Annotated in this window: 45 protein-coding genes (2 of these 45 running past the window's edge); 27 read left to right on the top strand and 18 right to left on the bottom strand. The window is 69.7% G+C overall.

The window, feature by feature from the left end:
* The 7 genes from WME75_RS13835 to WME75_RS13805 form a co-directional block, all read left to right on the top strand.
* Positions 1 to 1,050, top strand: partial view of a pentapeptide repeat-containing protein gene (locus WME75_RS13835; RefSeq protein WP_437490498.1) — the end only. 6,006 nt of this gene lie to the left of the window's left edge; 1,050 of the gene's 7,056 nt are visible here — the last part of the coding sequence; its start codon lies beyond the left edge, outside the window; it ends in the stop codon at positions 1,048 to 1,050.
* Entirely contained in the window at positions 1,050 to 2,996 is a 1,947-nt protein-coding gene (locus WME75_RS13830; protein ID WP_437490495.1) for a metallophosphoesterase family protein, read from the top strand. The genes WME75_RS13835 and WME75_RS13830 overlap by 1 nt, the downstream gene beginning before the upstream one ends.
* 120 nt (positions 2,997 to 3,116) lie before the next feature.
* On the top strand, positions 3,117 to 3,806 hold the full coding sequence (locus WME75_RS13825) for an alpha/beta hydrolase family protein (protein ID WP_437490492.1): 690 nt from the start codon (positions 3,117 to 3,119) through the stop codon (positions 3,804 to 3,806).
* A 23-nt stretch (positions 3,807 to 3,829) separates the two neighbouring features.
* Positions 3,830 to 4,045 carry an anthrone oxygenase family protein gene (locus WME75_RS13820; RefSeq protein WP_437490489.1) on the top strand — a complete coding sequence of 72 codons (216 nt, stop codon included), beginning with the start codon at positions 3,830 to 3,832 and terminating at the stop codon, positions 4,043 to 4,045.
* Between the two features lie 98 nt (positions 4,046 to 4,143).
* The gene (locus WME75_RS13815) at positions 4,144 to 5,631 is read left to right on the top strand and encodes a serine/threonine-protein kinase (protein WP_437490486.1); all 1,488 of its coding nucleotides are present in this window, start codon (positions 4,144 to 4,146) and stop codon (positions 5,629 to 5,631) included.
* Positions 5,621 to 6,622: a hypothetical protein gene (locus tag WME75_RS13810; RefSeq protein WP_437490483.1), complete on the top strand. Its 1,002-nt coding sequence runs from the start codon at positions 5,621 to 5,623 to the stop codon at positions 6,620 to 6,622. Before WME75_RS13815 ends, WME75_RS13810 begins: the two co-directional genes overlap by 11 nt.
* On the top strand, positions 6,622 to 7,419 hold the full coding sequence (locus tag WME75_RS13805; RefSeq protein ID WP_437490481.1) for a hypothetical protein: 798 nt from the start codon (positions 6,622 to 6,624) through the stop codon (positions 7,417 to 7,419). The genes WME75_RS13810 and WME75_RS13805 overlap by 1 nt, the downstream gene beginning before the upstream one ends.
* Before the next feature lie 43 nt (positions 7,420 to 7,462).
* On the opposite strand, the gene WME75_RS13800 is transcribed toward WME75_RS13805, so the two are convergent.
* Together WME75_RS13800 and WME75_RS13795 are read right to left on the bottom strand one after the other, a co-directional pair.
* Positions 7,463 to 8,071, bottom strand: coding sequence for a nuclear transport factor 2 family protein (locus WME75_RS13800; protein ID WP_437490478.1), 609 nt, complete (start codon positions 8,069 to 8,071; stop codon positions 7,463 to 7,465).
* 388 nt (positions 8,072 to 8,459) lie between these two features.
* Positions 8,460 to 9,593 carry an STAS domain-containing protein gene (locus tag WME75_RS13795; RefSeq protein WP_437490476.1) on the bottom strand — a complete coding sequence of 378 codons (1,134 nt, stop codon included), beginning with the start codon at positions 9,591 to 9,593 and terminating at the stop codon, positions 8,460 to 8,462.
* A 914-nt stretch (positions 9,594 to 10,507) separates the two neighbouring features.
* Here WME75_RS13795 and WME75_RS13790 point away from each other — a divergent pair.
* Positions 10,508 to 12,622: a PQQ-dependent sugar dehydrogenase gene (locus tag WME75_RS13790; RefSeq protein ID WP_437490473.1), complete on the top strand. Its 2,115-nt coding sequence runs from the start codon at positions 10,508 to 10,510 to the stop codon at positions 12,620 to 12,622.
* 150 nt (positions 12,623 to 12,772) lie between these two features.
* On the opposite strand, the gene WME75_RS13785 is transcribed toward WME75_RS13790, so the two are convergent.
* Complete coding sequence (locus WME75_RS13785) at positions 12,773 to 13,807, bottom strand: zinc-dependent alcohol dehydrogenase (RefSeq protein ID WP_437490470.1); 1,035 nt, start codon at positions 13,805 to 13,807, stop codon at positions 12,773 to 12,775.
* A 233-nt stretch (positions 13,808 to 14,040) separates the two neighbouring features.
* Between WME75_RS13785 and WME75_RS13780 the strand changes: the two genes are divergently transcribed.
* The 3 genes from WME75_RS13780 to WME75_RS13770 all read left to right on the top strand — a co-directional run bounded on the left by WME75_RS13780 (position 14,041) and on the right by WME75_RS13770 (position 16,158).
* Entirely contained in the window at positions 14,041 to 15,558 is a 1,518-nt protein-coding gene (locus WME75_RS13780; protein WP_437490467.1) for a xylulokinase, read from the top strand.
* A 127-nt stretch (positions 15,559 to 15,685) separates the two neighbouring features.
* Complete coding sequence (locus tag WME75_RS13775) at positions 15,686 to 15,868, top strand: hypothetical protein (protein WP_437495121.1); 183 nt, start codon at positions 15,686 to 15,688, stop codon at positions 15,866 to 15,868.
* 35 nt (positions 15,869 to 15,903) lie between these two features.
* The gene (locus WME75_RS13770; RefSeq protein ID WP_437494816.1) at positions 15,904 to 16,158 is read left to right on the top strand and encodes a type II toxin-antitoxin system RelE/ParE family toxin; all 255 of its coding nucleotides are present in this window, start codon (positions 15,904 to 15,906) and stop codon (positions 16,156 to 16,158) included.
* Positions 16,159 to 16,207: 49 nt separating this feature from the next.
* On the opposite strand, the gene WME75_RS13765 is transcribed toward WME75_RS13770, so the two are convergent.
* A complete protein-coding gene (locus WME75_RS13765; protein ID WP_437495118.1) occupies positions 16,208 to 16,588 on the bottom strand; it encodes a hypothetical protein in 381 nt (126 codons plus the stop codon).
* Here WME75_RS13765 and WME75_RS13760 point away from each other — a divergent pair.
* Entirely contained in the window at positions 16,563 to 18,272 is a 1,710-nt protein-coding gene (locus tag WME75_RS13760; RefSeq protein WP_437490464.1) for a DUF1592 domain-containing protein, read from the top strand. The two genes, WME75_RS13765 and WME75_RS13760, sit on opposite strands and share 26 nt — an antisense overlap.
* Positions 18,273 to 18,276: 4 nt before the next feature.
* Complete coding sequence (locus WME75_RS13755; protein ID WP_437490461.1) at positions 18,277 to 19,779, top strand: DUF1552 domain-containing protein; 1,503 nt, start codon at positions 18,277 to 18,279, stop codon at positions 19,777 to 19,779.
* Between the two features lie 4 nt (positions 19,780 to 19,783).
* On the opposite strand, the gene WME75_RS13750 is transcribed toward WME75_RS13755, so the two are convergent.
* The 3 genes from WME75_RS13750 to WME75_RS13740 all read right to left on the bottom strand — a co-directional run bounded on the left by WME75_RS13750 (position 19,784) and on the right by WME75_RS13740 (position 21,676).
* Positions 19,784 to 20,587, bottom strand: a complete 804-nt coding sequence (locus tag WME75_RS13750; RefSeq protein ID WP_437490458.1) for a YkgJ family cysteine cluster protein — start codon at positions 20,585 to 20,587, stop codon at positions 19,784 to 19,786.
* Between the two features lie 350 nt (positions 20,588 to 20,937).
* On the bottom strand, positions 20,938 to 21,345 hold the full coding sequence (locus WME75_RS13745; protein ID WP_437490456.1) for a hypothetical protein: 408 nt from the start codon (positions 21,343 to 21,345) through the stop codon (positions 20,938 to 20,940).
* Positions 21,346 to 21,550: 205 nt separating this feature from the next.
* Positions 21,551 to 21,676: a hypothetical protein gene (locus WME75_RS13740; RefSeq protein ID WP_437490454.1), complete on the bottom strand. Its 126-nt coding sequence runs from the start codon at positions 21,674 to 21,676 to the stop codon at positions 21,551 to 21,553.
* A gap of 206 nt (positions 21,677 to 21,882) precedes the next feature.
* On the opposite strand from WME75_RS13740, the gene WME75_RS13735 reads away from it, so the two are divergent.
* From WME75_RS13735 to WME75_RS13725, 3 genes are all read left to right on the top strand, one after another.
* The gene (locus WME75_RS13735; RefSeq protein ID WP_437490452.1) at positions 21,883 to 22,212 is read left to right on the top strand and encodes an ArsR/SmtB family transcription factor; all 330 of its coding nucleotides are present in this window, start codon (positions 21,883 to 21,885) and stop codon (positions 22,210 to 22,212) included.
* Positions 22,209 to 22,649: an SRPBCC family protein gene (locus tag WME75_RS13730; RefSeq protein ID WP_437490449.1), complete on the top strand. Its 441-nt coding sequence runs from the start codon at positions 22,209 to 22,211 to the stop codon at positions 22,647 to 22,649. Before WME75_RS13735 ends, WME75_RS13730 begins: the two co-directional genes overlap by 4 nt.
* Positions 22,650 to 22,739: 90 nt before the next feature.
* Positions 22,740 to 25,160: an ATP-binding cassette domain-containing protein gene (locus WME75_RS13725; protein WP_437490446.1), complete on the top strand. Its 2,421-nt coding sequence runs from the start codon at positions 22,740 to 22,742 to the stop codon at positions 25,158 to 25,160.
* Between the two features lie 21 nt (positions 25,161 to 25,181).
* Here WME75_RS13725 and WME75_RS13720 read toward each other — a convergent pair whose 3' ends face one another.
* Positions 25,182 to 26,267 carry an aldo/keto reductase gene (locus tag WME75_RS13720; RefSeq protein ID WP_437490443.1) on the bottom strand — a complete coding sequence of 362 codons (1,086 nt, stop codon included), beginning with the start codon at positions 26,265 to 26,267 and terminating at the stop codon, positions 25,182 to 25,184.
* Between the two features lie 141 nt (positions 26,268 to 26,408).
* Between WME75_RS13720 and WME75_RS13715 the strand changes: the two genes are divergently transcribed.
* Positions 26,409 to 27,236, top strand: coding sequence for a helix-turn-helix domain-containing protein (locus tag WME75_RS13715; RefSeq protein ID WP_437490440.1), 828 nt, complete (start codon positions 26,409 to 26,411; stop codon positions 27,234 to 27,236).
* A 124-nt stretch (positions 27,237 to 27,360) separates the two neighbouring features.
* Here the strand turns inward: WME75_RS13715 and WME75_RS13710 are convergent, their stop codons facing one another.
* The gene (locus WME75_RS13710; protein ID WP_437490438.1) at positions 27,361 to 28,992 is read right to left on the bottom strand and encodes a DUF1552 domain-containing protein; all 1,632 of its coding nucleotides are present in this window, start codon (positions 28,990 to 28,992) and stop codon (positions 27,361 to 27,363) included.
* Between the two features lie 235 nt (positions 28,993 to 29,227).
* Between WME75_RS13710 and WME75_RS13705 the strand changes: the two genes are divergently transcribed.
* A complete protein-coding gene (locus tag WME75_RS13705; protein WP_437490435.1) occupies positions 29,228 to 30,259 on the top strand; it encodes a hypothetical protein in 1,032 nt (343 codons plus the stop codon).
* Between the two features lie 194 nt (positions 30,260 to 30,453).
* Here the strand turns inward: WME75_RS13705 and WME75_RS13700 are convergent, their stop codons facing one another.
* Positions 30,454 to 30,804: a DUF1428 domain-containing protein gene (locus tag WME75_RS13700; RefSeq protein ID WP_437490433.1), complete on the bottom strand. Its 351-nt coding sequence runs from the start codon at positions 30,802 to 30,804 to the stop codon at positions 30,454 to 30,456.
* A gap of 437 nt (positions 30,805 to 31,241) precedes the next feature.
* The gene (locus WME75_RS13695; protein ID WP_437490430.1) at positions 31,242 to 31,886 is read right to left on the bottom strand and encodes a hypothetical protein; all 645 of its coding nucleotides are present in this window, start codon (positions 31,884 to 31,886) and stop codon (positions 31,242 to 31,244) included.
* A gap of 427 nt (positions 31,887 to 32,313) precedes the next feature.
* Here WME75_RS13695 and WME75_RS13690 point away from each other — a divergent pair, with 427 nt between their 5' ends.
* The 3 genes from WME75_RS13690 (at position 32,314) to xseB (ending at position 34,960) form a co-directional block, all read left to right on the top strand.
* Complete coding sequence (locus tag WME75_RS13690; RefSeq protein ID WP_437490427.1) at positions 32,314 to 32,514, top strand: YgiT-type zinc finger protein; 201 nt, start codon at positions 32,314 to 32,316, stop codon at positions 32,512 to 32,514.
* 471 nt (positions 32,515 to 32,985) lie between these two features.
* A complete protein-coding gene (gene xseA / locus WME75_RS13685; protein ID WP_437490425.1) occupies positions 32,986 to 34,635 on the top strand; it encodes an exodeoxyribonuclease VII large subunit in 1,650 nt (549 codons plus the stop codon).
* A gap of 4 nt (positions 34,636 to 34,639) precedes the next feature.
* On the top strand, positions 34,640 to 34,960 hold the full coding sequence (gene xseB, locus WME75_RS13680) for an exodeoxyribonuclease VII small subunit (RefSeq protein WP_437490422.1): 321 nt from the start codon (positions 34,640 to 34,642) through the stop codon (positions 34,958 to 34,960).
* Positions 34,961 to 35,024: 64 nt separating this feature from the next.
* Here the strand turns inward: xseB and WME75_RS13675 are convergent, their stop codons facing one another.
* Together WME75_RS13675 and WME75_RS13670 are read right to left on the bottom strand one after the other, a co-directional pair.
* On the bottom strand, positions 35,025 to 35,465 hold the full coding sequence (locus WME75_RS13675) for a hypothetical protein (RefSeq protein ID WP_437490420.1): 441 nt from the start codon (positions 35,463 to 35,465) through the stop codon (positions 35,025 to 35,027).
* 189 nt (positions 35,466 to 35,654) lie between these two features.
* The gene (locus WME75_RS13670; protein WP_437490417.1) at positions 35,655 to 36,548 is read right to left on the bottom strand and encodes an acyl-CoA desaturase; all 894 of its coding nucleotides are present in this window, start codon (positions 36,546 to 36,548) and stop codon (positions 35,655 to 35,657) included.
* 152 nt (positions 36,549 to 36,700) lie between these two features.
* On the opposite strand from WME75_RS13670, the gene WME75_RS13665 reads away from it, so the two are divergent.
* Positions 36,701 to 37,441: an RNA polymerase sigma factor gene (locus WME75_RS13665; RefSeq protein ID WP_437490414.1), complete on the top strand. Its 741-nt coding sequence runs from the start codon at positions 36,701 to 36,703 to the stop codon at positions 37,439 to 37,441.
* Here the strand turns inward: WME75_RS13665 and WME75_RS13660 are convergent.
* From WME75_RS13660 to WME75_RS13645, 4 genes are all read right to left on the bottom strand, one after another.
* Positions 37,408 to 42,411, bottom strand: a complete 5,004-nt coding sequence (locus tag WME75_RS13660; protein WP_437490411.1) for an FG-GAP repeat domain-containing protein — start codon at positions 42,409 to 42,411, stop codon at positions 37,408 to 37,410. The two genes, WME75_RS13665 and WME75_RS13660, sit on opposite strands and share 34 nt — an antisense overlap.
* A gap of 732 nt (positions 42,412 to 43,143) precedes the next feature.
* Positions 43,144 to 44,643 (bottom strand): arylsulfatase, encoded by a 1,500-nt coding sequence (locus WME75_RS13655; RefSeq protein WP_437490408.1) that lies wholly within the window; start codon positions 44,641 to 44,643, stop codon positions 43,144 to 43,146.
* A gap of 97 nt (positions 44,644 to 44,740) precedes the next feature.
* A complete protein-coding gene (locus WME75_RS13650; protein WP_437490406.1) occupies positions 44,741 to 45,586 on the bottom strand; it encodes a hypothetical protein in 846 nt (281 codons plus the stop codon).
* Positions 45,587 to 45,686: 100 nt separating this feature from the next.
* A complete protein-coding gene (locus WME75_RS13645) occupies positions 45,687 to 49,583 on the bottom strand; it encodes a protein kinase domain-containing protein (protein ID WP_437490403.1) in 3,897 nt (1,298 codons plus the stop codon).
* Positions 49,584 to 50,342: 759 nt separating this feature from the next.
* Here WME75_RS13645 and WME75_RS13640 point away from each other — a divergent pair.
* Positions 50,343 to 51,599: a protein kinase domain-containing protein gene (locus WME75_RS13640; RefSeq protein WP_437490400.1), complete on the top strand. Its 1,257-nt coding sequence runs from the start codon at positions 50,343 to 50,345 to the stop codon at positions 51,597 to 51,599.
* A gap of 327 nt (positions 51,600 to 51,926) precedes the next feature.
* Positions 51,927 to 53,186: a peptide-N-glycosidase F-related protein gene (locus WME75_RS13635; RefSeq protein ID WP_437490399.1), complete on the top strand. Its 1,260-nt coding sequence runs from the start codon at positions 51,927 to 51,929 to the stop codon at positions 53,184 to 53,186.
* Positions 53,187 to 53,520: 334 nt separating this feature from the next.
* Here the strand turns inward: WME75_RS13635 and WME75_RS13630 are convergent, their stop codons facing one another.
* On the bottom strand, positions 53,521 to 53,844 hold the full coding sequence (locus WME75_RS13630; protein WP_437490396.1) for a hypothetical protein: 324 nt from the start codon (positions 53,842 to 53,844) through the stop codon (positions 53,521 to 53,523).
* Positions 53,845 to 53,869: 25 nt separating this feature from the next.
* Between WME75_RS13630 and WME75_RS13625 the strand changes: the two genes are divergently transcribed.
* The 3 genes in view from WME75_RS13625 to WME75_RS13615 are tightly spaced (each overlapping or abutting the next) and all read left to right on the top strand, a layout consistent with a single transcriptional unit that may run on beyond the window.
* Positions 53,870 to 54,745: a hypothetical protein gene (locus WME75_RS13625; protein ID WP_437490394.1), complete on the top strand. Its 876-nt coding sequence runs from the start codon at positions 53,870 to 53,872 to the stop codon at positions 54,743 to 54,745.
* Positions 54,742 to 56,940, top strand: a complete 2,199-nt coding sequence (locus WME75_RS13620; protein ID WP_437490391.1) for a hypothetical protein — start codon at positions 54,742 to 54,744, stop codon at positions 56,938 to 56,940. Before WME75_RS13625 ends, WME75_RS13620 begins: the two co-directional genes overlap by 4 nt.
* A protein-coding gene (locus tag WME75_RS13615; protein ID WP_437490388.1) for a helicase HerA-like domain-containing protein crosses the window boundary here: on the top strand, positions 56,937 to 57,671 show its 5' portion. Its footprint extends 1,782 nt past the window's final position; the window shows 735 of its 2,517 coding nt (coding positions 1-735); it begins with the start codon at positions 56,937 to 56,939; its stop codon lies off the right edge, out of view. The genes WME75_RS13620 and WME75_RS13615 overlap by 4 nt, the downstream gene beginning before the upstream one ends.

Raw genomic sequence — 57,671 nt, 5'->3', positions numbered from 1 at the left:
GCCACAAGCCGCTCACTTTCCCTGGAGTCCTTCTCCCCCTCCGCCGACACCCTCCCCAACCCCTTCCGCCCCGGCCCCGCCCTCACCGACACTTCCTCTCTCCCCGGCCGCGCCCCCGTCATCGCGGAGCTCCTCGCCCTCATCGACAGCCGCAGCCCCGCGGTCCTCCGCGGCCCTCGCCGCGCGGGCAAGACATCCATCCTCCACCACCTGGCCGCGCGACTCGCGCCCACCCGCGCCCTGCACCATCGCACCCTCGAGGGCCGCGCCTCGCCCCTCCGTACCGCCGACGAGCTCGCCCTTTTCCTCGACCCGTCGCTCCACGCCGAGCCGTCCCCCGCGCTCACCCTGCGCAACCGCCTCGCCAGCGCCGGCAACGCCGTGCTGCTCCTCGATGAGGTCGCCAACCTCCATCAGGCCGATGTCACCGTCTTCGCCTGGCTCCGCGCCGTCGGCCAGGAGCAGACCAGCGTGGTCCTCGTCGGCTCGCACTGGGACTGGGTCACCGTCGTCGAGCACGCCTTCGCCGCGGCCCCGGGCTCCTCGTTCGGCAACGACGTCACCCCGGTCAACCTGGGTCCGCTCACCGAGGCCGACGCGATCCGCTTCCTCGTCGACACCGCCCCTCCCGACGTCCCCGTCGAAGCCGAACGCACCGCGCGCTGGATCGTCGAGCTCTGCGACCCGTGGCCGTTCTATCTCCAGGTCATGGGCTACGCCCTCGTCCAGGCCGTCCGCGCCGGCCAGCGCCACGCCCTCGTCGAGCGCGCCGGCGTGCGCGAGCTCTACGAGCAACGCCTGCTCCTCGACCGCGACGCCGCTTTCTTCCGCGCGCGCTGGGTCGAGCTGCCGGAGCGCGCCCGCGCCGTCCTCGGCGCGCTCCGCGGCGCGCCCGACGCAGCGCTGCCCGAGGTGCGCAAGCTGCCTCCCGGGGACGTCGCCGTCCTCTGCGATGCGGGCCTCTGCGATGCGCTCGGGACATGGCTCGCGGATCGGCCGTTCTTCGAATGGATAAGGCGCGTCGCCAGGGCGCCAGGGAGGGAGTCGTGATGCGCGCATTCGACGTGAGGAGACCCTATTCACCGGAGCGCGACGTCCGCGATCACGGGCATCTCCTGGATCTCCTGCTGTCCCTCCCCGCCAACGGCGTTGTCTGGCCGCTCGTCGGCGCGCGCCGGGCCGGAAAGACGTGGACGCTGAAGGCGCTCGAGCACCACCTCGGCAGCGCCGGCGGGGCCAGCGTGCGCTACCTCGACCTCCGGAGGGTCGGCGCGGAGCTCCCGGCCGTGCCGCCGGGGACCACCCTCCTCCTGGACGAGCCGCAGGTCGCCGGAAAGGGCGGCAGCCCGCGCGACGCGATCGCGTTCCTCAGGTGGTGCGAAGATCTCTACAAGGCGAGCACGCGGATCCTCCTGGCGATGAGCCCCGCCGAGTGGATCGCGCTCGAGCGCGCCGACGGAGACGCCGGGCTCCTGTGCTCGCGGGACATGCGCTTCCTCGATCCCCTCACGCACGGCGAGGCGCTCAAGCTCGCCCGCACCGCGGTGTCGAGGGCGCTCCTCCCCGAGCTGCCCGCCACCTGGCGCTGGAATCCCTTCCTGCTCGAGCTCGTCTTCGAGCTCGCCGAGCAGTCGCCCGCTCTGGCGGAGGATCCGTGGACGCTGCTCTGGACGGCGCGCGTGCGCAGCGAGCTCCGGGAGTTCGCCTATCACCGCGCCGTGTTCGAGGACGGGCTCACCGACGCGCAGCGGGACGTGCTCCGCGAGATCGCGTGCGGCGCGTCGCCCCGCGACGAGAACGTCGATCTGATGGAGCGCTGCGGCCTCGTCCAGCGGCGCGGCGGGCGCGCCGTGCTCGCCGATCCGATCCTCGAAGCGAACCTGTGCCCGCTGCGGATCCACCATGTCTCCGACATCCACTTCGGCCCGAAATCCGCCGAGCGGGTCGACGTGAAGGAGCGAGGCAAGCACAGCGACACCATGGCTCCGGGGCTCGGCGCCTCGCGCGTTTGTGACCACTACATCGACCACATCGCCGAGCTGGCCGCCGCCGGGCGCGCGCCGCACCTCCTCGTCGTCTCGGGCGACGTCGCCGAGTGGGCCGACGACGCCCAGTACGCCGAGGCGCGGGCCTGGCTGGAGCGGCTGTGCCGGCACCTCGCGGGTCACCCTCGCTTGCCGCCCAGGGAGCCCAACGTGCTGCTCGTCGGCGGCAACCACGACGTCGACTGGCGGCAGGCGGCGGGGCCCGCGCAGGCCTGGACGCAGGCGCGCCACGTGCCTTTCGCGAGGGCGTTCGACGACCACCCGCGCTGCGCGCGGCCGCGGCTCGACGAGCCCCCGGAGACGCGGGCGCTCGCGGTGGCGCGGTACGCGGATCTCGGCGTGGAGTTCGCGCTGCTCGGCTCCTCGGAGTTCGGCGGCCAGCAGGAGACCGATCCGGTGCGGGACGAGCTCTCCTCGCTGCTCGGCCGCCTGCGCAAGGACGCCATGGAGGAGCCGGACGCCGAGCGCGCCGCGGTCCTCCGAGACCACGTGTCCCGCATCGATCCCGGCCTGGTCCACGACGCCGACCTCCAGCGCGTGCGCAGGGCGGAGTGGCACGCGCCGATCCGGATCGCGGTCCTCCATCACCCGGTCTCCCCGCTGCCGTCCACCGAGCTCGCCCGCTTCAGCGGCCTGATCAACGCCGGCGAGGTGAAGGACGCGCTGGCCCACAAGGAGTTCTGCCTGGTGCTCCACGGCCACAGCCACACCGGCTGGTTCGGCAAGGAGCAATGGCCGGAGCGGCACGAGGACTGGACGATCCGGATCGCCGCGGCGCCGTCGCTCTCGAGCCGCGAGGTGCAGGAGCACAACGGGTACAACGAGATCGAGATCGCGCGCGACGGCGTGAGCGGCGAGGTCAGCTATCAGATCCACGTGCGGCGCATGGTGAGAGAGGGCGCGACCTGGATGCGGCGGGCGTCGATGGGGCCGTTCGCGCCGGGGAAGTAGCGCCGCGACGAGGCGCCGATCTCCGCATCTCCCGCGAGCGCGGACCTGTCGAATCGGCAAGCGCAGCCGCGTGGAAGCGACTCCTCGACATGGGCCCCTCCGCCATGGCATGAGGGCTCCATGCCCGAGCGAGCGCTCTCGATCCCCATTGCAGGCGGCAACGCGGTCTCGGGCGTGCTCCACGCGCCCGCTTCGCGCGCGAAGCGCTCCGGCGTGGCCGTGGTGCTGGGCCACGGGGCCGGCGGCGACATGCACGCGCCGCTCCTTGTCGACGTCGCCAGGGGGCTCAACGACCGCGGGCACACCGTGCTGCGCTTCAACTTCCCGTACAAGGAGCTCGGCCGCAAGGCGCCCGACAGGCCGGAGAAGCTCGAGATCGCCTACGAGGCGGCCATCGCGCGGCTACGGAAGGAGAAGCCGGATCGGCTGGTGATCGGCGGCAAATCCATGGGCGGGCGGATCGCCTCGCTCCTCGCGGCGCGGGCCGTCCCCTGCGACGGGCTCATGTTCCTCGGCTACCCGCTGCACCCCGCGGGCAAGCGCGCCCCGCTCCGCGATGAGCACCTCTCGGCCATCAAGGCGCCGATGCTCTTCCTCCAGGGCACCCGCGATCCGCTGTGCCAGCTCGATCTCCTCCGGCCGGTGCTGAAGCGCCTCGGCAGGCGCGCGAGCCTGCATGTGGTGGAGGGCGGCGACCACTCGCTCGAGCTCCTGAAATCTGCGGGCCGGACGGGGGACAGCGTGCTCGCCGAGATCCTCGCCGCCGTCGACGCCTGGCTCGTGAAGCAGGCATCTGGCAAGAAGCCGTGACCACGGATGGAGGAGGTGAGCCGATGATCCCGATCGGCACGTTCCTTTGCACGATGACGCGCAACGTCCCGCTCAACAATGCGCTGGAGAGGGTCTCGCCGGAGACCGCGATGGCCGCGGAGACGTGGTCTCGCTACGTCCCCGCGTGGACGACGTGGAACACCGTGCGGACGCTGGCGGCCCTCGCGTCCGCCGCCCTGTTCACGCTCGCCCTCGTCCAGCGCGCGCGCGCCGAGTGACCGCGATTCAGACAGGGAGGGAGGCCGATGCGGTGGAATTGCCAAAACTTCTGACCGTGGCATATTGGACGCCCCTTCGCCACCATGCCCGGTCCATCATGTTCACCCCCGACGAGTACCCGATTGCCCCCGGAGACGTGCTCCTCGGCAAGTACCGCGTGGAGAACGTCCTCGGACGCGGCGCGATGGGGCTCGTCGTCGCTGCGCGCCACCTCGCGCTCGACGATCGCGTCGCGATCAAGGTGCTCCTGCCGAAGTACGTGCAGGACGCAGAGGTCCTCCAGCGCTTTCTGAGAGAAGGGCGCGCCGCCGTGCGCATTCGCAGCCCGCACGTCGTGCGCGTCACCGACGTCGGCACGCTGGAGAACGGCGCGCCGTACATGGTGATGGACCACCTCGAGGGGAAGGACCTCGCCGCCGTGCTCGCGGAGAGCGGATATCTCCAGGTGCCCCTGGCCATCGAGCTCGTGCTCCAGGCGTGCGAGGCGCTCGCGGAGGCGCACGCGCAAGGCATCGTCCACCGGGACGTGAAGCCGAGCAATCTGTTCCTCACGCGGAACGCGGACGGCTCGCCGTGCGTCAAGGTGCTCGACTTCGGGATCTCGAAGATGACGCACGCAGAGGACCACGCGCTGACGCGGGTCGGGGGCGTGCTCGGCTCGCCTCTTTACATGTCCCCCGAGCAGCTCCGCGCGGCCAGCGACGTTGACGGCCGCGCGGACATCTATTCGCTGGGCGTCGTGCTCTTCCAGCTGCTCACGGGGCGAACACCGTTCGTCGCGCAGGAGCTCGCGCAGCTGGTCTACCTGGTCACGCAGGGTGAGCCGCAGAGTCTGCGCGCGCTGCGCCCGGACATCCCGGAGCCCCTGGAGCGGGTGATCCTCACGGCGATCGCGCGCGATCGCGATCGCCGTTACCCGACCATCGCGGACCTCGCGCTCGCGCTTGCGCCCTTCGCCCCGCCGCACCTGCGAGCGACCGCCGAGCGCGTCTTCGGCGCGCTGCGCGGCGCGCTCCCGGTCGCGGCCCCGCGGGGCGGCGCTCCTCTCGCGGCCTCGACGGCCGGGGCGGCGATCTCCGCGGCGACCCTGCCCCTCGACGGGGGAGCGCTGACGATCGCGCCGCTCGGCACGACGACCGGGAAGCAGCCGTCGCGCGAGAGGCGCGCCTTGCCCATCGCGCTCGGGATCGGCGTTGCGATCGTGAGCTGCGGCCTGTTCCTCTGGCGCCTGTCGCCCCGAGCACCGGACCCCGTCGAGCGTGAGACCGCGCCGGCAGAGGGCCCTCGGGGCGCTGCAGCGGAGCCCCGCGCCACGCCGTTGAGCGCCGCGCCGCCCCCGGCGATCGCGCCTTCCGCGAGCGACGTGCCGCCCGCGGCGATCGCGCCTTCCGCGAGCGACGCGCCGCCGCCGCCGCCGAGCGCCGCGCCCGGCGCGTCGGCCGAGGTGCCGCGACCGGACGCGCGCGCCACGGCCACCGCGGCGCCGAAGGCCGCGAAGCCGGGCGGCGCGGCTCCCCCGAGGCGCAGCGCGCCGCCCGTGAAGCGCCCTGCCAGCGCCGACCCCTTCAATCGCGATGTCTTCTGAACCCCTCGCAGAGACGATGACGCCCCAGCAGACGACGAAGAGCCGAGCGAGGCGCGGGCGCAGGTGGGTCGCGTGCCTCTGCGCGATCGGCGCCGGCCTGACGGCTGCGCTCGCCGGGGGCGGCGCGGCGAGGGCCGAGGACAAGGCGGGCGCCGTGGCGCTGTTCAGGGAGGCGGGAGAGCTCATCGATGCTGGCCAGCCGGCGCGCGCCTGCCCCAGATACGAAGAGAGCCTCCGCCTCTATGACAGCATCAACACCCGCTACTTCCTCGCCGATTGCTACGAGCGCATCGGCAAGATGGCCTCCGCGTGGGCGCATTTCCTCGAGGTCGCCGCCCGGGTGCGCGCGAGCGGCGACCGGGAGAAGGAGGCGAGGGCGCGCGAGCGCGCGGCGGCCGTCCAGCCGAAGGTCTCCCGCCTCACGGTGGTCGTCGAGGACGCGAGCACGCCGGGCCTCGAGGTGAAGCGCGGCGGCACGCCGATCGGCCCCGGCCAGTGGGGCGTGCCCATGCCGGTCGACGCGGGGACCCATGTCATCGAGGCGAGCGCGCCGGGCAAGCGAACGTGGACGGCGCGGGTCGAGGTCGGGCCGGGCGGCGCGACATCGACCCTCGTCGTGCGCCCGCTGGAGGACGGCCCCGCTTCGGGTGACGCGGGCGGCGCGGGCGCGGGGCGCCGCACGCTCGCGCTCGTCACGGGAGGCGCGGGGATCGTGACCGTCGGCGTCGCGACGGCGCTCGGCTTCGCGGCCAGGTCGAGGTTCGACGAGTCGAGCGCGTTCTGCAACGGCGACCGCTGCGATCGGCGCGGCATGGACATCCGCGACAGCGCCGTGGCGCGCGCGAACGTCGCGACGGTGGTCTTCGGCGTCGGCCTCGCCGCCATCGCCGGCGGCGGCGTGCTCTGGCTCACCGCGACGAGCCCGACGAAGGGCGCGTCGGTCGGGCTGACGCCCACGGTGGGCGGCGCGCTCGTGCGAGGCAGCTTCTGATGCGTCTCCAGGTGCTCATCGCCGGCCTCTGCGCGTCGATGGTCGCGGCCGGATGCGGTCTCGTCCTCGGCATCTCGTCCGGCGAGTACGACCCCGATCCGTTCGACCTCGATGGGGGCGCCGCGGGTGCCGGGGGCGCCACGGGCGCCGCGGGCTCCGCCGGTGCCGGGGGCGCCGGCGCATCGGACGCCGGGGCCGAGCCGCCTCCCTGCACGGCGCTCCTGGATGACCTGGAGGACGGCGACAGCGCGATCCTCCGGTGTGAGGGCCGCGTCGGCAGCTGGTACACGTACAACGATGGCACCCGGAGCGGCACGCAAACGCCGCTCCCCGGCCGCCCGTTCGTGCCGGTATCGCCCGGGCACGACCCGAGCGACTACGCCGCCCACGTCGCCGGAAGCGGTTTCGTCTCGAGGGGGGCCGGGATGGGGTTTGACCTGAACCTCGCCCCAGGGGGCGCGAAGTTGGGCTACGACGCTTCCGCCTACGCGGGCCTGACCTTCTGGGCCAAGGCGGCGGCGCCGACCCACATTTACGTGAACTTCCCCGACCGCAACACCGATCGCGAAGGCGGCGTGTGCGAGGGCTCGGGCTGCGGCGACCACTTCGGCGAGGGGCTCGACCTCACGACCGGGTGGGCGCAGTACACGGTCATGTTCTCCGCCCTCAGCCCGGACGGCTGGGGCGTGCCGGCGCCCTCCGCGCTCGACGCGGCGCACGTCTACTCGGTGGAGTTCCACACGGCGAAGTCGACCGTGTTCGATCTGCTCGTCGACGACATCGCCTTCGTCCCGTGACCGCCGGCGGCGCGCGGCGGTGACGAGCGCTCGCGGCGCTCGCTCAGGGAGGCGGCGAGTCGACGCGCATGAACGAGAGGGTGCGGAACGTGCGCTTGCTGAGCTTCCAGCCCGAGGGCGTCCGGACCGCCTCGTTCTCGTACGTGCCGTACGCGATATGGGCGCTGCTGACCGGGTCGTAGACGTGCGTCGCGATCAGGTAGGAGGTGATCTTCGCCCGGTGGCCGCCGGGGAGGATGTCGACACGAACGTTGCTGATCAGGTGCTGCGTGCCCACATAACCGGAGTCAGCGAACAGGACGTCGATGAGATCGGCCCAGGCCGCGGCGCTGGGCACCGAGATCACCGGCGGATCGCCCGGCGCGGCGCCGGCTTCCCAGATCACGACGGGGGCGTCCGGCGCGAAGCACTTCGCGTAGATCTGCTTGCCCGTCGCCAGATCACCGCGGCCGATCGCGTCGGTCCCGGCCGCATAGCAGTACTCGAGCTGCTCGATCTCCTGCAGCGCCTTGAGCTCTGGCAGGCCGTTCGGGGCCGTGCCCTCCGCGGGCGTCGCGACCGACACGATGGCAGCGCCCGCCAGCGCGAGCGTGGAGGCCACCGGCAGGACACGACGCAGAAAGCTGCTGAAACGATCGCCGTTCGTGCTCATAGATCTCACCTCTTTCGCTCGGCGCGCGCACGTCGCCAAGGATTAATGATAATATATAAATGTCTTAACAAATCCAGTCAAGCACAGTTCGTCACGAATGCTCGTGACTCGGGCGCCAGGATTTCTTGCCACATGTTCCTGTCGCACATTCGACGTTGGCGCCCTGCCGGTTCAGGCGCACGTGCGGGTTCATCGCCTGTGCGGCGCTCGCCGGCGACGTCGGCGACGTCGGCGATGTCCGCGACGTCGGCGACGTCCGCGACGTCGACGCACGCTGGCAGACCGCGCGGCCGCGCGGGGGCAGGCCGCGCGGTCGCGCAGGCGCGCGTCCCGCGTGGGGACGCTGGCGGGAGAGCTCGCGCCGGGAGGCCGGCGAGGGTGAGCCGCGCTACCTGGCCTCGCGGCCCATCCTTCGAATGCAGTGCTCGAGACCCTGCCGCAGCGTCGAGCGCGTCTCGATCGACGAGAGATCCACGCCGAGCCCGACGAGGGTCTGGGCGATCGCCGGGTGGATCCCTGTGATGATCCCCTCGGCGCCGAGGAGCCGGATGGCCGAGGAGAGCTTCAAGAGGTGGTTCACCGTCTCGGTGTCCATCGCCTCGATCCCGGTGAGATCGAGGATGGCATAGCGCGCCTGCGTCCGGACGACCTCGCGGAGGACGCCATCCATCACGTCGGCGGCGCGCGTGGTGTCGAACATGCCCACGAGCGGCAGCGTGAGCACGCTGTCCCACACCTGGAGGATCGGCGTCGACAGCGCGCGGATGACCTGCTGCTGCCGCTCGATGAGCTGGAGCTTCCCGCGGAGCTCCTGCTCGGTGCGCTTCGAGGTCGTGATGTCGAGGGTGACCCCCACGACGTGGGTGACGTCACCGCGCTCGTTCTGGATGGGCAGATACCAGGACTCCCAGTGGATGCCGTCGATCTCGACCACGAAGTAGGACATCGTGCCCTCGAGCGCCTTGCGCACCATCGCCGTGCCCTCTTCCGGGTAGAGCTCGAAGAGGTTGAGGCCGATGAACTGCCCCGGCTTGAACCCGGCGGCCGCGAGCCCCTTCCCCTCGTGGAGGACGAAGACCCCTCGCTCGTCGATCGCCCACAGGCAGATGGGGAGGTGGTCGTTGATCGCGTCGAGGAGCTTGAGCTTTATCTCGTGCTTGATCCGCTCCTCGGCGTCGCGGAGCGTTCCATACACCTCTTCCTTCCCGGGCACCCATCGCGCGGTGCACTGGAAGTACCTGAATGAGCCGTCCGCCGTCTTCAGCCTCACATCGACGGCCATGGGCTCTGCCGCGGCGCGGAGGCCCTCCCACGCCTCGTCGAACGAGCGCCTGTCGTCCTGGTGGACCAGGGGGGCGAGCCCCGCTCGCGAGGACGCATCGAGGAGCTCGGCGCTCATCGCGCTCGTGAGCGCGCGGCTGCTACGGAGGAGCGCGCCGCTCTCGCTGGCGATGAAGACCAGCTCCGTACAATGCAGGAAAAAGTCGTCAAGCGTGCTGGTCGTGCTGTCGAGCTGGCCCATGTCCGGCTTGACACGCTACATCGATCAAGCCGCCGGTGTCGAGGACTCGAGCCCCCGGCCTCTCACTCTGGAGAGCTCCCGCCCGCTTGCCCGCCGCGCTGCGGCCACGCGCAGCAGCGAGCACGCCCGTCTCGCGCCCAGGCGCCCGTCGTCGACCGCCGCTTCCGGTGTGTTGCCGTACACGTGGCAGGATCCTTTCGCCTGGAATGGGGATTCCCGGCGTCGCCGACCTCAACCTCGAATGCTGGCGCGGTCACACGGCGCGGGGTGAGTAGGAGCTTCGCGTGACGTCGCGCTGAAGCGCCGCCGGTCCCGGAGGCGCTGACATCGACCGAGCGGACAGCGTGCACCGGGGTGCGACATCAGCGCACTCTATCTCTCTGTCACCGGCTCGTGCCCGCAGGTTCCGCAGGTCATGGAGCGAAGGCAGGCACACGACAACTGTGCAGCTTCGCCGACGCCGGAGGCCGCCCATCCGCGATCCGTGGCAGAGCACGACAAGGATACGAGGCATGGCAAGGGCATCGAGTGAGGCGTTTCTGCTCCACGCAGCGCCCCCTGAGGCGATCTTGCTCCATGCAATGCTCGCCGACCCACTCGCGCCGGGAGAAAACAAGCGCTGGAGCGCCATAACGCCGGTGCCGGACGCCGTCGGAGCGAAACAAGGTGCTGAGAGTGCATCGCGGACGGCTTCGTGTAATCGAGCAACCGAAAACCCGTTGCGCGCAGGGTCGAGCATGGTAGGAGAAGCAGGCTTCATCGTCGTAGCCGCGCGATCACCGTCGATTGTCAAATTTCGTCGCGAGCCAGGTCAGACGAGGCCCTACGAGATCGATCCCAGGACGTCGCTTCGGCCTCGTCTGGAGATGACCGTTCGGCGAGCACAGCGGACTGCCAACATGGATGGGACGATCATGAAGAGACATGTGCGATCACGGTACTGGATAACCGGAGTGGCCACTGTGGCGCTCTTCCCTGCCGGCTGCATCGACGGATCCAGCGACGGCACGGAGGCGCTCAGCACCGACGAGGTGCCGCTCGTGACGGGCGCCCCGCTGATCGGCGCCGCGTCCGGGCGCTGCCTGGACGTGAAGGGAAGGAGCACCGCGCCCGGAGCCGCTTTGCAGATCTACACCTGCAATGGGCAGGACAACCAGGGATTCAACTTTACATCCGCCGGTGAGCTTCAGGTCTACGATGGCACCCGTTGCGTCGAGGCGCAGAACGGTCGAACCAGCGCGGGGACCAAGGCGGTGATCGGCAGTTGCAACGGCCAGGCCCGCCAGCAATGGACGATGAGCTCGGCCGGCGCCATCGTCCACCAGCAGTCCGGGTTGTGCCTGGACGTCGAGGGCCGGCGGACGACCAACGGCACCGCCGTGCAGCTGTGGACCTGCAATGGCCAGACGAATCAGCAATGGTCGTCGCCCGCGGGAGCGGACACCCAGGCGCCGACGCCCCCTTCGGGCGTGAGCGCCAGCAACGTGACGTGCAGCTCGGCGACCCTGTCATGGGCGGCGTCGACGGACAACGTCGGTGTCGCTTCCTACGACATCTACCACGACGGCCAGCAGATGACGTCGGTGAGCGGCTCCACGCTGTCGACGAGCCTCACCGTGATGCCGGGCGTGAGCTGGGGGGTCTACGTCAACGCGCGCGACGCCGCGGGGAACGTCTCCCAGGCGAGCGAGACGCTGCGGCTCGCCACGCCGCACTGCGAGGCCGACAATCAACCGCCGACCGCTCCGACGAACCTGACCGGCAGCGCCTCTGGAACCAGCGTGACGCTCCAGTGGGCTGCGTCGACCGACAACGTCGCGGTCACGGCGTATGACGTCCACCGCAACGGCGCCAAGGTCGGCACGGTCCCCGGCACGGCCTCGAGCCCCCCTGCGAGGTCCTTCGTCGACAGCGGGCTCTCGGCGGCGACGGCCTACACGTACCACGTGGTCGCGCGCGACGCGCAGAGCAACGCGTCGCCTGCGAGCGGCTCGATCTCGGTGACCACGGGGTCGGCCTGCAGCACGGCGGTCTGCGAGGTCGTCCAGGTCGCCACGGACAACGACCTCCCCTGGGGCCTTGTCTCGCTGCCGGACGGCACGGTCCTCTACAGCCGGAGGGACGCGGACGACATCGTCCGCCTCGACCCGAGCACCGGTGTGAAGACCTCGATCGGCACGGTGCCGAACGTCGCGGGCACGGACGGCGAAGGAGGCCTGATGGGGCTGGCCATCGCGCCGACGTTCGAGAGCGACCGCTGGCTGTACATCATGCACACCTCGTCCACGGACAACCGGATCGTGCGGATCAAGGTCATCGGCAACCGGCTCGACACGTCGACCGAGCAGGTGCTGGTCTCGGGCATCCTCCGCAACAAGTACCATAACGGCGGCCGGCTGCGGTGGGGGCCGGACGGCAAGCTCTACGCTTCGACGGGTGACGCGCAGAACGCGAACCTCGCGCAGGACACCAGCAGCCTCAGCGGCAAGATCCTGCGGATCGAGCCCGACGGCAGGGTCCCGTCGGACAACCCGTTCGGGAATTACGTGTGGAGCTATGGCCACCGGAATCCGCAGGGGCTTGCGTTCGATTCCCAGGGTCGGCTCTGGGAGCAGGAGTTCGGCAACACCGTGATGGATGAGACAAACCTCATCCAGCGAGGCGGGAACTACGGCTGGCCGAACTGCGAGGGCACGACCTCGCAAGGCGGCAGCGGCTGCGGCACGTCGGGCTTCATCGCGCCCAAGCTCACGTACAGGACCGCGGAGGGGTCGTGCAGCGGGATCGCGATCGTGGACGACGTCTTCTACGCCGCATGCCAGCGGGGGACACGGATGTACCGCGCGGTCATCAGCGGGAGCAGCCTCACCGGCGTGCAGCAGCTGTTCGTGGGCACCTACGGTCGGCTCCGCACCGTCGAGCCCACCCTCGACGGCGACCTCTGGCTGACCACGACAAACACCGGGGGCACGGACAGCGTACCCAACAACAGCAACGAGCGGATCTTCCGCGTCATCCTGGGCGACTGAGGGCGGCGTACACCGGGCAGGCGTTTGCTCGACCGAAGGCGGCGTGCGGTCGTCCGCGCGCGATCGAGCAAACGCTCTGTCTGGGCGAGATCCCTCGGGCTGTCGAGCGAAGGCGGCCGCCTCGATGCGTGGAGTCGCCGTCGATCTGGATCAGAACGGCGCGTCCCCGTCCTCCGGGACGATGATCGACTTCAGCGCCCCGTCCTGGCAGTCCGCCTGCAGGCGGAAGCCCTTCTCGGCGTTTGACAGGTCAAAGCGGTGGGTGACGATGGAATCGACGTCCACCGCCCCCTCGGCGACGAGGCGGATCGCCCGCGGGTACACATGCCCCATGCGCCGGGAGAACTTGATCTTCAGCCCCTTGCGACGGCACAGCGCCGCCGGCAGCGAATAGCGATCCCCGTCGGGGATGCCCGCCAGCAGGATCCGCCCGCCGATGCGCGCGGACTCGGCCGCGTGGTGGAAACCGTCGGGCGAGTTCGTCGCCTCGAGCACGAGATCGACGCCCCGGCCGCCCGTCCACTCCGCGACGGCCTCGAACGTGGGCGCCGCGTCGTGCGCGCCCAGCCGGCGCGCGGCCTCGGCCCGGTAGGCGACGGGGTCGACGGCGAAGACGCGGTCGGCGCCCGAGAGGCGCGCGAGCTGGACAAGGCACAGGCCGATCGGCCCGCAGCCCAGCACCACCACCGTCTCCTGCAGGCGGGGCCGCGCCAGGTCCATGGCGTGGACCGCGACGCCCAGCGGCTCCAGCATCACGGCCCGGCGCACCGAGAAGCCGCGCGGAACCGGCACGACCTGGTCGGGATGCACAACCACCCGCTCCGCCATGCCGCCATGCAGCGGCGGCGCGCCCAGGAACTCCACGAAGGGGCAGAGGTTCACGTGACCTCGCTGGCACCACTCGCAGCGCCCACAGGCGTGCGCGGGGTCGACGGCGACGAGCTGCCCCCTGGACAGGCCCAGCTCCGGGGTGTCCTGGAGGACCCAGCCGGCGAGCTCGTGCCCCGGCACGAACGCGTGGTGGATCCTCGCCGGGCCGATCCCGCCCTCCAGGTAATAGTGCAGGTCGCTGCCGCAGATCCCGCAGCCCGCGACCTGGATTGTCACCATGCCCTCGCGCGGCGGCGGCGGTTCGACCTCGCCGAGCCGGACGTCGCGGATGCCGTGAATGAACGTTGCGCGCACCGCTCCACTCTCCCTTTCGCAGTCCCGCCGGTACCCGGCCGCGCCGCGGCGGACAATTGTGCCGGCGCGGATCCGCATGTAATCTGCCTCGGTGATCGATTGTCAACACACGTTCCGGGTTGCTGGTGGCCTGAGCGCGGGAGAGCGCTGATGACGGCGGTACGCCTGACCGGGATCGACGAGCGCCGCGGCCATCCGGCTGCGCGCGGCGGGGCTTGAGGGGCCGATTCGCCATGCGGGCCGACCTCGTCCTCGGAATCGACCTGAGCACCACCGCCGCCAAGGCGGCCGTCTTCGACGCCGGGGGGCGCTTGCAGGCCGCCGGCCGGGCGCCGCTCTCGCTGGAGCGTCCGGCGCCCGACCGGTTCGAGCAGGATCCCCGGGCGTGGTGGGGCGCCCTGTGCGCGGCGCTCGCCGAGGTCACCGCCGCGGTGGACCCGGGCCGCATCGCGGGGCTCGCCATCGCGCACCAGCGCGAGACCTTCGCCTGCCTCGGTCCTGACGGCGAGCCGCTCCGCCCCGCCATGCTGTGGCTGGACGGGCGCGCGCGGGGGCACCTCGGCTCCCTGGTCCGCCGCATCGGGGAAGGCCGGCTGAGGGCGCTGTCCGGGAAGGCCGCCGATTTCGGCCCGGCGCTGCCCAAGATCGCCTGGCTGGCCGAGGAGGAGCCGGAGATCCACCGCCGCACCGCCCTCTTCTGCGACGTGCAGGCCTATCTCGTGCAGGCCCTGACCGGGCGCGCCCGCACAAGCTGGGCGAGCGCCGACCCGCTCGCGCTCTTCGACATCGGCGCGCACCGCTGGTCGGACGAGCTCTGCGGCGCCGTCGGCATCACGCCCGACCGGCTGCCCGAGGTGTTTCCCCCCGGCGCGCTGCTCGGCGCGGTGTCGGCGGCCGCCGCGGCGGCGACCGGGCTGCGCGCGGGCACGCCGGTGCTGGCCGGCGGCGGCGATGGCCAGGTGGCCGGGCTCGGTGTCGATGCCCTGGATCCGCGGCGCGCCTACCTGAACCTCGGCACGGCCGTGGTCTTCGGCGTCTTTTGCCCGGAGCCGCGGCAGGACCCGGCGTGGCGCACCATGACCAGCGCCTCCGGCCGCGGCTACGTGCTGGAGAGCAGCCTGCGCAGCGGGGCCCTGCTCTCGGACTGGTTCCTGCGCCGCCTCCTGGGCGTCGATCCGCGCGATGAGGCCGCGATGGGCGCGATCGAGGCGGAGGCGGCGTCGCTGCCGCCCGGCAGCGACGGCCTGCTGCTCTTGCCCTACTGGGAGGGCGCGATGAACCCCCACTGGGACCCCGACGCCCGCGGCGCGATCCTGGGCCTGTCGGACGCGCACGGGCGCGGGCACGTCTACCGCGCGCTGATCGAGGGCGTGGCGCTGGAGCAGGCGCTTGTGCTCGACCGGATGCGCGGCGCGGCGGGGATCGAGGTCGCCGAGTTCGCCGCGGTCGGGGGCGTGGCCGCCAGCGACCTCTGGTGCGCCGTCATGGCCGACGCGACGGGCGTCGTCGTCGAGCGGTCGGACACGGTCGAGGCGGCCTGTCTGGGCGCCGCCATGTGCGCGGCCGCCGGCGCCGGACTGGCCGGGAGCATCGAGGCGGCCGCGAAGGCGATGCGCGGGGCCGCCACAGCGACGTTCCCTCCCGAGCCCGAGCGCCGGCGGCGTTACGCGGGGCTGCTGGAGATCTACAGGGACCTGTATCCCCAGCTCTCCGGGCTGATGCGCCGCCTGTCGGCCTTCACCAAAGCGTAGGCGCGGTCCCTCCCCGTCGACGAGCGCGGCGGCCGGGGGCCGGTCACTCGCCGCAGCAGGCGTGTGGCCCGATGTGCTGCGGGTCGCCGCTTGCTCATGCAGGGGCCTGCACGCTACCCTGTCCCTCGTGGAGCCCATCCTTCCGACGAGCGATCAGGCCGATCCCTCACGTCCCGACGAGGACGACCGCGTGCGCCTGCTTCGTGCCGTTGCACAGGGGCTGGCCGACGACGCCGCGGGCCGAGTGATGGACACGAAGGCGCTCATGGACTCGCTGGAGCGCGCGGTTGGGCCGATCGTGTCGCCGTAGTCTGGACGGAACGATCACGCGACGACCTCGTTGACATCTTTCGCTTCATCGCACGCGATGATCGGAAGGCTGCTGAGCGCTGGACCGCACGCCTCGTTGAGCAGGCAGAGCTCGCCGCGATGACGCCGTTCGGGGGGCGCGTTGTGCCGGAGCTCGGGCGCGACGACGTCCGCGAGGTCTTCCTGAGGTCCTATCGGATCATCTACCGCGTCGCCGGCGACGACATCCGGATCTTGACGGTGTTCGAGGGACACCGGCGCCTGCGGCTGGATGAGATCGAGAAGGAATAGTCGTCACCTACCTGTGCCGAACGAGGTGGCGGCCATCTCCACGACATGCCTAGTTGGAAAATTGAACCACGGATTGCGTCGTGTACGACAGCGCGCGCCGCGACGGCGCTGCGCGGGCGCAATGGAGGTCAGCTTCGATGCTGAACGTCGAATTGTCCCCCGGATGTCTTGGGAGCCTGAACGTCGAACTGTCCCGGATGTCTTGATAGGAAATCGGATCGGCGAACGCTAAAAAACGAGAGCGCCCCCCGGAGACGGCATTGCCGTTCATCATGCCGTCATGAGATGATGGTTGACGCCAGGAGCAGGGCGTCGATCGGTCTTCGCGTGCTGGTTGCAAATGACGCCCTCGCTGCTTTTGCCTGGGTTCTTTGACCTGGAACGTAACATCTGAGGTGAGTGCGATGAACAGCTGGAGGAGCGGCATCATTGTCGCCGCGGCGTTCGCGGCTGGCTGTCTGGGTTCCGTCGGAGACGACGCAGCCGAATCGGGGCCGGGCGGTGAACTTCCCACCGGAGGTGGGAACGGCTCGTCGGGCTCTTCAGGCGGGAGCACGGAGTGCACGCCCGGAATCTCGCCAACCTCTCAGATACGACGCCTGACCAACGCGCAGTACGACAGGACGGTCCGCGACCTCCTGGGCGTCACGGAGCTGGCGGCTTCTGGCAACGTGGCGCCTTCGACGCTGCTGGCGACCGACCAGGCAGGCAGCCTCACGGATCTGGGCTGGAGCTCCTACAGGTCCGTGGCCGAGATGATCGCCGCGCAGGTGATGAAGGACCCCGCGTTCAAGGGACGCTTCCTGAAGTGCACACCCAGCGGTGACGGCGCCGCGTGCTTGCACGACACGATCATCGAGTTCGGGCGGCGCGCCTTCCGCCGGCCTCTGACGGAAGCGGAGGTGGCGAGGTTCGACGCGATCGTGGCAAAGGGGCCCGAGATCACCGAGAACGGAGCGCCGGAGGAGGTCGCGGAGGCGCTGCTGTACATGTTCCTGATCTCCCCCTCGTTCATCCAGCGCGCCGAGCTCACGGAGACGCCGGACGGCGGCGCCGGGCGCTTCGCTCTCTCGAATCACGAGGTCGCGTCGCGTCTCTCTTACATGCTCTGGGGGACGATCCCGGACGAGGCCCTGAACCAGGCCGCCGATCAGGGGCAGCTGTCGACCCAGGAGCAGCTCCTGGCGCAGGCCCAGCGGATGCTGCAAGACCCCAGGGCCCGGCAGATGGTGGCCGGCTTCCATCGATACTACCTGGAGCTGGGGGAGAACACGCGCTGGGACTCGGCGCAGCGGGACACGACGATGTTCCCCTTGTTCGATCGGTCGCTCATCCCGATCATGGCGGAGGAGACCGAGCGGTTCTTCGATCACGTGGTCTTCACGCGCGGCGGAGCGTTCCAGGAGCTCTTCCTCAGCCCCATCGCCTTCGTGAACGCGGCGACCGCGCCGCTCTACGGGCTCGACCCCGCCGATTTCGGGGCCGACTTCCAGGAGGTCACCCTCGACGAGACCCAGCGGCCGGGGTTCCTCACGCGCGTGGGCTTCCTCAACGCGTACTCGTCGTACAACCGCACCTCGCCGATCCTCCGTGGCGTGTTCATCACCAAGGACGTGCTCGGCGTCGACCCGGGCACCCCACCTCCTGGCGCGCTCGAGACACCGCTGCCGGACGGGGCAGATCTCGACACGAACCGCAAGCGCGTGGACGCGCAGACGGCGGGCGCCACCTGCGCCGGCTGCCATCACAGCTACATCAACCCGCCGGGCTTCGTCATGGAGGCGTACGACGCCATGGGAGCGTGGCAGACGCATGAGGCGTCCACCGGCGCGCCCATCGACACGGTCGCGGACGTGCGCGTCAACGGCGAGCCCGTGAGGGTCACCAGCCCGGCCGATCTGATGGCGAAGCTCGCGGCCTCCCCGAGCGCGCAGCGCCAGTACGCGCAGAAGTGGGTCTCGTACGCCTACGAGCGCGATGGTCACCCGCTGGACTCGTGCACGGTGAACGACCTGGCCGCGAGGATCACCCCCGGCGGGTACACGGTCCTCGATCTCGTCACGGATCTCACACAGTCCGAGTCGTTCCGGACCCGAGCCGTAGAACTGGAGTAGGCGAATGAAGCGCAGAGTCTTTCTGAAGGGTGTCGCAGGCGCCGCGCTCGCGGCTCCGTTCCTGAGCTCCGTCTACGAGCGGGAGGTCAAGGCGCAGTCCGCGCCGCCGCCGCCCAGACGCATGGTGCTCTTCTACACGCACAACGGGTGCCTCACCAACCGCTGGTTCCCGACCATCGAGAGCGGTCCCCTCGCGGCCGAGCACCTCGCGGGCACCACGCTGGCGGGGCTGACCCCGTTCGTGTCGAAGCTGCTGTTCCCGCGTGGTCTGAAGATGTTCAACTCCTACGCGGAGATCCAGACCATTGACCCGCACGATCAGGCGATGGGCTCGAAGCTCACCTGCGCGTTGATCAACGACGACAAGACGCGGTACGCGACCTCCCACTCGCTCGACCACGAGATCGCCAAGCAGATCAACCCCGGCGGGGCGAGCCCGCTCGTGCTCTCGGTCGGCACGGCGAGCACCAGCATCAAGGAGGTGCTGTCCTTCTCGGCGCCGAACACCGCCTTCCCGGCCGTGGTCAACCCCAAGACGGTGTACAACCAGCTCACCGGGCTGTTCGGGGGCGGGGCGACGACCGAGGGCGACTACCGCGTCCGGCGCGGGGAGAGCGCCATCGATCTCGTCAGGGAAGACCTCCGGAGCTACCAGTCGCTCAACATGAGCAAGGCCGACCAGCGCCGGGTCAGCGACTGGCTCGATCTGCTCCGCGGCACGGAGCAGCAGCTCACGCCCGCGGCGTGCAACGACGCGACCGCGGCCCAGATCGGCGTCACGGCCAGCGCGGTCAACGACGCCAGCTCGGGCGGCGGGTTCGGCGGTGGCCTGGCGACCTCGTTCACGGTCGGCGGGGACATGATGATGAACCTCGTCGCGCTGAGCATGATCTGCGACATGAACCGGTCGATCATCCTCATGTATCCAGGCTACGTGACCTTCGGTTGGGACGGCATCCAGCACGACGCCGACCACCACGGCCTCTCGCACCGGAACGGGTCGTTCGAGGTGGGCGGGACATGCAAGAACGGCGTCCTCGACATGATCGCGGAGATCGACGCCTGGTACGCGAGCAAGTACGTGCGGCTCGTCACCCTGCTCGACAGCATCGTGGAGGGCGACGGCAAGCTGCTCGACAACACCGCCACGATGTGGCTCCCGGAGCTGGCCGACGGCAACGCCCACAACACGAACAACCTGCCGATCGTCATCGCGGGCGGCGCGGGGGGTTACCTCAAGCAGGGCCAGGTCGTGAACCTCGAGGGCGGGAACCTCGGCACCGGCAACAGCGAGGCGGACTGCACGGGCGACGACACAAGCGTCGGCTTCGGTACGGGCTCGAACAAAGGCAACGTCCCCATCAACAAGCTCTACGTGACGCTGATGAACGCCGTCGGGTGCACGGCTCCAGGCGGTGGGCCCGTCGAGACGTGGGGTCAGTTCGACAGCAGGAACGCGGAGGCCGGCATCACCAAGCCGGGCGAGTTCACCGAGCTCAAGGCCTGAGCGCTCACGGATCCCGGCCGGGGGCGAGGCCCAGCGCCTCGATGGGCTCGCCCAGGCCGGGATCCTTCCCCCGGTCGGCGCCGCGCGCCGGCTCGAAGGGCCGCTGCCCGCGGAGCCATGCGTCGGCGAGCGATTCCGGCCCGGTCAGGAGCAGGTGCATGGCCGCCGTCAGCTCCAGGGGGCGCATGTCGAGGCGGAAGAGCTCGGAGAGGCTCAGCTGCAGACCGGCGCTGATGGCCTGGGAGGCGCGAATGGGCTCCATGAACGAACGGCCGCCCAGGCCGCGCGCCAGGAACGCGGCTCGCGCCTCGGGGTCCCGCAGCCTGGTCGCGCACTCTCCCGCGTCGAGCGAGTTCATTCCTCGACACGAGAGCGGGCGAACCTCGTAGACCGCACACCGGCCCGCCTCGAGAAAAGGACAAGGGTGGTCCGGCGAGAACCGCTCCGCCGACGGCAGAGCTCGCGTCTTCTCGTGACACTCGGACACATGCCGAGTCACTCGCGCGAGCTGTGCGTCCGGCAAGGTTGTCTTCAAGTGGTCGGCGATCGCGAGCGCCTCCGGCGGCGTGACCCCGACCGATTGATAGCAACAATGGTCACACCCCGCCCTGCACGCCACCGCGCCGCTCGGCGCGCGCGCCAGGAGCCCCGCCGCGAGCCGCGACGTGGCCGCCATCGCGTTCCGCGCCAGCTCGATCGCGCCGTTCACGGTCGGCTCCCCGCGCATGACGGCATAGGCCGTATTGGCCGCGGCCGTCGCGATGTCGTTCTGCCACGCCTCGCCGAACACCGGACTCCTGAGCGCCACGCGCTCATTTCCGCTGGCGGGGTCGCGATGGAGCGTGAGATGCACGCGACCCGCTGCGTCCTTGTGGGCGAGCCGCCGGCCCTTCTTCCCGGGCGTGGTGCGAGCTGAGCGCGGCTTGGTGTTCCTCTGACTCATGGTCGCCGGTCCCTGGAGAGCGTCTATTGCCCGAGCGCTCGACGGGACGACAGACTATCACACGACCAAACCGCCCGCCACAGGGACATCTTGACGAAAACCGGCATCGAAACCCCGGGGCATGCCGCGCGGTGTGTCCCGTGGAAAGGTGGACTCCAGCGTTGAGCCCGTCGTGACGGAGCGCGAGGTGAGGCCCGCGACCGCCGAGGCCGCGATCAGCGGTGGCGCGAGGGCACGGCGGCGAGGTAGGCGAGCAGCTCGTCCTCGTTGTCGCTGATCAGGCGATCGATGCCGTCCTCGCGGCTATGGCGCCGGACCTGCAGCGCCCCGGCGGGGGTCCCCACGAGGACGGCCACGCACCCGAAGCCGCGCACGGCGGCGGTCCGCAGCTGCAGCGTTGCGTCTTCGAACCTCGAATCATTTCGCCCCGGGGCCGCCCGGATGTCCAGGAGCAGCGACATCGCGCTCCGGTCGACCGGCGCGAGCGCCGCGGTGATCTCCAGACACTCCTGCTCGATCTGCTCGATGGAATCAAACGGCTCGGCGGTCCGCGTGACCCTCACGATCTTCGCGATGCGATCGACGGCCACGATGAAATGAGCGTTGCGCAGGACCTCGGGCATGAGCCTTGCGGCATGCTAGCGTGAATCCCCTTCCGAGCCGAGCGGCGGCGCGCGATCGGGAGCCCGCGCCGCACGGGTACGCGGCATCACACGCGGCCGACTCGCGCGAGGTGGAGGCGAGCTGGGACCCCGGGGGGCGCCGCGTCTCCACCTGGGTCGGGTCGCCCGCGCCCGCGCTGCACGCCCGCGCTGCGCGCTCGCCGAGCTATCGAGGCTTTGCGGCGACGATGAACGCGACGATCGGCTTGGCCCCGACGTCGAGCGGCAAGAGGTCGATAAAGCCGGTCCGGCTTAGCTCGTTCTCGAGCGCTGGCTTGGGGAAGATCTTCACCGCCGGGGCCTTCCCGAACCAGCGCATCACCTGCAGGATCGGACCGTAGGGAACCCACGACTCGCCCAGGCAGACCGCAGCAGCTCGACGAGACGACTGAAGGAGGACGTCCCGCCCCAAAGGGACACAGCGACGAGTGAACCTTCGAGCCGAGCAGCGCGATCCGCGCGCTTGACAACCGATAAGCGACAGCTTATACGTCAGGGATGCAGAGCGCGACCGTGGCCGAAGACAAGATCTTCCAGGCGCTGGCGGACCCCAGCCGCCGGGCGATCTTCGAGTCGCTCACGCGTGGCGAAGCGGCCGTGAAGGAGCTCACGGCGCGCTTCGACATCTCGCAGCCGGCGGTCTCGCAGCACCTCGCCACGTTGAAGGACGCCGGCCTGGTGAACGGCCGGCGCGAGGGGCGCTGTGTCTACTACCGGGTGGAGCCGCGCGGGATGAAGCCGCTCATCGACTGGATCGCGCACTACCGCGCCTTCTGGACGGAGCACGTCGATCGCCTTGAACAGCTGCTGGAGAAAATGGACGAATGACTCTCACGGACAAGACCGCACAATCGCAGACCGAGTCCCTTTCGTTCGAATTCGATCTGCGTCATCCGCCGGAGAAGGTGTGGCGCGCGCTCACCGACCCCGTGCTGCTCGCGGAGTGGCTCCTGCCCGTCGTCGGTCTCAAGCTCGATCCGGGGGCGGCGTTCACGTTCAAGACTCAGCCGTATCCCGGCTGGGACGGCACCGTGAATTGCCGGCTCGTCGAGATCGAAGCGCATCGGAAGCTCAGCTACACGTGGAGCGTCCCCTTCCTGGACACCGTCGTGACGTTCACGCTCACGCCCACGGCGTCGGGCACGCGCCTGTCCCTCGTGCAGTCGGGCTTCAAGCCGGACCAGAAGCGAGAATTCGGCGGCGCGCGCTACGGCTGGAACATGATGGGCGGGAAGCTCGTCGACCTGCTCGCGAAGCTTCCATGAGCCGGTGAGGCCCGTGGCCTGAGGTCACCGAAAGGCCGCGTCGCCCACACACTTCACAAACCGTCGATACTCGATGACATGATGACGAACATGACCTCCCAGAACCAGCACTCCGCAGACAGCCATGACCTGATCCGCATCCAGGGCGCCCGGGAGAACAACCTGAAGGACGTCAGCGTCGAGCTCCCCAAGCGGCGGCTGACCGTGTTCACCGGCGTCTCGGGATCGGGCAAATCGTCGCTTGTGTTCAGCACCATCGCGGCGGAGTCGCAGCGGCTGATCAACGAGACCTACAGCGCGTTCGTGCAGGGGTTCATGCCGACGCTGGCCCGGCCCGAGGTCGACGTGCTGGACGGGCTGACGACCGCGATCATCGTCGACCAGGAGCGGATGGGCGCCGACCCCCGCTCCACGGTCGGCACCGCCACCGACGCCAACGCCATGCTGCGCATCCTCTTCAGCCGCCTCGGCAAGCCGCACATCGGCCCGCCCAACGCGTACTCCTTCAACGTCCCCTCGGTCCGGGCGAGCGGCGAGATCACGGTCGAACGCGGCGCCGGCAGCAAGGCCGTGAAACAGACATTCACCCGCGCCGGCGGCATGTGTCCTCGCTGCGAGGGCCGGGGCTCGGTCAACGACATTGACCTGTCTCAGCTGTACGACGACAGCAAGTCGCTCAACGGGGGTGCGCTCACGATCCCCGGCTTCAGCATCGACGGCTGGTACGGCCGCATCTTCAACGGCTGCGGCTTCTTCGACGCGGACAAGCCGATCCGCAAGTTCACAAAGAAGGAGCTCCACGACCTGCTCCATAAGGAGCCGACGAAGATCAAGGTCGACAACATCAACCTGACGTACGAGGGTCTGATCCCGAGGATCCAGAAGTCGTTCCTGTCCAAGGACGTCGACTCGCTGCAGCCGCACATCCGCGCCTTCGTGGAGCGGGCGGTCACGTTCACCACCTGTCCCGAGTGCGGCGGCACCCGGCTCGGCGAGGCCGCCCGGTCCTCCAAGATCAAGGGCAAGAACATCGCCGATGTCTGCGCGATGCAGATCAGCGACCTGGCCGAGTGGGTGCGCGGTCTGGAGCAGCCGTCCGTCGCGCCGCTCCTCGGGGCGCTGCGCCACACGCTCGAATCGTTCGTGGAGATCGGGCTCGGCTACCTCAGCCTCGACCGGCCGTCCGGCACGCTCTCGGGCGGTGAGGCGCAGCGCACAAAGATGATCCGCCACCTCGGGTCGTCGCTCACCGACGTGACCTATGTCTTCGACGAGCCGACGATCGGGCTGCACCCGCATGACATCCAGCGGATGAACGACCTTTTGCTGCGGCTGCGCGACAAGGGCAACACCGTCCTCGTTGTCGAGCACAAGCCGGAGACGATCGTGATCGCCGACCACGTCGTCGACCTCGGCCCCGGCGCCGGCACCGCGGGCGGCAAGGTGGTCTTCGAGGGCACCGTCGACGGGCTGCGGGCGAGCGGCACGCTCACCGGGCGTCACCTGAGCGACGGGGCCTCCCTGAAGCCGTCGGTGCGGAAGCCGTCGGGTGTGCTGAAGGTGCGGGGCGCCCGCAGGCACAACCTGAAGAACGTCGACGTCGACATCCCGCTCGGCGTGCTGGTGGTGGTGACCGGCGTGGCGGGGTCGGGCAAGAGCTCCCTCATCCACGGCTCCGTGTCGGGTCGAGACGGGGTCGTGTCGATCGACCAGAGCGCGATCCACGGCTCGCGGCGAAGCAACCCGGCGACGTACACCGATCTGCTGGAGCCGATCCGCAAGGCGTTCGCGAAGGCCAACGGCGTGAAGCCCGCCCTGTTCAGCGCCAACTCGGAGGGCGCCTGTCCGACCTGCAACGGCGCCGGGGTGATCTACACCGACCTCGGGATGATGGCCGGTGTCAGCACGGTCTGCGAGGAGTGCGAGGGCCGGCGATTCCAGGCGTCGGTGCTGGAGTACCGGCTCGGCGGGCTCCACATCGCCGAGGTGCTCGACCTGCCCGTCGAGGACGCTGTCGCCTTCTTCGGCGCCGGCGAGGCGCGTACGCCGGCCGCGCACGCGATCCTGCAGCGCATGGCCGACGTGGGGCTCGGCTACCTGCGGCTCGGCCAGCCGCTCCCCACGCTGTCGGGCGGCGAGCGGCAGCGGCTCAAGCTCGCGACGCACATGGGCGCCGACGGCGGCGTCTACGTGCTCGACGAGCCGACCACCGGGCTGCACCTCGCCGACCTCAAGCAGCTGCTCGGCCTGCTGGACCGACTCGTCGACGCCGGCAAGTCGGTCATCGTGATCGAGCACCACCAGGCGGTGATGGCGCACGCCGACTGGATCATCGACCTCGGGCCGGGCGCGGGCCACGACGGCGGGCGGATCGTGTTCGAAGGCACCCCGGCCGACCTTGTGGCGGCGAGGTCGACGCTGACCGGCGAGCACCTGGCGGCGTTCGTCGGTGGCGTCGTCATGCCCAAGAAGGCGCCGGCGCGAGGCAACGGGAGCACGCGGCGCACCTAGCGCCGCGGCGTGCGTACGTGCTCAGTACCGCTCGCTCTCGTTCTGCGGCACCATCGGCAGCGCCGGCGCGCTCTCGCCGTTGATCGTCGTACCGCCGTTCATGAACGCGCCGGCCATGCGCAGGAAGCCGGCGGGGAAGTCGAGCGCCGGCGCCGAGAGCGCGTCGAGCGCGGCCACCTGATCGGGCGCGAGCTTGACCGCGAGGGAGCTGAGGTTGTCGTCGAGCTGCGCCAGCGTGCGCGCCCCGATGATCGTGGAGGTGACGCCCGGCCGGGCCACCACCCAGGCAAGCGCCACGCGCGCCGGCGTCGTGTCGAGCTCCCTGGCGATCTCGACGAGCTTGTCGACGATCTCGTACGCCTTGTCGGTGAGCGCGGAGAGCACGAACGGGCCGCGATCGGACCTGTGCTTGCCGGCGTTCTCCCGCGTGTACTTGCCGGAGAGCACGCCGCTCTTGAGGGGCGACCACGGCGTGACGCCGAGGCCCAGCTCGCGCGCCATGGGGATGAGCTCCCCCTCCACCGTGCGCTCGAGGAGCGAGTGCTCGATCTGCAGCGCGATGAACTGCGCCCACCCGCGGAAGCCCGCCAGACCGTGCGCCTGCGCCACCTTCCACGCCGGCGTGTCGGAGACGCCGACGTAGCGGACCTTGCCGGCCGCCACGAGATCGTGGAGGGCGTGCACGGTCTCCTCGATGGGCGTGTTCTTGTCCCAGACATGCATCCAGTAGAGGTCGATGTAGTCGGTCTGCAAGCGGCGCAGCGACTGCTCGCACTGCGCGAAGATGGCCTTCCTCCCGGCGCCGCCGCCGTTGGGGTCGCCGAGGTAGAGGTTGGCGGTGAACTTCGTGGCGATCACCGCCCGGTCGCGCTTGCTCGGGTGGCGGCCGAGGTGGTCGCCGATGATCTTCTCGGAGTGGCCCTTTGTGTAGAAGTTGGCGGTATCGATGAAGTTGCCGCCGCGCTCGATGAAGCGATCGAGGATCGCCTCGGACTCCTTGACGCTGGATCCGAAGCCGAGGTCTTCGCCGAAGGTCATGGCGCCGAGGCACAGGGGGCTGACGCGCAGCCCCGAGCGGCCGAGGGTGACGTAGTTGTCGAGGGTCATCGTGGTTCTCCTGGGGGCTCGGGCTGAAGAGCCTTTGCTGGACCCCACCGTGTGCCCGTCCCGGCGTGCAATCTTGGAGGAAACGGCCAGGACGGGGCCGGGAGGGTTGATGGCGGCCAGAGGCGAGCGCACGATGGCATCGTGCTGGGCTCGACCGAACAGGCCATCGCGCGGCGCGCCTCGTCCCCGGAGGTCGGCGCGCCGGCGTCGCGTGCGCTCCGCAATCTCGTCGTCGCCGTTCGCGCCAGAACGCCGCCGATCACGAGCCTCGACCTGCTGCCCGATGGCACGACGTCGCTGGTTTTTCGCCTCCTCGACGCCGACCGCGCCGACCTCGTCGTCCTCGGGCCTCAGACGCGGGCCGTGTACAAGCGCGTGTCGCGCTTCCTGCTCGCGGTGCAGGTGGTCTTTCGACCCGGCGGCGCGTACCCCTTCTTCGGTGTGCCGATGGACGAGCTCGCCGATCGCCTCGTCCCGGCGCGGGATCTCTGGGGCCGACGCGCCGACGCTCTGCTCGAGCAGCTCGTGGCGATCGGAGCCGGCGTCACGCCGGACCCCACGCGCGCGCGCCTGGACGCGATCGAGCGCGCCCTCGAGGGCCGCATGCTCGGTCCCGACGTGTTCGAGCCCGCATCGGCGGCCGTCGCGCGCGCCGCGGTCCGGAAGCTCTCGCTCGGGGGGATCACCGTGGAAGAGGCGGCGAGCGCGCTCCACGTCAGCCCGCGGAACCTGCGACGCGCCTTCGTGGCGACCGTCGGCGTCTCGCCGAAGCAGTACGCGCGCATCACCCGCTTCCAGCGCGTCGTCTCGAACGCGCAGGTCGCCCGTGGGTCGTGGTCGGAGGTCGCCCTCGCGAGCGGCTACTGCGATCAGCCGCACCTGGTCAGGGAGTTCCGCGAGCTCGCGGGGCTCTCGCCGGTCGCGTTCATGAAGCGGCGCTCGACCCCCGAGATCGAGCGCGCGCGCTAGTCGATGGCGCGACCGCGAGGGCGAGCATGCCACCGGCACGTCGGACCGCCGCCGCCAGGCTCAGGCAGAGTGGTCTCTGGACCCGAGCTCGTCACGAGTGTTCAGGCTCTCGCCCCGAGCGCGCTCAGGCTTTGAGCTCCGTGAACTCGCCCGGATCGTGGATCGTGGCGCCGGCGACCGCGCCCTTGCCACCGATGAAGTCTTCCGTCCTGTCGGAATAGCCGAACTTTGTCACTTCCGCGGAGCCACCCTTCGCAGGGAAGCCATCCGCCCCCGCCTTCACGCCCATGGCGTTCATGATGTTGCAGAAGTACTTGTTGATCGGCGCGTTGGCGACGCTCGGATCGGTTCCGGTGGCCTGAGTGACACCGTTGGACTCGCCCGTACCGTCGGCGCACTGCGCCATACTGTTGCCGTTCGTCGGGGTCCACGCGGGGTCGACGTTGATGATCTGGCCGGTCTTGAAGTAACCGCCGGCGCTACCGGCTTGAAGGATCGGAGCGTTGTTGAGGTTGTGCGCGTTGCCGTCCGACATCTCGCTGAACCAGATGACGGCGCTGTCGTCGAGGACCGTCGTCCCGTTCTCCTGGGGGATGCTGTCGAGCATTCCGACGAGGTTCGCGAACTTCTGCGCGTAGTAGGCGTCAATCTGCAGGAGCCACTCGATCGCGTCGGGCAGGCAGTCGCCTTGCATGCCTGCATTGTCGAGGCGGTGAGAGAGGGAGTGCGACTCCGTGGTGATGCCGAGCCCCGTGAAGACGTAATTTGCCGGATAATGCAAGAAGATCACAGGGTTGACGTTGCAGGCGGCCGCGAGCGCCGCGATGGCCGAATAGATATCCGCTCCATCCAGATCGCCGGAGACCTTTGTCGTGAGGGCGTCACTGCCCGGGACAGGCGCCTCCACGCTGGAGGCGTTCGCCGCCGTCGCGCCGAGCCTCTCGGCGAGCTCCGCGTTGCAGTGCGCGGGGACCATCACGTCTCCTGTCGAGTGAAGGAGCTCCTTCCAGGCTTCGAGCTTTTGCTTGTCGGCCTTGCTCATGTCGAACCGCTCGAGCGTCTGCAGATCATCCTTCACGAGATCGAGGATGCTCTTGCCGCGGATCGCCGCGTAGGTGTCCGGGTTCACCGGCATCCCCGCCTGGAAGAGGCCCGTGAGGCCGCTGAAGGCCTGCGACGCGTCGAGGCCGCTGTACATGGTCTCGGCGGCGGAGTAGGAGATCGCCGACTGAGGGTGTTGACTCTGACCCGCCATGTTCAAGAGCAACGGAGCGCCTTGCGGGCTGAGCTGCTGGGCCATGACGTGATCCAGCGAAGGGCCGACAGGCATCGCCTTGAACTTCGTCGCCGCGTCGAAGTTGAACGGGTCGTTGCTGTTCGGGGTGATCGGCTGGCAGCTGAAGAACGACCCCACGGTCTGCGTGTGGGGGTCGTTCCCCTGTCCACGCACCCTGTTGACGGTCCACTCGTTCATCGAGCGGATGCCGCGCGGCATGAGGAGCTTCTTCGCATGGGGAGCGAGGGGCGCGAGGCTCGTCGGCGTGAGGTCATCCGCCGTGAGCTCACCCTGGGTCTTCGCGGGAAACCAGTTGTTCGTGATGCATCCATAGTGCGTGAACATCACGATGAGCGACTTCCCAGGTGCAGGGGTGTCGCCCCTTGCGGTGCGCTCCCACACGGAGCTGAGGAACGGCGCAGCCAGGACGGCTCCGCCCATGCCACGAAGGAAGATCCTTCGGTTCAGTTTCCTGCTCATGTTCGACGTTCCTCAGCTTTCATGGCGTTTCACGGACTCAGAGGTCCGCCCGCCTCGGCATTGTCCGCGATGGTGCCGGTGCAGCCAGCGAAGAGAGGTACTGAGGTGCGAAACTTATTGCACCGATGTACGACAGGTGCCTTGGCGTTCGCATGTGTATGCACCTCTTGTGCCTGGTCTATGCCCGGTCCGGGTCGAAATGATCACGAGAACGAACCAACAAGCTTGATGCACGGTGACCAGCGTACCCGAGATCACCGACCCGGCCGACGCGGAAGCGGAGACCGAGCTCGCGGTGCTCTCGGCGGTGGCGCATGGCAACGGGCCGAACGGGCTCACCGTGGTCCAGGCGGCGCTCGTTGCCCTCGGCCGGCTCGACCAGGAGCACGCGATGGTCCATTTTCAGCTCATCTGGAGCGGGTTGCGTGAGCCGATGCGGCGGGCTCTGGAGGCGTTGGTCATGGAACGGCAGACCGAAGACGAGGCGACTTTTCCCCAGGCCGCAGCGACCGTGGAACGTATCGTCCCAAAGAGAGTGGAGGAGCTTCAGATGTTCGAGTACAGCCCTGTTTGGCCGCATGGCAGGTTACGGATCGCGTTTCCCGAGATCTTCTTCGTTATCGGTACGAACAAGACGCAGCATGACGGCGTCGAGATCCAGACCAGTCGGACCATGGTCGTCGTGCGTGAGGACGGCGCGCTGACACTGCTGAACACGGTGCGGCTCACGGAGGAAGCGTTGCGCGACCTGGAAGGCCTCGGAGAGGTCCGAAATGTGGTCCGGCTCGGCGCCTTCCATGGTCGCGACGATCCATTTTATCGGGATCGCTACGGCGCCACGCTGTGGGCCTTACCTGGTGCAGAGCATGTCGACGGTCGAGGTCCCGATCGAGAGCTCGCCTCGGGTGGAGCGTTTCCAGTACGCACCGGCGAGGTCTTCGTCTTTTCGTCGGCACGTTTCTCCGAAGCGGCGGTGCTGCTACACCACGAAGGCGGGATCCTGATCACCTGCGACGCCGTTCAGAACTGGACGCACATCGATGAGTTCTTCTCTCCCCAATGCGGTGAGCTGTTCGCGGAGCAAGGGCTGATCCGCGCCGCGAACATCCCATCCACCTGGCGGCTCGCGTGCCACCCGAGTGTTGACGACTTCCGCCGCCTGCTGGCGCTTCCCTTCCGACACCTGATCGGCGCGCACGGAGAGCCGCTGCGCGACGAAGCCCACGCGCTATTGCAGGCGCGCACGGACGAGGTCTTCTCGGCGTGAGGTCGCATCCACTCACGATGGCGTGGTATGCTCCCGGATGCGCGGAGGTCACATATGTGCCGGATGCTATGATCGCGCCGCGGGCGGCATCCTCGTCTCGTTGCGCGCCTGAGAGGCCTGCCCGGGCACGGCTCGTCAGGGGCCCGCCTGAGCGGGGCCGGGTTCGGGGCCAGCAGCCCCAGGTCAGATCCAGGTCAGATGTCGACGAGGACGTCGAACCCGCCGAAGATCATGCGCTTTGCGTCGAAGGGCACGTCATCGCCCATGTTCATGCGCGGGTCCTCCATCACCTTCTTGTTGCCCTCGTCGCGAGCCTCCTTCGAGGGCCAGACGATCCACGAGAAGACGACGACCTCGCCCTCTTCCGCCTTCACCGCGCCCTTGAAGTCGGTGATCTTGCCGTCAGGCACGTCGTCGCCCCAGCACTCGACGACGCGCGTCGCCCCGTGCTCCTTGAATATCGCCGCGGCCTTCGAGGCCAGATCGCGATAAGCCTGCTTCTTGCCCGCGGGCACGGGCACAACGAAACCGTCAACGTAGCTCATCGTGGTTCTCCTCTCACTCTGGCCCGCTCCGGACGGGCCGCCGCCTCGAAGCCGCCCGGCGGGGGGCGCCGACCAGCTCGAGGTGCTGGGGTGATGCCCCACCCGATTGCAGAAGGCAACCATGGCGCGGGGCCGCCTGGCAGCCGCGCAGGAAGAGCGCTGTGCCCGAGGGGTCGTGGCGTTTGAGCTGGCCGGAGGGCGCGCTCGGCGAGCCAGGCCTGCCGGAAGCTCACGCGGGGCGAGGCAGAGAGCGCTCGCGGGCGCGCCACGCGGCCGGGGCCACGCCGTGGCGGCGGAAGAGGCGGCTGAACTGTCTCACGCCGGCATAGCCGATGAGCTCGGCGATGATCCCGACGAGCTCGTCGGTGTCGCGCAGGCGACGTCGCGCCTACGAGCGGCGACGTCGCTGCTCTGGCCCCTGGCAGGGCTGGTCACGATCAGAAGCAGATCCCGAACTCGGTGTAGCCGATGTCGGTGCAGATCCCGCCGCTGGCGCATGGCGATCCGAGGCTGCCCATCGGGCAGAGCTCGATGCAGGTGGCGCCCGTTCCGTCAACGTCGCCGCACAGCGCGTTGAGCACGCACGACCGGGAAGGGTCGTCACAGGCGCCGCCGACGGGGATATCGCCTTCCGCGAGGCAGCTCGGCTCTCCCGCCGCCACCTCTCCAGGAACACACCATTCACCGCCGCTGCAGCCCGCGCCGAACGGCGTGCACACACCGCCGACCTCGGTCACCTCGATGGAGATGTCGAGCTGACCCTCCCCGACGGTGATGATCGTGCCGTCCGTCTGGAACTGGTAAACCAGCGCGGTGGTGGTCCCAGCGTGAACGGTGAACAGCGCAGGATTGCCGGAGACGAGCGTCGCCTGCACGGGCACGAACGTACCGCCGTCGTCGCGCTCCAGGACCCAGCCCGTCTCCAGAAAGCTCGTGTAATCGCCCACGGGCAACGCCGCCGTGAGCGCCGTCTCGCCTGGATTGTCCGAGCTGCTGAGGTAGCCGAAGAGCGGCCCATCGATGACGAAGAGCGCGTTGCTCAACCGGTACACACGTCCGTTGGCCTGCGTCACAAGGGACATGCTCGCGCGACCGGTGAGCTCTGCCTCTTCCGCGCCGTCCGGACCGCTGATACATGCTGGAAGCAGCGGCGCTGCCGCAAGAAATGCCGCGAACCCGAGCTTGACAAGTGCTGATCGACTCAACTTGGACCTCCTGGGATGGAAAGCACCGCCGAGCATAACGGAGTTCAAGGACGCGGGGGCACGCGAAGCAGGAATCGGATCGTCGGGACGGCGCCATCCCAACCGCAACGTGCTCGCTCCGCGAATAGGAGACCGTGGAGCTTTCGCCCGGGACAAGCCCCGCGGGGAGCGGCGACCTCGATGGCATGAGCAGAGCACCGCGGTGCAGCACAGCGGGAGCCTGGCGATCGCCGAGGCGCGCGCCGTCCCACGCCATCCCCCATCCCGATCCGTGGTCCGCCGACTTCGGACAGAGGAAGTGATCATGCAGTGCATGCATTGTAGAGGCGAGATGAGGCGCTCCCATGCTCCGTTCAGCGTGGACCGCAACGGCTATCACGTGCGCTGGGACGCGGTGTCCGCCTGGGTGTGCGAGCAATGCGGCGAGCCCTACTTCGAATCGGCCGAGGTCGCGCGTATCCAGCGCGCCCTCGACGCGCTCGATCGCGAGATTGAGGTCAAGTGATCGGCGGCTCCAGCGCGGCTGGGGGGCAATCGCCCGGCAAGCGGCAGCATCCGGCGCAGCGACCTGACCACCCGACCCAGGTGGGTGTCGCCGCCGAGCGCGATGCGCAGCGACCTGTCCCAGGTTTGTGTCGCCGCCCGGAGAACGGCGGTCCGGCGCCGTACAGCGAAGCGTTCGAACGGGGCGAGCCGCCGCGGCCCAGAGAGCTCGTCGGCGAGCGGCCGGACGATCTCGCCGCGATGGCCTCCCGCCAGGACCGCGGCGCAGCGCACGCTCGGCCGCCTCACGGCGCAGGCGCCCGCCTCGCCGCGCCGACGCCCGCCTCGGCGGGGCTCCTGGGCGTCATCGCGACCTTCTCACCTCGACGCACGGCCGGCGTTCCCCGCCCGCGTTCCCCATCCCCGATGCCGGCCGGCGAGCCCGCCCGCGTTCCCCGCCCGCGTTCCTCGCCCGCGATGATAGAGTCGCGCGATGAGCCGCCGGGTCACCAACGACGGGACCGGGACCCTCCAGATCCACTTCGCCTACGATCGCAGGCTGGTGGAGGTCGTGAAGTTGCTCCCCGCCCGCCGCTGGAATCCCGAGCAGAAGACGTGGTGGGTCCCGGAGACGCACGTTGTCGCGGTGGTGGACAGGCTGCACCTCGAGGGCTTCGCCTTCTGCGAGGTGACGCAGCGCCTCTACCGGGAACGCGGCGGCGCCCTCGCCCTCGACGATGCGCGCGTCGCGCCGGTCCACGCCGCGGAGCCCATCCGCTCCGATGCGCCACGCGACCTGATGGCCCCCCGGCCAAGCTCAGCCACCCCAGCCGCCTCCGACTTCACCGTCTCGCAGCTCAACGGAACGGTCCGCGCCGCCCTCGAAGCAGCGTTTCCAGCCTCGATCTGGCTCGTCGGGGAGGTCTGCAGCTACAACCGGGCCGCCCACAAAAGCATCGTCGGCTTCGAGCTCGTCGAGCGCGACGCTCATGGCAAGACGATCGCCGAGATCAAGGCGACCCTCTTCGACCGCGCCCGCTCCGAGATCGAGCGGCGGCTCGCCGCGGCGGGCAATCCGTTCCAGATCGAGGACGAGATCCTGATCCGCGTGCGCGGGCGCGTGGAGCTGTACGTCCCGTGGGGATCGTACCGATTCATGGTCGAGGATCTCGACGTCGGCTACACGCTCGGCGAGGCCGCCCGGCGGAGGGACGAGATCCGCCGCCGGCTCGCCGAGGAAGGGCTCCTCGAGCAGAACCGCTCCCTCCCCTTCCCCACCCTGCCCCTCCGCGTCGGCCTCATCACCAGCCTGGGCTCGGACGCCTACAACGACGTGCTCGGCACGTTCAAGGAGTCAGGTTTCGCGTTCCGCGTCGTGGCGCACGGGGTGCGTGTCCAGGGGCGGCAGACGGAGCCATCGGTCCTGAACGCGCTCGACTATTTCCGGGCGCATGCCGCGGAGCTCGACGTGCTGCTGATATGCCGCGGCGGCGGCTCACGCACCGACCTCGCCTGGTTCGACTCCGAGCCGATCGCCCGGGCCGTCGCCACATTCCCGCTCCCCGTGGTGGTCGGGATCGGCCACGAGAGAGACATGTCCGCGCTCGACTTCGTGGGCTGGCGCGAAAAGACCCCGACGGCCGCGGCCGCATCCCTCGTCCAGCGGGTCTCGGACGCGAGGGATGTTGTCGAATCGTCCCTCCTGAACATCCTCGACCAGGGCCGGCGGGTCCTCCGGTCCGCCTCATCGGATCTCACCCGCGGGGCGGCCCGGGTCCCGCGCACCGCGTCGCTGCTCATCGCGCGCCGAGCGGGCCAGCTCCAGGAAGCGGTCCGCCAGCTTCGCCAGGGAGCGAGGCGCGATCTCGACGCCGCCTCGCATCACGTCGGCGAGATGGCCTCTCTCCTCGGCCCGCGCTCCTCCCGGCGGCTCGCGCTCGAGTCCGAGCGCGTCGACTCGCGCGGGCGGCGCCTGCGCCTCCTCGACCCGCGGCGCGTGGTCGAGCGGGGATACGCGATCCTGCGCACGGAGGCGGGAACGGTGCTCACCGACGCCGCACGCGCGCCCCGCGGGACGACGCTCACGGCCGAGCTGAAGCAGGGCGTGCTGCGGCTTCGCTCGGACGGGTCGGAGGAGAACTAGGACCATGGCAAAGCCGAAGCGCGAGAGGAAGGAACCGTCCACCGGGAGCACGGCGAGCCCGCAGGGCGCCACGAAAGAACGCTCCTATGGAGAGGCCTCGTCGCGCCTCGAGGAGATCTTGCAGGACATCGAGGAAGGTCAGGTCGACATCGATGAGCTCTCGGCGCTCGTGAAGGAGGCCGCGGATCTTGTGACGCTTTGCCGCCAGAAGATCCATGCCGCGGAGGTCCAGGTGAAGACCATCACCGAGCAGCTCGAGCGCGAGGCCCCGGACACCACAGACGAAGACGACGATGAGGACGACGAAGACGAAGAGGTCGAATGAGCGGGCGCGGGAGATACCTTGGAGATACGCCTCGATGGCTTCCGTGGGTGCGGTCGCCGGCGCATCACTCGCCGCCGGGTGTGCAGGCGTTGCACTCGAAGATCTCCTGCCACCCGTCCGGCACCAACGCTTTCTGTACCTGATAACAAGCGGTCGGCTGCGCCGGATCGACGACACAAGTCTGGTAATCGCCACTCCCTGTGCACGAGCTGCAACCAAGATAGACCGCCGACCCGCTCGGCTCACCGTCGTCGCCGAGCGGCACACCGCGCACCGGCACGCAGCCGGGCTTCGCCTGGCATGCCGCCTCGTCGAGGCTCGCGCACGCAAACGGCTCCTGCGGGCAGCACTCGGATGCACATGGCGCCTCACCGCCGCTTCCGCCCGCGCCGCCGGCCCCGCCCGCGCCCCCAGGGCCGGCCCCGCCCCCGGTCCCGTCGCCGCACGCTGCGACCGCTCCCCCTATCACCACCATCTCTATCATCACCAGCCATCGCCTGAGCATGCGAATCCTCCTTCAAGGCAGCGCGTCAGCCCTTCCTGGCAACGCAGCAGCCGCTCCAGCAGTAATCGCGCCAACAGAAGAAACACCGGGCGCCCAGGCAGAAGCCTCGAGCATATGGCACGAAACGGCACAAGGCGACTCACGGGCGCCTCTCACGGGATCACGGCGCGCGCCGAGGCGCTCACCACATCAGTCGCGCTTCTGCGCCACCACAGCGTCTCCACCGATCGCGGACGTCTCCTCGGGGACCAGCTCGCACGATTCGCCGGTCTCCGCGACGAGGTTGCGCCGCAACGCGTGCTCGGGGACGCCGCGCACGTCCCACACAAGGCCGATCTTCTCGAGCGCCTTCAGCCCGTAATAGGTCATGTCGATCTCCCACCAGAAGAACCCCTGACGCGCGCTGCTCTGGTAATGATGATGGTTGTTGTGCCAGCCCTCTCCGAGGCAGAGCACGCCGAGAAGCGGGTTGTTGCGGCTCGTGTCGGTGGTCGCATAGCGGCGCGAGCCGCTGACATGCGCGACGGAGTTGATCGCATAGATGACGTGGTGCAAGAGACAGGTCGACACGCAATAGCCCCAGAGACCCACGTCGAGGCCACCGAAGATCAGGAGCGCAGCGACCATCGCCACGATTGAAAGAGCGTGCCACCGGTCGAGCCAGCGGAGCTCCGGGTAGCGGGCGAAATCGGCGATGAGCGAGAGATCGGTCGCCTCGTGCTCCCGTCCCATCCACCAGCCCATGTGCGCATGCCAGAAAGAACGGCGCGTGGGGCTGTGGACGTCGCGATCGGTGTCCGAGTATTTGTGATGCACCCGGTGGGTCGACGCCCACCAGAGCGGGCCTTTCTGCGCAGCCGTCGTCGCGACGAGCGCGAGCAAAAACTGGAACGCGCGGCTCGTCTTGAAGGTGCGATGCGAGAAATACCGGTGATATCCGGCCATCATCGCGAACAGCCGGATCAGGTAAGCCACCGCGGCGAGCGCGGCGAGCTCCCAGGTCACCCCCCGGACGAGGGCGAGCACGGCGCCGGCGTGGATCGCGGCAATCCCGAGGACGTTGAAGCACTGGCCGGGCGTCAACCACGCGCCTCGGTCGGGGGAAAGAGACCCAACGGGTTTAGGCACTTGTTAAAGCCTGGCTGGGTGCGCGACGCTCGTCAGCGAGGTGGGCGCGCGGCACCCGAAAGGATGAAAAATCTGGGGCGGGTGCCCTGTGAATAACACCGTCCGGGGTGCTTCGTGAACGGGATTCGATCCACCTCGACGACCACGCGCTCCCCGAACCCGAGAACCCCCCGCCCGAGCCGGTGGTAGCGCCCGTCGCGGTAGCCCGCTTCGAAGCGCCGCGGCCGGTCGGCGCCGTCGTTGACGGCGTAGCCGCTGACGCCCCGAAGCCCCCGATCGGCGGCGCGGTTCTGCAAGAGGGTGCACGCCGTGCGCGGCTCCGGAGCCAGCCCCTGCTCCGCCGCGCGCTCGGGCCGGGTGGCGACATCGAGGATCTCGTCCAGGAGTCGTTCCTTCTCTTCTTCCGCCAGATCAAGGACATCCGCGACCCCGCTGCGCTCCGGCCGTTCCTGCTCGGCATCGCCGCGCGCGTCGCGCGGTACGACCTGCGCCGGCGCCGCCTCTCGGCCTACCTCAACGCCGCTCCGGAGGTTCCCCGGCTCGGCGGAGGCGCGCGCGGTCGCGGAGGAGTACTTGAAGCGATATCCGACAGGCGCGTTCGTCGCCGTCGCCGCGGAGATCGTCTCCGCGCGATGAGGGGGAGTCGGCTCGCCGTCGCGCTGGGCGCGGCGCTCCTGATCTCCGGCGCTGCGCGCGCGCGCCGAGGCGGGCACGCTCGTCGTCCTGGTGCGTCCGCCGCGGCCGAGCGAGATCGTTGGATCTATTGCAGGGCCGCGCAGGGCCGCGCGGGATCGCGCGGCCCTGCGGTGCGGCGTCAGGGCGCGAAGCGCAGGTTGTCGAGCACGTAGGTGCCTGCGTTGGTGGGCGCGTTGAGCACGAGCCGGAGCTGGCACTCATTGTCCTGGCCGAGGAGCGCAAGACCCGCCGGTGGCACGACGAAGTTGACGACGTGGGCGCCCGACCCCTGCGGGAGCGGGACCGTGTTCGTCGCGACCTCCTGGTGCGACATGTTCGCTCCCATGCACGCCAGGAACATCGAGGCTCCGCCTGACCAGCCGGGGTTGACCGGAGGCGGTGACACAACGTCGAGCCTCAGCGTCGGCCCGAACGTGAAGAGCTCGCTGGTCGGGAACGACGTGCTCTCGATGACGGTGTAGTTCGAGACCGCGAGCGAAAGCGCGTTCAGCTCCGGGACGGTCGGCGATTCGACGAGGCTCGCCGTGGTGCCCTGCACGACGTGCCACGCATCCTCGGTCTCGAAGCCGAAGACGCGCTCGACGGTGGTAAGCGGCACGAACGGCCCGTCGACCAAGCCGGGGCTCGCCGCCCCGTTCCACTGCAGCTCCCCCATGAACCGCACGTTGTCGAGCTGGAAGCAGTCCCCGTTCGCCGCGTCCGCCATGAGCGAGATCTGCAGGGTGGAGCCGCGGTCAGCCTCCTGAAGGGCCTCGAAGATCGGCTCGGGGAGCGTGAAGTGCGCCGTGACCCACTCGCCCGCCGGATAGCCCGTCAGGTCGAACTGCCCGGCGAACTGGGCGACGGTGTCCTCGGGACGATCATGGTAGTAGAGCTGGAGGGAGCCCTGCCAGGCCGGGTTCGGCAGCCCGGTGGGGATCCGGACGTCGAGCGCGAGGTGGCGAGAGATCCAGGTGAAGCTCTTCGGCACGAAGGAATCGCTCTCGAGCGTACGGGAGCCCGAGGAGCACACCCGCTGCGACGTCTTTCCCACGGTCGCGACAGGGCTCTTCGAGGTGCTGGCCGTGGTCGCCCAGAGCCCGTCCCAGGTGCCGACACTGGCCTGGCCGCGCGGCGTGGCGCGGTACGTGGTGGCCCGCAGCGACTTGATGTGCACGACGGCGCCGGCAGCGTCCGCGACGTCAATGGCGATGTTGACGAACTCCTGCGTCTGCTGGAGCGCCTCCAGGGCGGCGGCAGGGACGTTGAAGAGCACGTCCGTCTCGCCCGCCGCGACGACGTCGGCGAGCACCACGGTCGAACCGAGCTGGACGGTGCCGGTCGAAGCCGCGCTCAGCGTGACCTTGAGCCGAGCGCTCCGGGTCGGGCTGCCGGTGACCCCCACCGAGAACGACACCGACCCCGGCATCCAGCTCGTCCCCGTGCGCGGGTACTCGCGGTCGATACGGGCGTTGCCAGCGCCGTTCGGGGTGATGATGAAGCCGCTGCCGTCGGCGTTTTGCGCGGCGGAGCCGGGCTGGGCGGGCAGCCAGCTCCCGTCGAACCGGATCTGGCTGGGCGGGTCCACGGCCGCGTCCCCTACAGCGATGCGGGTCGGGTTGTGGTGGTCGGTCGAGTCGAGGATCAACGTCGAGTTCAGCTGCGGGTTGCGGATTGTCACGCGCCCGTCCCCCGTGGCGCGCACGTACGCGACCCCCGTGAACTGATAGTCCGCGTCGACCTGCTGGACCAAGAGCAGCGGGAAATCGATGACCTCCTGCGGCTCTTGCGGGTCGAACGCGCCCGCGGAGACATCATCGATCCGGTCGATCCACATCAGGGACTCCTCCTCCGAGAAGCCGATGTCGAGCCGCTCGTTGCTCACCACCGTCTGGTAGGGGAGCATGTTGCCCTGCGCCGTCAGGCCGGCGTTCCTGGACACGACCGCGCTCAGGACCTCCGCGGCCGGGACGCCCGCCTCCGCCGTGCCTGAGCCCCAATGACCAGGGACGACCTCCCACAGACCGCCGTGCAGGACGGGGAAGGAAACCACGACGAGGTGCAGGTCGCCGCCCGGCTTGGTGATCACCTTGGCCCTCGACCCGTTGTCCAGCATGACGACGTCGCTCGAGGCCCAGCCATCCGGAGTCCACGTCGGCCAATCTTCATGAGGATCGGAGCCCAGGGTGACGTTCTTGTAAACGGGCCCGTTGTTCGAGCCGTAGCCGTTCCCTCTCATCATCGGCGTGACGCGCTGAGCCTCCGTCACACCCCAGTTGCCCTGATCGCCGGGGAGCAACAGCACGCTCGGCTTCGCGACGAAATCGTGCGTGTTCGCCTTGTCCTCAGGCTCGAAGATCTGCTCGTGAGGCCACACCCCCGCGTGGACGAAGCGCCCGTACCTGCCGCCTGAGCTGTTCAGGAAGTCGTTCGTGGAGAAGTAGTGCTCGGCCGCGGGCTCATATCTCCATGAGCCGGTGGTCCCCTCTGGCCACTCTACCGGGTTGATGTCCAGATCGCGCGCGATGGCGTCGAGGTCCTCGTCGCCCATCACGTTGGGCGCCGGGTAGCTCGCTGCTCCGTGAACCCGGTACATCTCCGTGGAGTAGCGCGACCCGGCGCGCGTGTACGCGCCGAACCCGGGCTGCTCGTTGTCCGGCTTCAGCATGAAGTGGTGGATCAGCTCCGGCACCTGGTAGCCGCTGAGCACGGCGTCGAGGGCGAACCCTTTGTACTGGTCTCCGCCGTTCCACCACATGCAGTTGCGAGCCGTCTTCGGGCAAAACGGATCATCGTTGAATGAATACACGCCCGTCAGGATGCCGAACATGATCGGCGTATAGTCGCCCGAGTACAGCTCCAGCTTGTCTTTGTACTCCCATTGACGTCGCATCGGGGCATAGCGCTTGCCGTGGTAGGACTGGAAGGCGACCATGGCGGCCGTGTAGTCGACGGCGTTGCGCGCGGCGGTTCGCACCTTTTCGCCCTCGGCATGGCTGGCGAGCTGCATCAAGGCGCGCAGCGTGAAGCCCTGGTACGGACGCGCGTTGGCCTCGAAGTAGCCGTTCCTCGTGACCCGGGCGATGATGGAGAGCAGCGCTTGCTCGAGCTCCGTGCCGTCGTTGACGAACTTCTCGGGGCTCACGTCGTGAAAGGCCTGAAGCGCCGGGTCGTTTCGTGGGTTATTGCGGATCCACTGGTTCGCCAGGTAGATCCAGGTGTTGGTCATGAGGACGTGGTTCTCGGTCTCCGGGACGGCAATCGTGAACGGAAAGCCCTCTACGATTGCCCCGTCGTACTCCAGCTTACGCACCTTGTCACCAGCATAAGGGACGTAGGGGGTGCAGTAGGCCTTGTAGAAAATGTCCTCGGGTGGCAGGCCCATGCTGGCGCACGTTGTCGAACTCTTGCGAGCGTACATGAGGAGCGCGTTGACGGCCTTGTCTGTGAGCAGCGGCTGCGAGCCCTCGGGCGTGTTCCCGAAAGCGTTCAGCAGCGTCATCGCGCTCGTGAGATGAAAATCGAAGTCCTCCTTCGAGCCGACGTCTTTGTGCATGTGCGCGTTCTCGACGAGCCAGTCCTCGACGAGCTGCGGGAAGTCCTCCGGCGGCCTGAGCTCGTCCTCCGGGTCCAGATGGACGAGCGCCGCGAGGCCAGCGGCGATGCGGCGGAAGCCCGTGAGGTGCGCGCGCTCCCAGCTCCCGAAGTTGGTGATGTCGCCTTCGAAGGTGAGCATCCACGCCTGCAACAGGCGCTTCAAGCGGTCGTCCATCTCCGCGTTGGCGTCCGCGACCGAGTCGGGGATGGGGTGCGGATCGCCTTGGACGACGCACACCTTGTCGCCGACGGCAATGTCGGTGATGTAGTAGTCCTCGTCCTCGGACCAGTCGCTGGTACCCCCTCTCCGGTAGACAACGCCTGTGAGCAGGTCGTCGTAGACGCCCCACCTCGGGTTCGGGCTGTCGGTGCGCCCGAACACGAGCTCGCCCCGGCCATCCAGGTCCGTGTCGACGACGGCGACCGCGCTCGCGCCGACGTCTTCGCCCCACTCCTGACCGCGGGTGATCTGGGAGATGGTCCCGTTGGCGTCCTTGCTGAAGATCACGAGCTTCGAGCGCTGGTCACCCCCGCTCCGCCCGACCACCAGCTCTTCCATTTCATCCCCGTTCATGTCCCCGGAGCTGATGGAGATGGCCTGGAGGTCGCCGTCCCAGTTGTCGCTGCCGGGGTCGAAAGGAGCCCCGAAGGCGATCTCCCTCGTGAAGAAGTCGTGCGTGCCGGGGAAGACGAACACGCGCGGGTCGCCGTGATCTCCTTCGGCGATCGCCGCGAGGTCCCCATTGCCGTCGCCGTCGAAGTCGAGGAGCTTGACCCCGAACACGCCGGGCTCGTCGCCGAACACGCTATCGCCCGCGCTGAAGAGGGTGGTGAGATTGCCGCCAACCAGGGTCGCGACCTCGACGCGGAGCCCCATGCCACTGCACCCGAGGCCGCACTGCCTGTCCCTGGAGATGGCGACCTCGGCGCGATTGTCACCGTTGATGTCGCGCACGTCGAGCCCCGTCACGTAGTAGTCCGGCCCCCATTCCGGGTTCAAGCGCCGCTCGAGGATCGTCTGGAAATGGGGGTTCCCGCCGTCAAGGGTGAAGTCATCCAGGATCAGCACCCTGGCCGCCAGCTCATCGGTCGCTTCGTTCATCCCGACGACGACCTCGTCGTCGCCATCGCCGTCCAGATCGCCCGCTGCCAGGGCCTGCACGCCCTTGCTCGTGCCCCAGTTGCCCAGCGTCGCGAGCTGCTTGAACTGGGTGGTTTTGTCATCGTAGACGACCAGGCGCGGCACGACGTCGCAGTTCACGCAATTGCGCCTGTTGCGCCCCACGATGAGCTCGAGGTCCGGATCCTCGTCGATGTTGGCGAACGTGATGGCCGTGGCGTAATGGGGCTCGCCGTAGTCGTCGCCGCGCACGGTGAAGACGTGATCGCCGTCGTACACGTAGACCGACGGGTCGTTGTCCGTGTCACGGAACCGCGAGACCGCAAAGAGCTGCGCGCTGCCTCGGCATTGGGTGCTCTGCGCGTCGGCGACGATTGGAACGCCGACCAGGATGATGGATCCCAGCAATACTAACCAGTGACGCATTGGTCTCCTTTTCTAGAACTTCAGGCTGGCTGTGGAGCGAGGGCGGCCCATTCGCCGTTCGGATGAGCTGTTGCTATGGCGTCGGCTCGAGGGCCTCTCCACGGCGCCTTCGTGCTGCCGGCTGCCCGCGTGACGAGGCCGCCGCCGGTTCGCACCGGGGCCCCTGGGAGGGGACGCGATCGTCGCAGCCTTCCAACGGGCCCTGCTGTCGATGACGAAAGCCCCGAACCAGGAGCCGGTGAACCGCTTCTTCAGCGACGACCCATAGCAACTACCAAGCCAACCACCGTCCGAGAGGGGCGAGACTCCGGCCGCCGCGCGTCCGCACGACCCTACGTTGCTGGTTGGGGCAAATCACGGTTGCAGGCGTGACATGTCACGGTGCCGGGGCGTGACATGTCACGGCTGCAGGCGTGACATGTCACGGTGCCGGGGCGTACCGTGTCGTGTCTGGCATGTCCCACCGCCACGGCATCGACCGGCGGTCCTGCCTGAGGTGGGCGGCGGCTCGGCGCTCGTCGCGCCGGAGCCGCGGCCGCGGCTCAACCTGCGGTGCGTTGGCGTTCGAGGGAGCCCTGCGCCGGGTTCATGGACAGCAGCGGAAGGCACAACTGGATGGGCCTGGGCCCCCCGGGCCCTCCCGTGGCGGTGTTGCTCCGCGGCGGCGCGAGGGCTGCCGGCTTCCGGCGGGGCAGCGGTGGCTCCGATCCCGTCGGTCGTCTTCGAGCTCGTTCAGCTGCTCGTCATACCAGCCTCGATCTTGGCCATCACCTGTTCGAGGCTGAAGCTCGCCGGCCTCTGCCTGGCCGGGAACTCGACGAAGGTCTGGAGCATCTGGGCGACGTAGGCCTGGATCGGTACAAGCAGCCAGGCGTGGTCGAGCAACCAGTCGTAGTAGATGTTCGACGTGATGTCAGCCCGCTCGTACGGGTCTGTGCGCAGGTTGAAGATCTTCGGGACGCGCAGGTGCACATAGGGCTCGGCCCAGATCTTCAAGGTGCCGACAGCGCGCTGTTCGAGGAACACGAGCTTCCAGTTGTCGAACCGGACTGACGTGAGGTCGCCGTCGTCGGACACGTAAAAAAAGTGCTTCCTCGGGCTCTCGGTCGCTTCGCCCGTGAGGTACGGCAGCTGGTCGTGACCGTCGAGATGCACCTTGTACGGCGCGCCGTTCAGCTCGGCCCCCGCCTTCAACTGCTCGACGATATCAGGGACTCCTGCGGCGGAGAGGAGCGTGGGGAACCAGTCGTTCTGGCTGACGATGCCAGTGAGCACGCGACCGGCCGGGATCCTGCCCGGCCAGCGCACCACGGCCGGTACCCGGTAGGCGCCCTCCCAGTTCGAGTTCTTCTCGCTGCGGAACGGCGTCATCCCAGCATCGGGCCAGGTGTTCATGTGCGGTCCGTTGTCCGTGGAGTAGATGACGATGGTGTCCTCGGCGATGCCGAGCTCGTCGAGCAGAGCGAGGAGGTCACCCACGAGGTCGTCGTGGTCACACATCGTATCGTGGTACACCGACTGCCACCGGCCCGCACGGCCCCTGCTTCCTGGCTTTCCGCGGGTGCGGAAGTGCATGTGGGTGCTGTTGAACCACACGAAGAACGGGGTGCCGGCCTCGTGCTGGCGCTTGATGAAGTCGATCGCCGCGTCGCGGAACTCCTCGTCACAGGTCTCCATGCGCTTCTTCGTGAGCGGGCCGGTGTCCTCGATCCGCTGGGTACCGTCGCCGTTGGCCCACGCGTGGAGCACGCCGCGCGGGCCGAAGCGCTTCTGGAACTGCGGGAAGTCCTCCGGCGTCGGGTAGTCTTCGAGCTCGGGCTCCTCCTCGGCGTTGAGGTGGTACAGGTTGCCGAAGAACTCGTCGAACCCGTGCATCGTTGGCAGGAACTCGTCGCGATCACCGAGGTGGTTCTTGCCGAACTGGCCGGTGGCATAGCCCTGGGCTTTCAAGGCGGTGGCGATCGTCGGGTCCTCGGCGCGCAGCCCGATGTAGGCGCCGGGAAGGCCGACCTTGGTGAGGCCTGTGCGGTAGGGGTTCTGCCCCGTGATGAACGCCGCCCGGCCAGCCGTGCAGCTCTGCTCGCCGTAGGAGTCGGTGAAGCGGACGCCTTCGGCCGCGATCCGATCAATGTTGGGCGTGCGGTAGCCCATCAAGCCGTCGCTGTAACAGCTAAGGTTTGAAATACCGATGTCGTCACCCCAGATGACCAAGATATTCGGCTTGCTCGGCATTCGTGTCCCCTTGTTGGATTGTTTCCTGCTAGGCATGTTCATTTCAGCATCGTACGTCACCGCCGGTCGCGGGTCGCGGGTCGCGGCGGCGCGTCGGTCAGGGCAAGGCGGTGGTGACCACCTCCTTCGTGGTCGCGGTGCTCTGGCCGGGGCGGTCGACGCAGGACGGGTAGTACTGGCCGGCCCCGTTGAGGCTCTGGCAGACCCGGTCGCATGGCCCGGCGATGCGGATCACCCCGCACTCCACGACCTGGTCCCCGGAGGTCTCGTGGCCCGCGGCGCAGTCGCGCTGGTAGGCGCGCGAGTTGTTGACCGTCGCGCTGTTGTAGCAGGCGTTGAGGTAGGGCTGCGCGGCGAACAGGTTGCCCCAGAAGGCCCCCTCGACGTCCGGATAATCGATGAGCTCCTGGCTGGAGGAGAGCGTCTTCAGCGGAGCCCGCAGCGAGCGGGCGGAGAGGACGACCGGTACTTGATAGTAGTTCACGCGCGCCGCCACGCAGCTGGAGACCATGCGCTGCCCGAGCTCGTCGAGCGGCCCGCTCGCCCAGGTGGGCGCGACGCCGAGCAGCCCGGGATAGCTCTCGTGGTGCATGTTGCCGCTGGAGTCCGTCCACGAGAAGTCGAAGGACGCCGCGCTGCTCAGGGCGCAGCTCGTCGCATAGCGCACGAACTCGCGCGCCAGCGCGCCATTCGGCCCGGGATCCTCGATCGTGGCGACGTTCTGCGCGCTGAGACCGTTGAGGTTCAGGGCGTTGAGGTTCAGGGCGTTGAGGTTCAGGGCGTTGAGGTTCAGGGCGTTCGCGCTGAGCGCGTTGCCGCCCAGGAGGGCCCCCTGGGATTCCCCCACAAGCTCATCCCGCGCGCCGGTGTCCCCCACCTCGGCGATGCAGCCCGACAGCGCCCCAGCCCAACCAAGCACGATGAATGTCCGCTTGAGAGACATGGATTCCCCCCTGTTCCTGGCGCATGACCCGGCGGCTCCCTGCGCGCGGCGCGGCGCGCGCGGGCCCACCAACCACCTCCCTCGATTCGCTGATGAGTTATTATTCTACTTTTTCCCGCACTGCCGCGCCGGTGAAAGGCGATGATGCAGCGGCAAGGTGGGTGTCCGGAGCGTCCGTTTCTGTCAGCTTCGTCAGCTCCCCGTACCAGCGACGGAGGCGACCGCCCATGACGGTCGGAATGGTGGCGGCGGCCGCGAGGGCGCGCTCGAGCTGCGCCCGGGCATCGACGTGCCGGCCGCGGCGGAGAGAGGCGAGGGCCCGTGCCTCGAGCACCTCGATCCGCTCCTGCCCTACCGAGCAGCGCGCGGACCGCTCCTCGAGCGCGGCCCACGCGGCGCCGTCGTCGTCGCGGGTCGCGAGCTCGATCATCGCGCAGAGCACGTCCTCCGAGGGCTTCAGCGCCTCGCAGCCGGCTTCATCCTGCGCCGCGCGGAGCCGCAGGGCGATCCCGCGAGCGCCCGCCTCGTCGCCCTGGTAGAGGCGCAGGCGCGCGGTCAGGAGCGCCACGGCGATCGACGCGTGGCGATCGCCGCAGCGCGGCGCTGTCGCCTGGACGGCGCACGCATGGGGCGTCGCGGCCGCGAGATCGTCCATCAAATACAGGTACTCGGCGAGGTTGTAGCGGCCGACGAGCTCGAGCGCGGGCTGGCCGAGCTCGTGCCCGAGCGCGATGGTGCGCTCGAAATCGGCGATCATCCCGGCGCGGTCGCCCTGGAGGGCCCGCGCGAGCCCGCGGTTGTTGAGCGCAGCGCCGAGGTGCATGAGATCGCTGCGCTCCTCGCAGCTGAGGATCACCGCGTCCAGGTCCCGTGCCGCCTCCTCGACGCGGCCGAGGCTGGCCAGGATGAAGCCGAGAAGGAGCCGGGCGATGAGGTGCGTCTCGTGCCCCTCGTCCCCGAGCCGCTCAGCTTGCGCCGCGGCGCGCGTCAGCACCGCGGCGGCCTCGTCCTCGCGGTCGGCGCGGTGGAGCGAGCGGCCCACGCCGAGGAGCAGGCGGGCGCCGAGCAGGGGTGAGGCCACCCGGTCGGCGAGGCGCTCGGCGGCCGCGACCCGCTCGCTCGCGGCCCGGTACTCGCCTGTCCAGTCGAGGATCATCGCCTCGTCGAGGAGGAGCTCGATCTCCGCCCCTGGCTCCGACGCCGCGGCCGCCTCGTCGCGCGCCGCGGCGAGGTCGGCGAGGGCCTCCGTGTAGCGCCCGAGCCGGAAGCGAGCGAGGCCCCGCGCGCGGCGCGCCGCGGGGAGCAACGCGCCGAGCAGCGCCTCGACGCGCCCGTAGCAGCCCTCGGCGTCGAGGTAGGCCCGGCGCGCGGCCGCGAGCTCGGCGCCGCGGACGAGGAGCGACGCCGCCCGGGCGGTCAGGCCGCCGCGCTCGCAGTGCGCCGCGAGCACCAGCGGATCGGTCTCGCCCGCGGCCTCCAGCCAGTCGGCGGCGAGGCGGTGGCCGAGCGCTCGATCGTCCTCGGTGAGCTGCGCGTAAGCGCCCTCGCGCAGGAGCGCCTGGCGGAAGGAATACGCCTCCTCGCCGGGGAAGCGGCCCTCGCGGTGACGGACGCAGAGCTCCCCGGCGACGAGCGCGGAGAGGTGATCCGCGAGCGGAGCGGCCTCGCCGCCCCCGAGCAGGTGCGCGACGGCGCCTCGCCAGAACACCTCGCCGAGCACGCTGGCGGCGCGCAGGATCCGGCGCGCGGGGGGCGAGAGCGCCTCCAGCCGAACCTGCACCATCGCCACCACCGTCTCGGGCAGCGCGTCGCCCCGGCCTTCCGCCGTCGCGCGGATCAGCTCCTCGAGGAAGAAGGGTTGGCCCTCGGACTGGGTGACGAGACGATCGATGACGGCCTCGTCGGCCGCGTCGCCCAGCGCCTCCCGCGCGAGCTGCGCGCACGCCCTCGTCGAGAGCTGCCTGAGGCAGAGCTCCTGCCGCCCGCGCTCGGCCCAGAGATCGGGGTACGCCTGCTTGATCTCCGGGCGCGCGGTGGCGAGCACGATGAGCGGCTGGTCCGCGAGCTCGCGCAGCGCCGTGTCGATGGCCGCGACGGAGGCGCGATCGGCCCAGTGCACGTCCTCCAGCGCGAGCACCACCGGCTGGGCCGCGCACTCGGCGCGCAGGAAATCGCGGAGCGCGCGCTGCATCTGGTCGCCGAGCAGCTCGGGATCCTGCCGGGCGGCGCGGAGCGGGAGGCTGTCCTCGTCGGGGAAGGGCACGCCGGCGAGCTCGCCGAGGAACTCCTCGATCCGGCGCCGATCCGCCTCGGGCACGCGGCGGGCGACGCGGGCCCGGAGGAGCGCGCGCCGCTCCTCGATGGGCTCGCCGCCCTTGATCCCCGCCGCGCCCTGGAGCGCCTCCGCGAGCAGGCCGCCGATGGACCCCGCGCGCAGCGGATCCCCGAGCCCCGGCCAGATCTCCGCGGGCGCACCGGCGCGCCGGAGGGCCGCGAGGTGCTCCTGGAAGAGGCGGGACTTGCCCATGCCCGCGGCGCCGATGAGGAGCACCGCCCGGGCGGCGGGCTCGCCGGCGCACGCGGCGAAGGTCTGCTCCAGCAGGCGGAGCTCGTGATCGCGGCCGACGCAGGGCGTTGGCCTGCCGAGCAGCGGGCGCCACGGCTCGGCGGCGCCGCGCTCGCCGCGAAGCTCGAGGGCGCCGGACGTGGTGATCGCGGCCTCGAAGCGGGCCTCGATCAGCCCGGCCGTGATCTTGTCGAGGAGGATCCGCGGCGCGCCCGTGCGGCCCGCGCTCCGGAGCAGCTCCGCCGCGCGCTGGATCGCGTCGCCGACCGGCAGGCCGCACCCGAGCTCGCCCCAGCCGACGGTGATCGCGATCGGGCGATCAGGGACGCGCTCCCGCAGGGCCAGCGCGCAGCGCGCGAGCTGCGCGGCGACGTCGGTGGGCACGTGCGGGCGGCCGAAGATGAGCACCGCAGTACCGTCGGCGAGCAGCTCCAGGCGCCCCTCGAAGCGGGCGGCGACCTCCCGGAGCGTGCCGTCGTCCGCGCCCACCTCGCCGACCGAGAGGGTGGCGTCCAGCGCGGAAGCTGGCGCGCGGCCCACCACCGCGACGCCGTGGAAGCGGCGCTCGCTGCTGGTGAGCGCGGAGCTCGCCGGTGCCGGGATCAACCCGCCGTGGACCTCCTGCGTCGCCAGCGCGGCGTGGGCCGCGGCCCCGTCGCGCGGGCGCCGCGCCGGATCCTTCTCGAGCATCTGCGAGAGCAGCGCGTCGAGCCACAGGGGCGCGCCGGGGCAGCGCTCCGACAGGCGCGGCGGCTCGTCGAAGATGATCCTGGCGAGGAGGGCAATCAGGTGATCTGCCTGGAACGGCGGGGCGCCGGTGAGGCACTCGAAGAGCACGCAGCCGAGCGAGAAGATGTCGGCGGGCGCGCCGACATCTTCTCCGCTGCGCGCCTGTTCCGGGGCCATGTACTCGGGCGTGCCGACCAGCACCCCGGCGCCGGTGATCGGGACCCTGCCCGGGAAATGGGCGATCCCGAAATCGAGGAGCTTCGGCTCCGCGATCCGGCCGCCGACGAGGAAGATGTTGGCCGGCTTGAGATCGCGGTGGACGATCCCCCGCGCATGGGCGGCGTCCAGGGCCGCAGCGACGCGCGCCCCGAGCTCCACCGCCTCGGCGACCGTGAGCTGTCGCCGCGAGAGGAGGCGGGAGAGGTCCTCTCCTTCCAGCCATTCCATGACCAGGAAGGGCGTGTTCTCGCGCGCCGCGTTGTAGGCAATGTACCGGACGATCCCCGGGTGCGCGAGACGGGCGAGGAGCTCCGCTTCCCGCGCGAAGCGCTCGAGGTGGTGCGGCGACGGATCGTGCAGCACCTTGGCGGCGACCCGCCTTCCGGTGGTGACGTCACAGGCGCGGTAGACCGCCCCCATCCCTCCGGTCTCCGCGAGCGCTTCGACGCGGAAGCGCCCCCCCAAGAGCTCCCCCAAGCGCACCCGTCGAGGATAGACGGAGAACGCGGTTCGTCCAGCGATGATCTGGATTCTGGCCGCGGTTCCTGCGCGCGCGGCGCCCCGGACGCATCAAGGGCCAAGGGCGCCACGGCCAGAGCAAGAGAGAGTACACAGGGAGACGGGGAGACGGGGAGACGGGGAGACGGGGAGGAGAGATAGATATACAGACCAAGGGGAGAGGCGAGCGGTGAGGACCATCGTCCAAGCCTGCTCGCTTGGGGTCGAGTCATCGGAGCGTGCTGCGTCCGAGCTCGCTCCCGACGGAAACAACATCGAGGTCGTCCACCACGGCCGGCGAACAGAACGGCGGACGCTATCGAGATCACGTTCTGACCTGGGCGAGGGCGCTCGCCATGGCGCTGATTCACCACCCTTGAGCACCTTATGGTGAATCCGGAGACTCCCGAGCGAGGCGATTCCATCGTTCCTGATTTCAGTTTCGCCCTCCCGGTGGTACTGTGACCGACATGCCCCGGTCTCGGTGCCCAGGAGCGTTGTCGCATCAGCGCGTCAATGAGCTTGGACACAGCGACGGCACGGAGGGTACCGCTCGTGTGGCAAGCATCGGCTTCCGGTGGACGATCTTCTGACGCCAACCTCCAGATGGCGGACAGCGCGCGTGCCGTTACGGCGCGCTCTGACCGCTCCGGCGACGCCGGTCCCGCGTCTTCCGCAGCCGGGCGGGGCGCCGTAGCGCAGGACCCGCGGCGCAACCAGCTCGTCGCCGGGCGGTACAAGCTCTTGCGGGTTGTCGGACGCGGCGCGATGGGCGAGGTGTGGCTCGCGCACGACGGGGCCTTGCGGGTCGACGTCGCGCTCAAGCTCCTCGCGGTCCAGCGCGAGCGCCAGGCGGGCGCCGCGCTGGAGCGCTTCCGGTTCGAGGCCCAGGTCGCGGCGCAGCTGGCGCAGAAGACGGACCACGTCGTCGCCGTGCGCGACGTCGGCGACGATCCTGCCGTGGGTCCGTACCTCGTCATGGGCTACGTTCGAGGTCGGTCCCTGAGGCAGCTCATGCAGGAGCGGGGACCGATCTCTCCGGCGGAGCTCGCCCCGCTCCTCGGCCAGATCGGAGAGGCCCTCTCGGTCGCGCACGGCCTCGGCATCGTGCACCGCGACGTCAAGCCGACGAACGTGCTGCTCGAGGAGGAGCGCAGCGGTGAGGTGCGCGCCAAGGTCGCGGACTTCGGCATCGCCAAGTGGATCCGAAAGGAGCTGCCTGCCGACTTCCCCCGCCGAACCGCCGGCGGCGTGGTGCTGGGCACGCCGGCGTACCTGAGCCCGGAGCACGCGTGCGACGGGGACACAAGCCCGCACTCGGACATGTGGGCGCTCGCGGTCGTCTCGTACGAGGCGCTCACGGGCCGGCTGCCCTTCCCGGGCCACACCATGAGCGACGTGCTCGCCTTGATCCTGGCCCGAGCGCAACCGGCTCAGCCGGCGCTGTACCCGGAGGCGCTGCCAGCGCTCTCGGCCTGGTTCGCGCGCGCCTTCGCCCTGGATCCGACGGAGCGGTTCCCCTCGATCGAGGCCATGGTCGCCGCCTACAAGGCCGCGGTCGGCCCGTCGGGTGAGCCGGCGCGAGCCGAGCCCGCGCGCCGGGGCAAGCTGGGCCTCGCGGCCGGCCTCGTCGTGGCGCTTGGCGTCGTGCTGTCGACCGGCGCGCTGCGGGCACAGGCCCAGGTCCCCGCCGCGCTGCGGGCGTCGAGCGTCGACGCGCGCGCCACCTCCATCGTTCGCGCCGCGCAAGCGCGCATCGCAGCCCAGGCGAGCCCACGCCCGGCAGCGAGCTCAGGTGACGTCGCGGCGGTGGGCGCCGCCGTCCCCGCGCCCGACGAGGCCTCCGTCCTCGCGGACGCGCCGCGCCCCCTCCCCGCGCAGGCCGCGCGCCTGGCCGACCCCCGCCGGGCGCCGCGGAGCGCGAGCGTCCCCCGCGGCCACCGCGCGACGGGCGCGCGAGGCGTGCCCACCGAACACGAGCTGCTCAGGACGCGCCACTGAGCGGTCGTCGATCAAGCAGTCTTGGGGAAACCGGTGAAGACGTACAGCGAGCAGCCGTCTGCCGAGTGCATCTGCCCAAGGTCCATCAAGGGCTGCGCTCTTTCGGGGAAGGCATCCTCCATCCAGCGATTGAGCAAGCGGCTGCGGTCGCTCGGTCTCTCGAGCCGTCAGATCCGAACGCGAGCTTATTGGGCACCGGGCAAGGAAGGGCTCGACTGAGACCCTTCTTGGATAACTCGAGTGCCATGATCAGGACACCCCCACCTGGGCGTGGTGGGTCCGCCGCTCCAGCGCGACATCGAGCCGGCGATCTGGTAACTTCGACCCATGAACCTGCGTCGCGCGATCCCCTATTTCGGTCTGTTGGCCTTGCTCGCCGCGTGCACGAATGAACAGCGCTCCGACGTGGGCACTGGCGGAGGCACCGGGACCTCCGAGAGCACCGGGAGCACGAGCGCAGCGACCGGGACCAGCGCAGGCAGTAGCGGCATAGGCGGCACTGGCGGCAGCGGCGGCAGCGGCGGCAGCGGCGGCAGCGACGACAGCAGCGAGGAGCTGCCCTCGGAACCTGAGGAGGTCCCGGTGCTGGAGAACATCGCGTTCTACGACGGCTACGCCGCGACGGTCGACGAACCGATCCCGGACGGCGTGATCCGCCACAACAACTCGCTTGTCGCGACCAGGTTGACCGACAGGCTGCTCGCCAAGGTCCAAACCACGCTGAAGGTCCGCGTGGTCGTGGGAGCGCTGTGCGACAACTACGACCGAATCGGCTCGGTCAACCTGGCGCTGGTCCCCAAGGGTGCCCAGACCTACGTCTCCGGCGAGGTCGACCGGATCGAGGTCGCACGGTTCGTCACGCCGTTCATGAACATGAACAAGCAGCCGACGACGGTCCCCTACGAATGGGAGGCCAGCAACCTCGTGCCGATCTTGAAGGACCCCGATCTCCTGGCCGATCACGATTTCTGGTTGGAGTTGAGCATCTTCGGCGTGCCTTACGCCGCGAACGACGAGGTCGCCGGTTGCGCTGGTCGCGATGACACGCAGCTCGGATCGCTGCTGTTGTATACCGACAGCGCGCAGGAGGCCCAGGACTTCAGCGTCCTGTTGCCGCTGGCGATCGGCGAAGACTTCAACAATTACACCATGGGCGCCAGCGACAAGATCGGCACGACCCGCAAGACCGTCAGCTTCGAATTGCCGGCAGACACACAGAATGCACAGCTCGTGCTGATCACGTCGAATCACGGCGCCAACCAGGGTGGCGAGGAGTACATTCGCCGCGAGCATCACGTGTACGTCGACGGCGAGCGGGCCTTGCAGTACAAGCCCGGGCGCACGTCGTGCGAGCCGTTTCGCAAATACAATACCCAGAGCAACGGCATCTACGGGCTGTCCCCGCGGTCGGACCAAGCATGGCAGTCGTCCAGCAACTGGTGCCCTGGCGACGTGATCGACACCCGGATCGTCCCGTGGGGGGCCGCGAGCGCCGGCATGCACGAGTTCGTGATCGACGTCCCCGACGCGACCTTCGTCGGCGGGCAGGGCAATTTCCCGTTCTCGCTCTACGTGCAGGCTCAGTGAATACGTCCCTTTGACTTTCCGCCATGGCGTCGATGCGACGGGTCAGCCGGGCAGTGCGGATGAGGATCCGGACGAGAAGGCAGACCGAGGTCGTAGCCACCGCGAAGCAGACGGCGCTCGGCTGCTTGAGGGCAAGCGCTTCGAGCGGCCCCTCGTCGGCGATCCTGGGCGGCGCTCGTTGGCCGCAGGGTCCGCATGGGCCTGGGCCCCCCGGCCCCTCCGCTCACGGATCTGTCTGCAGAATGACACTACGTGTGCCCATCCGTTTACAGATTTGCCTGCGAAATGACACTACGTGTGCCCATCCGTTTACAGATCTGCCTGCGAAATGACACTATGTGACCCCCGGTAGCTTCGCACCTGGCCCCGCGGCCGGGGTGTGCACCTCCCAGAGCCAGCGACACGAGATGCTCGCCGCCGGCGTCACGCGGTGGAGCGGAGCCCCTTCCCATGGCTGGACGCCCGGGTAGTCTCGGCCCCCAGGGAGGTGGGTCACGAACACGCACCACGTATCGAGCCCGCGCGCGCGGGCGACGACCACGAAGACCACGGCAGCCCGGAAGAGCAGCGCCGAGGAGCCGAGGAAGGCCGCCGCGACCCGGATGGCCGCCGCGCCGAAGGAGAAGGCCCCCGCAAGGCAGAGGGCTGCGACGAGCAAGAAGGCTCCGTCGCCCTCGCCGGTAGTGAGGCTCCTCGGGGTCCTCGAGTCGCAGAAGCAGCTCGGCGGCGCGTCGTACCCGCCGACGCTCGAGCGGCTCGCCGAGCTGAGCGGTGACACGCCCGCGGTGACGGCCAAGGCGCTGGCCACCAGGGAGGCGAAGGCGCGCGTGCTGCTTTCCCGCGGCGTGGGAGGCAAGAAGAAACCAGCGCCCGGTACCACGCTCGTGCTGCTCGCGGACGACCTCCAGGCGGTCGCGCAGTCCGATCGGCTCCTGGAGCTGCAGCTCCAGTCGGCGCGCACGGCCGGCGCGCCCGCGGTCGCTCTGGCGCAGCTCCCCAAGGGCCTCCTGCCTGCCTTGAGCCGCGCGTTCAAGGCGGCGATCGAGCAGCGCATCGCCGAGCGCCGGCTCCCCCGGACCCTGGGCGCCTTGACCGGTAAGAAACCGCTGTTCTTCTTCATCGCAGACGCCGTCCTCCCGGCCGCCGGCGCGCCGGCGCACCCCGCCGCGCCCGCGACCCGCGGCGCTCCCCTCCACGCGGCCCCCGACGGCGCCCCCCGCCACACGCTCCCCGACGCCCCCCGCGACGCCGCTCCCCACCCCGCCGACGCCGACGCCGCCGCCGCCCCCTTCGCCGATCGCTTCGACGCCGCCTTCGCCGCCCTCGACCGCGACGCCGGCGGCCACAACTACGTCACCCTCCACGCCCTCCGCGCCGCGCTCCCCGACATCCCGCGCGCCATCTTCGACGCGGAGCTCGCCGCGCTCCGGCGGCAGCGGCGCTACTCGCTCGACCCGTCCGACGGGCGCCACCACCAGATGGCCGAGGCGGAGCGCGACGCCGGCATCACGGAGGCCGGCAACCTGCTCGTCTACGTGGCGCAGAGGCACGACGCATGAGCAGCGAAGAGCCCACCTTCGAGCGCTTCCTCGCGGCGGTCCGGGGCACAAACCCGTTCCGCAGCCACCGCATCACCGACGTCGGCAGCACCGAGGCCACCGTCGCGTCGATCCACAAGAACGCCTTCAACAAGCTCGTGCGCGTCGTGCAGGACGCCGCGAAGGAGCCGACGAGCCTCGGCGCGCTGCTCATCGGCGCGCCCGGCGTCGGCAAGAGCCACCTGCTCGCGCGGCTGTTCCAGTGGGCCGGGGAAGACAAGGCGACCATCGTCTACCTGCACAACATCCTCGCCTCGCCCGAGCGGATGCTCCGGTACGTGCTCAACGCGACCGTCAGCGACCTCGCGGGGCACCGCGGGAGCGACTACACGCAGTCGCGCCTCTACACCATCCTCAACCGCGCCCTCATCAGGACGGGCGCGCTCAAGGGCCGCAAGATGATGACCGGGCCCAAGGCGATCGAGGCGCGCAAGGAAGCGCTGGCCCGCCTCGGCGCCCAGATCGACCCCCAGAGCGCGGTCATCCCCGTGCTCAACGCGTTCCTCACCGGGACCTCGCACGGGAGCCTCGGCGACGCCGGCGCCGAGAAGCGCGCCCACGCGGCGGTGCTCTGGCTCTCCGGCGAGACCCTCGGGCCCGACGAGGCGCGCCTGCTCGACCAGGCGGCCGGCGACGACGGCCTCGCCCTCGCAGACGACGCCGCGGCCGAGCGCGTCCTCCACGTCCTCTCGCACCTCTGCGCGCTCGCCGAGCTCCCGCTCGTGCTCTGCCTCGACCAGATCGACAACCTCGATCCGGACGCCGTGCGCGCCCTGACGTCGTACGCGCACGCGCTGCTCGACCGGGCAAAGCACCTCGTGATCATCGTCTCCGGCGTGAAGCAGTCCATGCTCTCCATGCGCGCCGGCGAGGTGATCCCGGCGGCCGCGTGGGACCGGATCGCCGAGCGGATCCTCGAGCTGCACATGATCTCGCCCGAGGAAGCCCGCGCCATCCTCGAGGGCCGGCTCGACGCCGCGCTCTCCGGCTTCGAGGAGAAGGAGATCGAGGAGGTCATCGCCGCGCGGAAGCGCGATCGGCTGTTCCCGCTCGGCGGCGAGTGGCTCGAGCAGCGCCTCGACGGCGTGCAGGAGCTCCGGCCGCGCGACGCGATCCTCTGGGCGCGGGACCGCTGGGAGGCACAGCAGGATCGGCTCGCCGCCGTCGGCGGCAAGCGCTGGCTCAAGGAGTGGCCCGGCCCGGGCGACGACAGACCGAAGCCGCCCGTGCCGAAGCTCGAGGACGTCATCGACGCCGAGGTGAGAAAGAAGCTCGAGGAAGGCAAGAACCGCCGCCGGCTGCAGCAGGCGTCGCTCCCGCCCGACGAGGACAACCTCGCGAGCCTGACGCACCACCTGCTCGCCAGGTGCGCCGGCCAGGGCGGCGCGACGCTCCTGAGCGTCGAGCACCTCACCCCGAAGAAGCGGGGCAAGGCCCCGGCGTATCACCTGCTGGCCAGGGAGAAGCGCGCCGACGGCGTGATCGTGAGCACCGGCGTGACGTTCCTCTGCGCGCCGAGCGGGCACGGCGCGCGGATGCCGCTCCAGCGCATGGTCGACGACACGAAGCACACGGACAAGCGCATCCTTGTCACCGACGAGGAGCGCCGGCCGCTGCGGCTGGGCGGCGCCGGCAAGGCCGCGTACGACGCGCTCTGCAAGCTGGGCCGCCAGCGCTTCCTCCACCTCCACCTCGACTTCTCCGGGCACGCGGAGCTCGACTCGCTGGCGGGGCTCCTCGGCGCCGCGAGGAGCCAGGACCTCGAGATCGAGCACCCGCGCGGGCAGTACCGCAAGGTGACCGAGGCCGAGGTGATGGCGTCGTTCCACCGCCAGAGCCTGCTGCTGGCGCCCCCGCTGCTGCGCGAGCTGCTCACCGAGGAGATCGTGAAGGGCGGCACGGACTCGGTGCCGCCTCCGGCGTGGGACCCTCAGCAGACGCGGGAGCACATCATGGCCGAGCTGTCGTGGCGCCTCGGCCTGATGGCGAAGGAGCTCGCGCAGATCTTCGCGACGCGCAAGAAGCTGCCGGAGAAGCGCTTCCCGGAGGTCTGGTCGCACCTCAAGAAGACGGCGCAGGCGCTCCATGACGAGGGCCACGTCCACGCCACGGCGACGGACGACGACCTCTTCGTCCAGCTCCGGAGCAGGAAGTGAGGCTCGTCCACGTCAACGTGACCCAGCTCCGCGTCGCGGCGACGTGCCCGAGGCTCCACTGGTTCGACACCCGCGCGACGGCCGAGCGGCAGGACGGGAAGAAGGTCGTGAGCCGCATCTGGCGCAAGGGCGGGGCGACGCCCGGCTGCGGCGCGCTGTTCCACACCGCGGTGGAGCGCTTCAACGCCGCCGCGCGGAGCTCGGACGAGGTGCTGTCGGCGCTGGAGGCCGCCCGCGACGCCGTGAGCCTCCAGCAGGCGCTGATGCGCTGGTTCAACGCCTCGTGCCTGAACCTCGACGCGCTCGCGGCGCGCCCGGTGCCGCTGCGGCTCGGCTTCATCTCCGCGGTCCAGCGCTACATGGAGGAGCTCGCGCGGCTCGCGGTGCACGCGAGGGCGGCCGGCCTGCCCGCGGCGGAGCTCCGGAACCAGCTCTTCGGGGACTCGCGCAAGCGGGTCGACGTGACGTTCCACGTGGGGGAGGACGTCCACGTCCACGTGACCGGGGCGATCGACTACGTGTACTTCGATCCGCGGCTCGGGAAGCACCGCATCGTGGACTACAAGCTCACGCCCGCGACCTCCCCGAACAGCGATCTGTTCCAGGTCTTCACCTACGCGCTGATGCACCATCACCAGCACGGCACGCAACCGGACGTGGCGGTGTTCTATCTGCACCCCACGCGCAGCGTCCGGGAGGCGCGCTGGGAGGAGATCGAGGCGAAGCGCGGC

Origin of the sequence: Sorangium sp. So ce1014, from assembly GCF_051521505.1 — a bacterium.
Classification (GTDB): Bacteria; Myxococcota_A; Polyangia; order Polyangiales; family Polyangiaceae; genus Sorangium.
This window is presented reverse-complemented; position numbering and strand designations above follow the sequence as displayed.

What these genes read in the sequence shown, in the direction of transcription:
- WME75_RS13830 (WP_437490495.1), top strand. Translation starts at nt 1,050, where the DNA reads ATGCGCGCATTCGACGTGAGGAGACCCTATTCACCGGAGCGCGACGTC.
- WME75_RS13825 (WP_437490492.1), top strand. Translation starts at nt 3,117, where the DNA reads ATGCCCGAGCGAGCGCTCTCGATCCCCATTGCAGGCGGCAACGCGGTC.
- WME75_RS13820 (WP_437490489.1), top strand. Translation starts at nt 3,830, where the DNA reads ATGATCCCGATCGGCACGTTCCTTTGCACGATGACGCGCAACGTCCCG.
- WME75_RS13815 (WP_437490486.1), top strand. Translation starts at nt 4,144, where the DNA reads ATGTTCACCCCCGACGAGTACCCGATTGCCCCCGGAGACGTGCTCCTC.
- WME75_RS13810 (WP_437490483.1), top strand. Translation starts at nt 5,621, where the DNA reads ATGTCTTCTGAACCCCTCGCAGAGACGATGACGCCCCAGCAGACGACG.
- WME75_RS13805 (WP_437490481.1), top strand. Translation starts at nt 6,622, where the DNA reads ATGCGTCTCCAGGTGCTCATCGCCGGCCTCTGCGCGTCGATGGTCGCG.
- WME75_RS13800 (WP_437490478.1), bottom strand. Translation starts at nt 8,071, where the DNA reads ATGAGCACGAACGGCGATCGTTTCAGCAGCTTTCTGCGTCGTGTCCTG.
- WME75_RS13795 (WP_437490476.1), bottom strand. Translation starts at nt 9,593, where the DNA reads ATGGGCCAGCTCGACAGCACGACCAGCACGCTTGACGACTTTTTCCTG.
- WME75_RS13790 (WP_437490473.1), top strand. Translation starts at nt 10,508, where the DNA reads ATGAAGAGACATGTGCGATCACGGTACTGGATAACCGGAGTGGCCACT.
- WME75_RS13780 (WP_437490467.1), top strand. Translation starts at nt 14,041, where the DNA reads ATGCGGGCCGACCTCGTCCTCGGAATCGACCTGAGCACCACCGCCGCC.
- WME75_RS13760 (WP_437490464.1), top strand. Translation starts at nt 16,563, where the DNA reads ATGAACAGCTGGAGGAGCGGCATCATTGTCGCCGCGGCGTTCGCGGCT.
- WME75_RS13765 (WP_437495118.1), bottom strand. Translation starts at nt 16,588, where the DNA reads ATGATGCCGCTCCTCCAGCTGTTCATCGCACTCACCTCAGATGTTACG.
- WME75_RS13755 (WP_437490461.1), top strand. Translation starts at nt 18,277, where the DNA reads ATGAAGCGCAGAGTCTTTCTGAAGGGTGTCGCAGGCGCCGCGCTCGCG.
- WME75_RS13745 (WP_437490456.1), bottom strand. Translation starts at nt 21,345, where the DNA reads ATGCCCGAGGTCCTGCGCAACGCTCATTTCATCGTGGCCGTCGATCGC.
- WME75_RS13735 (WP_437490452.1), top strand. Translation starts at nt 21,883, where the DNA reads ATGCAGAGCGCGACCGTGGCCGAAGACAAGATCTTCCAGGCGCTGGCG.
- WME75_RS13730 (WP_437490449.1), top strand. Translation starts at nt 22,209, where the DNA reads ATGACTCTCACGGACAAGACCGCACAATCGCAGACCGAGTCCCTTTCG.
- WME75_RS13725 (WP_437490446.1), top strand. Translation starts at nt 22,740, where the DNA reads ATGACCTCCCAGAACCAGCACTCCGCAGACAGCCATGACCTGATCCGC.
- WME75_RS13720 (WP_437490443.1), bottom strand. Translation starts at nt 26,267, where the DNA reads ATGACCCTCGACAACTACGTCACCCTCGGCCGCTCGGGGCTGCGCGTC.
- WME75_RS13710 (WP_437490438.1), bottom strand. Translation starts at nt 28,992, where the DNA reads ATGAGCAGGAAACTGAACCGAAGGATCTTCCTTCGTGGCATGGGCGGA.
- WME75_RS13700 (WP_437490433.1), bottom strand. Translation starts at nt 30,804, where the DNA reads ATGAGCTACGTTGACGGTTTCGTTGTGCCCGTGCCCGCGGGCAAGAAG.
- WME75_RS13695 (WP_437490430.1), bottom strand. Translation starts at nt 31,886, where the DNA reads ATGTCCCTTGTGACGCAGGCCAACGGACGTGTGTACCGGTTGAGCAAC.
- WME75_RS13690 (WP_437490427.1), top strand. Translation starts at nt 32,314, where the DNA reads ATGCAGTGCATGCATTGTAGAGGCGAGATGAGGCGCTCCCATGCTCCG.
- xseA (WP_437490425.1), top strand. Translation starts at nt 32,986, where the DNA reads ATGAGCCGCCGGGTCACCAACGACGGGACCGGGACCCTCCAGATCCAC.
- xseB (WP_437490422.1), top strand. Translation starts at nt 34,640, where the DNA reads ATGGCAAAGCCGAAGCGCGAGAGGAAGGAACCGTCCACCGGGAGCACG.
- WME75_RS13675 (WP_437490420.1), bottom strand. Translation starts at nt 35,465, where the DNA reads ATGCTCAGGCGATGGCTGGTGATGATAGAGATGGTGGTGATAGGGGGA.
- WME75_RS13660 (WP_437490411.1), bottom strand. Translation starts at nt 42,411, where the DNA reads ATGCGTCACTGGTTAGTATTGCTGGGATCCATCATCCTGGTCGGCGTT.
- WME75_RS13655 (WP_437490408.1), bottom strand. Translation starts at nt 44,643, where the DNA reads ATGCCGAGCAAGCCGAATATCTTGGTCATCTGGGGTGACGACATCGGT.
- WME75_RS13650 (WP_437490406.1), bottom strand. Translation starts at nt 45,586, where the DNA reads ATGTCTCTCAAGCGGACATTCATCGTGCTTGGTTGGGCTGGGGCGCTG.
- WME75_RS13635 (WP_437490399.1), top strand. Translation starts at nt 51,927, where the DNA reads ATGAACCTGCGTCGCGCGATCCCCTATTTCGGTCTGTTGGCCTTGCTC.
- WME75_RS13620 (WP_437490391.1), top strand. Translation starts at nt 54,742, where the DNA reads ATGAGCAGCGAAGAGCCCACCTTCGAGCGCTTCCTCGCGGCGGTCCGG.